The organism is Pseudomonas sp. LJDD11, assembly GCF_024584215.1.
Classification (GTDB): domain Bacteria; phylum Pseudomonadota; class Gammaproteobacteria; order Pseudomonadales; family Pseudomonadaceae; genus Aquipseudomonas.
The window spans coordinates 57,672-115,342 of record NZ_JANJFL010000004.1 but is presented as its reverse complement, the minus strand read 5'-3'; the positions used below and the strand labels follow the sequence as shown (position 1 = coordinate 115,342).

General features: G+C 62.2%; 32 protein-coding genes and 1 pseudogene (2 of these 33 cut by a window edge). 21 read left to right on the top strand and 12 right to left on the bottom strand.

All coding sequences use genetic code 11. The features are described from left to right. From NRB16_RS06820 to dacB, 6 genes are all read left to right on the top strand, one after another. On the top strand, positions 1-1,200 hold the 3' portion of the coding sequence (locus NRB16_RS06820) for a deoxyguanosinetriphosphate triphosphohydrolase (RefSeq protein WP_257105781.1). Its footprint begins 135 nt before the window's first position; only the last 1,200 of its 1,335 coding nucleotides appear in the window; its start codon lies off the left edge, out of view; the stop codon is at positions 1,198-1,200. A 377-nt stretch (positions 1,201-1,577) separates the two neighbouring features. Then, on the top strand, positions 1,578-1,964 hold the full coding sequence (locus NRB16_RS06815) for a response regulator (RefSeq protein WP_253140459.1): 387 nt from the start codon (positions 1,578-1,580) through the stop codon (positions 1,962-1,964). Between the two features lie 303 nt (positions 1,965-2,267). Further along, the gene (locus NRB16_RS06810; protein WP_045490239.1) at positions 2,268-2,894 is read left to right on the top strand and encodes a response regulator transcription factor; all 627 of its coding nucleotides are present in this window, start codon (positions 2,268-2,270) and stop codon (positions 2,892-2,894) included. Beyond that, positions 2,891-6,532: a transporter substrate-binding domain-containing protein gene (locus NRB16_RS06805; RefSeq protein WP_257105780.1), complete on the top strand. Its 3,642-nt coding sequence runs from the start codon at positions 2,891-2,893 to the stop codon at positions 6,530-6,532. Before NRB16_RS06810 ends, NRB16_RS06805 begins: the two co-directional genes overlap by 4 nt. Positions 6,533-6,653: 121 nt before the next feature. Continuing rightward, a complete protein-coding gene (locus NRB16_RS06800) occupies positions 6,654-6,998 on the top strand; it encodes a YggL family protein (protein WP_253110629.1) in 345 nt (114 codons plus the stop codon). A gap of 265 nt (positions 6,999-7,263) precedes the next feature. Then, positions 7,264-8,733 (top strand): D-alanyl-D-alanine carboxypeptidase/D-alanyl-D-alanine-endopeptidase, encoded by a 1,470-nt coding sequence (gene dacB, locus NRB16_RS06795; RefSeq protein WP_257105779.1) that lies wholly within the window; start codon positions 7,264-7,266, stop codon positions 8,731-8,733. A gap of 4 nt (positions 8,734-8,737) precedes the next feature. Here dacB and NRB16_RS06790 read toward each other — a convergent pair whose 3' ends face one another. Then, positions 8,738-11,134, bottom strand: coding sequence for a diguanylate cyclase (locus tag NRB16_RS06790; protein WP_257105778.1), 2,397 nt, complete (start codon positions 11,132-11,134; stop codon positions 8,738-8,740). 201 nt (positions 11,135-11,335) lie between these two features. Then, the gene (gene rlmKL, locus NRB16_RS06785; RefSeq protein ID WP_257105777.1) at positions 11,336-13,552 is read right to left on the bottom strand and encodes a bifunctional 23S rRNA (guanine(2069)-N(7))-methyltransferase RlmK/23S rRNA (guanine(2445)-N(2))-methyltransferase RlmL; all 2,217 of its coding nucleotides are present in this window, start codon (positions 13,550-13,552) and stop codon (positions 11,336-11,338) included. 555 nt (positions 13,553-14,107) lie between these two features. Here rlmKL and rmf point away from each other — a divergent pair. Next, positions 14,108-14,323: a ribosome modulation factor gene (gene rmf, locus NRB16_RS06780; RefSeq protein WP_010448881.1), complete on the top strand. Its 216-nt coding sequence runs from the start codon at positions 14,108-14,110 to the stop codon at positions 14,321-14,323. A 131-nt stretch (positions 14,324-14,454) separates the two neighbouring features. Here the strand turns inward: rmf and NRB16_RS06775 are convergent, their stop codons facing one another. After that, complete coding sequence (locus NRB16_RS06775; RefSeq protein WP_257105776.1) at positions 14,455-15,480, bottom strand: quinone-dependent dihydroorotate dehydrogenase; 1,026 nt, start codon at positions 15,478-15,480, stop codon at positions 14,455-14,457. Positions 15,481-15,658: 178 nt separating this feature from the next. On the opposite strand from NRB16_RS06775, the gene NRB16_RS06770 reads away from it, so the two are divergent. The 8 genes and pseudogenes from NRB16_RS06770 (at position 15,659) to NRB16_RS06735 (ending at position 26,679) form a co-directional block, all read left to right on the top strand. Next, positions 15,659-16,870: a CmpA/NrtA family ABC transporter substrate-binding protein gene (locus NRB16_RS06770; protein ID WP_257105775.1), complete on the top strand. Its 1,212-nt coding sequence runs from the start codon at positions 15,659-15,661 to the stop codon at positions 16,868-16,870. 13 nt (positions 16,871-16,883) lie between these two features. Continuing rightward, on the top strand, positions 16,884-17,459 hold the full coding sequence (locus NRB16_RS06765; protein ID WP_253110616.1) for an ANTAR domain-containing response regulator: 576 nt from the start codon (positions 16,884-16,886) through the stop codon (positions 17,457-17,459). Positions 17,460-18,009: 550 nt separating this feature from the next. Then, a complete protein-coding gene (locus NRB16_RS06760; protein ID WP_045490216.1) occupies positions 18,010-19,221 on the top strand; it encodes a NarK/NasA family nitrate transporter in 1,212 nt (403 codons plus the stop codon). An 8-nt stretch (positions 19,222-19,229) separates the two neighbouring features. Next, positions 19,230-20,888 (top strand): bifunctional protein-serine/threonine kinase/phosphatase, encoded by a 1,659-nt coding sequence (locus NRB16_RS06755; protein ID WP_253140452.1) that lies wholly within the window; start codon positions 19,230-19,232, stop codon positions 20,886-20,888. A 704-nt stretch (positions 20,889-21,592) separates the two neighbouring features. Beyond that, positions 21,593-22,801: pseudogene (locus NRB16_RS06750) on the top strand (NAD(P)/FAD-dependent oxidoreductase); the annotation flags it as partial. A 5-nt stretch (positions 22,802-22,806) separates the two neighbouring features. Further along, a complete protein-coding gene (locus tag NRB16_RS06745) occupies positions 22,807-25,521 on the top strand; it encodes a nitrate reductase (RefSeq protein WP_257105774.1) in 2,715 nt (904 codons plus the stop codon). 14 nt (positions 25,522-25,535) lie between these two features. Then, positions 25,536-26,285 carry a uroporphyrinogen-III C-methyltransferase gene (gene cobA / locus NRB16_RS06740; protein ID WP_045490210.1) on the top strand — a complete coding sequence of 250 codons (750 nt, stop codon included), beginning with the start codon at positions 25,536-25,538 and terminating at the stop codon, positions 26,283-26,285. Between the two features lie 121 nt (positions 26,286-26,406). Further along, the gene (locus tag NRB16_RS06735; protein ID WP_306456382.1) at positions 26,407-26,679 is read left to right on the top strand and encodes a helix-turn-helix domain-containing protein; all 273 of its coding nucleotides are present in this window, start codon (positions 26,407-26,409) and stop codon (positions 26,677-26,679) included. Positions 26,680-26,733: 54 nt separating this feature from the next. Here NRB16_RS06735 and NRB16_RS06730 read toward each other — a convergent pair whose 3' ends face one another. The 6 genes from NRB16_RS06730 to NRB16_RS06705 form a co-directional block, all read right to left on the bottom strand. After that, the gene (locus NRB16_RS06730) at positions 26,734-27,540 is read right to left on the bottom strand and encodes an RHS repeat-associated core domain-containing protein (protein WP_257105773.1); all 807 of its coding nucleotides are present in this window, start codon (positions 27,538-27,540) and stop codon (positions 26,734-26,736) included. Positions 27,541-27,542: 2 nt separating this feature from the next. Then, a complete protein-coding gene (locus NRB16_RS06725; RefSeq protein ID WP_257105772.1) occupies positions 27,543-32,111 on the bottom strand; it encodes an RHS repeat domain-containing protein in 4,569 nt (1,522 codons plus the stop codon). A gap of 109 nt (positions 32,112-32,220) precedes the next feature. Then, positions 32,221-35,061 carry a hypothetical protein gene (locus tag NRB16_RS06720; RefSeq protein WP_257105771.1) on the bottom strand — a complete coding sequence of 947 codons (2,841 nt, stop codon included), beginning with the start codon at positions 35,059-35,061 and terminating at the stop codon, positions 32,221-32,223. A 33-nt stretch (positions 35,062-35,094) separates the two neighbouring features. Beyond that, the gene (locus NRB16_RS06715) at positions 35,095-37,416 is read right to left on the bottom strand and encodes a hypothetical protein (RefSeq protein WP_257105770.1); all 2,322 of its coding nucleotides are present in this window, start codon (positions 37,414-37,416) and stop codon (positions 35,095-35,097) included. Positions 37,417-37,455: 39 nt separating this feature from the next. Beyond that, a complete protein-coding gene (locus NRB16_RS06710) occupies positions 37,456-39,774 on the bottom strand; it encodes a hypothetical protein (RefSeq protein ID WP_257105769.1) in 2,319 nt (772 codons plus the stop codon). A 34-nt stretch (positions 39,775-39,808) separates the two neighbouring features. Then, on the bottom strand, positions 39,809-41,221 hold the full coding sequence (locus NRB16_RS06705; RefSeq protein ID WP_257105768.1) for a hypothetical protein: 1,413 nt from the start codon (positions 41,219-41,221) through the stop codon (positions 39,809-39,811). A gap of 190 nt (positions 41,222-41,411) precedes the next feature. Between NRB16_RS06705 and NRB16_RS06700 the strand changes: the two genes are divergently transcribed. The 6 genes from NRB16_RS06700 to NRB16_RS06675 all read left to right on the top strand — a co-directional run bounded on the left by NRB16_RS06700 (position 41,412) and on the right by NRB16_RS06675 (position 52,623). Then, positions 41,412-42,368 carry a hypothetical protein gene (locus tag NRB16_RS06700; protein ID WP_257105767.1) on the top strand — a complete coding sequence of 319 codons (957 nt, stop codon included), beginning with the start codon at positions 41,412-41,414 and terminating at the stop codon, positions 42,366-42,368. A 27-nt stretch (positions 42,369-42,395) separates the two neighbouring features. Further along, positions 42,396-47,282, top strand: coding sequence for an RHS repeat-associated core domain-containing protein (locus NRB16_RS06695; RefSeq protein WP_257105766.1), 4,887 nt, complete (start codon positions 42,396-42,398; stop codon positions 47,280-47,282). A 300-nt stretch (positions 47,283-47,582) separates the two neighbouring features. Further along, positions 47,583-48,134 carry a fimbrial protein gene (locus tag NRB16_RS06690; RefSeq protein WP_257105765.1) on the top strand — a complete coding sequence of 184 codons (552 nt, stop codon included), beginning with the start codon at positions 47,583-47,585 and terminating at the stop codon, positions 48,132-48,134. Between the two features lie 74 nt (positions 48,135-48,208). After that, positions 48,209-48,952, top strand: coding sequence for a molecular chaperone (locus tag NRB16_RS06685; protein ID WP_373568437.1), 744 nt, complete (start codon positions 48,209-48,211; stop codon positions 48,950-48,952). 34 nt (positions 48,953-48,986) lie between these two features. Continuing rightward, positions 48,987-51,497, top strand: coding sequence for a fimbria/pilus outer membrane usher protein (locus NRB16_RS06680; protein ID WP_257105764.1), 2,511 nt, complete (start codon positions 48,987-48,989; stop codon positions 51,495-51,497). A 49-nt stretch (positions 51,498-51,546) separates the two neighbouring features. Then, positions 51,547-52,623 (top strand): fimbrial protein, encoded by a 1,077-nt coding sequence (locus tag NRB16_RS06675; RefSeq protein ID WP_257105763.1) that lies wholly within the window; start codon positions 51,547-51,549, stop codon positions 52,621-52,623. Positions 52,624-52,627: 4 nt separating this feature from the next. On the opposite strand, the gene NRB16_RS06670 is transcribed toward NRB16_RS06675, so the two are convergent. From NRB16_RS06670 to NRB16_RS06660, 3 genes are all read right to left on the bottom strand, one after another. Next, positions 52,628-54,073, bottom strand: coding sequence for a hypothetical protein (locus NRB16_RS06670; protein ID WP_257105762.1), 1,446 nt, complete (start codon positions 54,071-54,073; stop codon positions 52,628-52,630). A gap of 131 nt (positions 54,074-54,204) precedes the next feature. Beyond that, complete coding sequence (locus tag NRB16_RS06665; protein ID WP_373568436.1) at positions 54,205-56,388, bottom strand: autotransporter outer membrane beta-barrel domain-containing protein; 2,184 nt, start codon at positions 56,386-56,388, stop codon at positions 54,205-54,207. A gap of 200 nt (positions 56,389-56,588) precedes the next feature. Further along, a protein-coding gene (locus NRB16_RS06660) for a hypothetical protein (RefSeq protein ID WP_257105760.1) crosses the window boundary here: on the bottom strand, positions 56,589-57,671 show its 3' portion. The gene runs 906 nt beyond the window's last position; only the last 1,083 of its 1,989 coding nucleotides appear in the window; its start codon lies off the right edge, out of view; it ends in the stop codon at positions 56,589-56,591.

The window sequence follows — 57,671 nt, the reverse complement described above, 5'->3', positions numbered from 1 at the left end:
AAGACCCAGGTGCATCCGATGTCGAGCAACGACCATATCCATACCCGTCTGACCCACTCGCTGGAAGTCAGCTGTGTGGGCCGCTCGCTCGGCATGCGGGTGGGCGAAACCCTGCGCGCCAGCCTGCCGGACTGGTGCGAACCCAGTGATCTGGGGATGATCGTGCAGTCGGCGTGCCTGGCCCATGACATCGGCAACCCGCCCTTTGGCCACTCCGGCGAAGACGCCATTCGCAACTGGTTCAAACAGGCGGCCGGGCGCGGCTGGCTCGATGGCATGAGTGACACCGAGCGGCTGGACTTTCTCAACTTCGAAGGCAATGCCCAGGGCCTGCGGGTGCTCACCCAACTGGAATATCACCAGTTCGATGGCGGGATGCGCCTGACCTACGCGACCCTGGGCACCTACCTCAAATACCCGTGGACCGCGCGCCACGCCGACTCGCTAGGCTATAAAAAACACAAGTTCGGTTGCTACCAGAGCGAGCTGCCAGTGCTTGAGCAGATCGCCAACAAGCTGGGCATCCCGCAAGTCGAAGATCAACGCTGGGCGCGCCATCCGCTGGTCTATCTGATGGAAGCGGCCGACGACATCTGCTACGCCCTGATCGATCTGGAAGACGGGCTGGAGATGGACCTGCTGCAATACAGCGAAGTCGAAGCCCTGCTGCTGGATCTGGTCGGTGACGACCTGCCCGACACCTATCGGCAACTGGGTGCCGACGACTCCCGGCGGCGCAAGCTGGCGATTCTGCGTGGCAAGGCCATCGAGCACCTGACCAATGCGGCGGCCCAGGCCTTTGTCGAACAGCAACAGGCGCTGCTTGACGGCCAGCTGGAAGGCGATCTGGTCGAGCATATGCACGGTCCGGCCAAACGCTGTGTCCTCAATGCCAAGGACATGGCACGCAAGAAGATCTTCCAGGACAAGCGCAAGACCCTGCTCGAGATCGGCGCCTACACCACCCTGGAAGTGCTGCTCAATGCCTTCTGTGGCGCTGCGGTGGAGCAATTCGGCGGGCGCACCCCGTCGTTCAAGCATCGGCGCATTCTCGACCTGCTGGGTAGCAGCGCGCCGGCAGCCGATGCCCCACTGCACAGTGCGTTTCTGCGCATGATCGACTTCATTGCCGGCATGACCGACAGCTATGCCAGCGAAATGGCTCAGGAAATGACCGGCGGCGCGGGGCATCATCGCTGAGCGGAACAGGCCGGGGATCCAGCATCACCCCGGCCCGCTTTGCATCTTCAGACGTTTCCTACAAACCCACCAGAATTCTCCTATCGCCCTGTAAGCAAAGTTTTCTGAATAATCCCGGCATTCAATACTGTTGGGCACCTCTAAAAACGTAGGCGAAGCAGCCAGCGCAAGGCGAAAACCGGTGAAAAACGGTCGGAGTCGCGTTCGACTTTACGGCTTGTAAATGAGCATTTTGAGCCGGTTTTCAACGCAGCGATGGCGCGCGTAGCGCCGCAGGCGTCCAGCCAGTTGGTAGTTTTTTGAGATGCCCTGTTCCCACCTGCCGCACAGCTGGCCTGAACATTGGGCAGCCGGTACCAGAATGCCCCGGAAAACCAATGCCCAGACACAACCTGCGGATCCTGCTGGTGGAAGATCATCCGTTCCAGTTGATCGCCACCCAAGCGTTGCTCAACAATCAGGGCTATTTTCTGCTCACGCCGGCCCTTAACGCCGCCGAAGCCTTCGCCGCGCTTGAGCGCAGCCACACGCCTTACGACCTGCTGCTCTGCGATCAGCGCCTGCCCGACCTGCCAGGGCTAGAGCTGGTCGGCCAGGCCTGGCGTAAAGGGCTGGTACGCCAGGCGATCATCTTCAGCGGTCTGACCGAAGAGGGCCTGCTGCAGCTCGAACACACCGCCCGACGCCGCGCGCTACCGCTGCTGGGCTGCCTGAGCAAACCGCTGCGCGCTGCCGATCTGGCCCGCTTGCTCGATGCACCTTGAGCAACCCGCGCGGTACAGCCTCGCCGGCCACTAACCTTATTACGACTAATGGCACTTAACACCACCTCACTGTCAGGCGCTGTTTAATGCATTCAACAATGATTTTATCTAGCCATCTTTTAGCGCCCTGACGCTGAAGCTTCATTAAACAATTCACTGAACATCGGGTTCATTTCGTACGCCGATACTTTAATTGCTGTAGGAACCTTCCTATATATATCAACAGACCGGATTCATTCATGTGACTCGCTAAACATCTGAGCTAATGTGCGCGCTTTCTTCGCTGCCTGTATGGATTTAATTATGAACTCAGTATTTATCATCGACGATCATCCGGTCATTCGCCTGGCCGTTCGTATGCTGCTGGAAAACGAAAACTATGAAGTGGTCGGCGAGACCGATAACGGCGTAGACGCCATGCAGATGGTCCGCGAGTGCATGCCTGACCTGATCATTCTCGACATCAGCATTCCCAAGCTTGATGGCCTGGAAGTGCTGGCGCGCTTCAACGCCATGGGCCTGCCTTCGAAAATTCTGGTCCTGACCTCCCAGACCCCCAGCCTGTTCGCCATCCGCTGCATGCAGTCGGGCGCGGCCGGTTATGTGTGCAAACAGGAAGACCTCAGCGAACTGCTCAGTTCGGTCAAGGCGGTATTATCCGGCTACAATTACTTCCCCAGCCAGGCACTTAGTGCGCCCCCCGGAGAAGATGGCAAGCCCAGCGAAATCGAACTGTTCAAACTGGTCAATGATCGCGAATTGATGGTACTTCAGTTATTTGCTCAGGGACGCTCCAACAAGGAAATCGCCAAAGGCATGTTTCTCAGCAACAAGACGGTCAGCACCTATAAAACCCGTCTCATGCAGAAGCTCAGAACCCGAACCCTGGTAGAACTTATCGACATGGCAAAACGCAATTCGTTGGTATGAATATGCTGATATCAAGATGCCTTGAACCTGGCAAGCCAGCCATCTGCCTGTTACTGATACTGGTGGCCACATCGGCGCTCGGCACCCCCGCACCATACACATTGCTGGGTCGCACCGGGCCGGTGGCGATATCACCGCAACTGAGCCACCATCAGCAGCGCTGGCTGGCCCAGCGCCACGAGCTGGTCCTTGGTACCTCGGCCCCCGATTACCCGCCGTTCGACATCAGCGTTTCAGGCCGTGACTACGAAGGGATCAGCGCCGACTACGCCAGCGTCATCTCCCAGGCGCTCAACGTGCCGGTCCGGACCCTGCGCTTCGAAAGCCGCAGCGCAGCCATCGACGCACTTAAACAGGGACGTATCGACCTGCTGGGCAGCGCCAATCGCTTCGAGGCCATTGACAGCGGCATCAGCCTGTCGCAGCCCTACGCAACGGATCAGCCGGTGCTGGTCACCCACAGCGACGATACCCGGCCACTGAGCGCCGGCCTTGCGGGCCTGCGCCTGAGCATGGTCTACCACTATCTGCCACCCGACGAGGTCCAGATCCAGTACCCGGGCGCAATACTGCAGACCTACCCGTCGTTTCGCAGCGCCATCAACGCCGTGGCGTTCGGTCAGGCCGATGTGTTCCTCGGCGACACCATCTCTACCCGCTACGTGATCAACCACGGTTATCTCAATAACATCCGCATGGCGCGCTTCGGCAAACACGAAGCCAGTGGCTTTGGTTTTGCCGTGCGCCACGACAACCCCGACCTGCTGGAGATTCTCAACCGCACACTGCGGGCCATCCCAAGCGAAACACGCAACGACATCGCGCGCCGCTGGCACGCCGCAGACGACCTGTCGCCGTCAGACCAGAGCCTGCAACTGAGCGCAGCCGAACACGCCTGGATCAGCCAACACCCAAGACTGCGCGTCGTTGTGGACCCTGCCAATGCGCCGCTGAGCTTCTTGGACAACACCGGCAACCTGCGTGGCGTCAGCGCCGATGTGCTGGACCTGCTGCGCCTGCGCACTGGTCTGCAGTTCGACATTCGCCCGGCCAGCAGCGCGCAAGACATGGCCCAGCAACTGGCCCGTGATGAAGCTGACCTGATCGGTGCTCTGCTGCCGGACCGAGCGCTGGGCGAACAACTGACTTACAGCCGCCCGTACCTGGACAACGCTTTTGTACTGGTCACCCGGCTGGGTGAGAATCAGCCGACCCTGTTGCAGCAACTGAGCGGCAAACGCCTCGCCGTCGCCGGCTCCGACACCCTGCAAGCCTGGCTCGCCCAGCACCATCCGCTGATTGAACAGACGCCCTTCGACAGCGCACACCAGGCCCTGACACTGCTGATGCGCGGCCAGGTCGAAGGGGTAGTCATGCCGCTGCTCAGCGCCAATTACCTGCTATCGGCACCCGAATTCGAAAATCACCTGCACATCACGGCCACCGCCGGTGAAACCCCGGCCCTGATCACCCTGGCCAGCCGCAACAACAACCCTGAACTCGCCGCGATCATCAACAAGGCGCTGGTCAGCATCACGCCACAGGAAATGGCCAGCATCCACGACCGCTGGCGGACCTGGAGCAGCGCGGCCAATCACCATGACTACCGACCGCTGCTCTACCGCGTGCTGCTCGGGGCGGGCGTGACGCTTCTGGCGTTGCTGGCATGGAACGCCTGGATGCGCCGCCAGATCAGCCAGCGCAAAGCCGCCGAACGCGCGTTGAGCGATCAACTGCAGTTTATGGGCGCCATGCTCGACGGCACACCCCATCCGCTCTACGTTCGCGACCGCGAGGGTCGCCTGCGCCTGTGCAACGACAGCTATCTACAGACCTTTGCAACACAGCGCGACCAGGTCATCGGCCACACCGTCACCGAGGGCGTGCTGAGCGATCCGGACCAGGCACGGCAGTACGCCGAGGATTACCGCCAGGTGATGGCCAGCGGTACGCCGCTGATCAACGACCGGCCTCTGCACATCGGCCAGCGGCGCCTGACCATCTATCACTGGATCCTGCCATTTCACGACTCGCTCGGTGAGATACAAGGCATCATCGGTGGCTGGATTGATATCAGCGAGCGGCGCCAGTTGCTCGAAGACCTGCAGGCCGCCAAAGACAGCGCCGATAACGCCAACCGGGCGAAAAGCACCTTTCTGGCGACCATGAGCCATGAAATCCGCACCCCGATGAACGCCGTGATCGGCATGCTTGAACTGGCCCTCAAGCGCGCTGATCAAGGACAACTGGAACGCTCGGCCATCGAGGTGGCCTACAGTTCGGCCAATGACCTGCTGGAACTGATCGGCGACATTCTCGATATCGCGCGTATCGAGGCCGGGCAATTGAGCCTCAACCCTGAACGCGCCCGCCTGCGCCTGCTCAGCGGCGCGGTGGTGCGCATGTTCGAAGGCCTGGCGCAACAGAAAAACCTTGCACTGAAACTTGAATTCGACAGCCGGCTCGACGTTGACGTGCTGATTGACCCGTTGCGCTTCAAGCAGGTTCTATCCAACCTGATCAGCAACGCAATCAAGTTCACCGCGACCGGCCAGGTGCGCGTCACGCTGCAAGCCGGCAAGCAATCGAGCCATGAACACCTGGACCTGAAACTGAGCGTTCAGGACAGCGGCATCGGCATCAGCGCCAGCGACCAGCAACGCCTGTTCGAACCCTTCGCCCAGGTTGACAACAACGGACAAATGCCGCGCAGCGGCGCCGGCCTGGGCCTGGTCATTTGCCGCACGCTGTGCACCATGATGGGCGGCAAGCTGCACTTGCAAAGCCGTCCAGGGCAAGGCACCTGTGTGACCTTCGAACTGATGCTGGAGCGTCTGGCAACTGACCAACCCGCTGCGCAGGAGACGTCCGTCATATTGCCTGCCGTTTCGCCCCCAACACGTGCGCTGAACATTCTGGTGGTCGACGACCATCCGGCCAACCGGATGGTGCTGACCCAGCAGTTGGAGTTTCTCGGCCATCGCTGCCAGAGCGCAGAACATGGCAAGGTCGGCCTGCAGCTGTGGCAGCAAACCGATTTCGATCTGCTGATGGTCGACTGCAACATGCCAGTGATGAATGGCTATGAACTGACTGCTGCGATCCGCGATCAGGAGCTGCTTGAGCAACGCTTGCCGTGCATCATCTGGGGCTTCACCGCCAACGCTCAACCGGAAGAAATCCAGCGCTGCCGGGACGCCGGCATGGATGACTGCCTGTTCAAACCGATCGGCCTGGGCGTGCTGGGTGAGCGACTGGCAAGCCTTGCAGCGGCACCAGAGCACGGTGCCAGAGCGCTGCTGTTCGACCCGGGCAGCCTCGAAAAGCTGACCGCAGGACGCAACGAGATGACCCGGCGACTGCTGCGCCAGTTGCTCGACAGCAACCAGCAGGACCGTCAGGCGCTGATCGGCCTCGACCCGCATCACCAGCGCCCGGACCTCCAGGCCATGGCCCACCGGATCAAGGGCGCAGCGCGGATCATCTGTGCGACCCCCTTGGTCGAAGCCTGCGAAGCTCTGGAGCGGGCCTGCACCCCGGTCGCGGCAACAGGCCAAGTCAGAGCCTGCCAGCAGCATCTTGATGCCGTCATGCAGACGCTGGAAAAACAGCTGCAGGAGCAGTTGCGCAAAAGCTGAGCGATACCCCGGCCTGAACGGATACACCCTAAGGGCCTGAAAGGGGCCTCTAAAGACAACCAAGCGTTGTCATGGCTTAGCTGTTAGACTGCGCGGCGAAAATACTCAAGAGGATTGCTTCATGGCTACTAACCGCTCCCGTCGTCTGCGCAAGAAGCTCTGTGTGGATGAGTTCCAGGAACTGGGTTTTGAACTCAACCTGGAATTCAAGGAAGACCTGTCCGAAGAAGCAATCGACGCCTTCCTCGACGCCTTCCTGACCGAAGCCATGGACGCCAATGGCCTGGACTATGTCGGCGGTGACGACTACGGCCTGGTTTGCCTGGCCAACCGCGGCTCGGTCAACGAACAACAGCGCGCAGCCGTCGAAGCCTGGCTCAAGGCTCGCCCGGAGCCAACCAAGGTCGAAGTCAGCCCGCTGCTGGATGCCTGGTATCCGGACAAGCCGATCAACCCGGCGGCCTGATCCTTCAGGGTTGCCGAGCGCTGATCAACAAGCCATCCCTTGCGGATGGCTTTTTTGTGCCCAATCGACAGCCCGGCGAACAGCGGCAGGCTCTGGAATCGGCCTGTGCAGATGAAAATTCCCGGCGCAGCGCCCGAAGCCCGGTGCGCTTGGGGCATAATGCAAGCTTGTTGCCGCGCATGCTCACCACCTCTGCGCCTTTATTGTTCAGCGAGGGCTTTTTCACCCTTATCTGGCTTTTCATCTTTGCATCAGGGTTTTATTGATGATCAGATCCTTGCGCCCCTTGTTACTGGCCAGCGTTCTTCTGCCGCTCGCTTTCCAGGTCCATGCAGCACCGATCAACACCACCCTCCCGCCCAAGGTCCAGCAGGCGCTGAAAGCCAGCAAGCTGACCGACGACGCACTGTCGCTGGTGACCATACCGCTCACCGGCCCCGGCACGCCCACCGTGTTCAATGCCGATGTGTCGGTCAACCCGGCCTCGACCATGAAGCTGGTCACCACCTTCGCCGCCCTGGAAATCCTTGGCCCCACCCACCAATGGAAAACCGAATTCTTCACCGACGGCACCCTGAGCAACGGGGTCCTGCGCGGCAATCTGTACCTCAAAGGCGGTGGCGACCCCAAGCTGAACATGGAAAAGCTCTGGCTGCTGATGCGCGACCTGCGCGCCAATGGCGTACAGCAGGTCACCGGCGACCTGATCCTGGACCGCAGTCATTTTGTCCAGCCACAACTGCCCGTCTTCGATGATGACGGCGGCGACCACAGCAAGCCGTTTCTGGTCCGCCCTGACTCGCTACTGGTCAACCTCAAGGCCCTGCGCTTCGTGACCCGCAACGACGACGGGCGCATTCTGGTGGCGGTAGAGCCGCCGATTGCCACGATCCGGATCGACAATCAGGTCAAGAACATCGCCGCCAAGCAGTGCGGCGACGATGTCCGTTACAACCCGGTGCCGCAGGCCGACGGTAGCCTGCTGGTACAGGTGACCGGCCAGTTGGCCAAAGGCTGCAACTCTCAGACTTATCTGTCGCTGCTTGATCATCAGGCCTACGCGGCCGGGGCCGTGCGCGCGATCTGGCAAGAGCTGGGCGGCAGCATCCAGGGCGCTGACAAGGTCGGTAACGTGCCATCGGGTGCCAAGTTGCTGGCCCGGGCTTTTTCGCCGGATCTGGTGGAAGTGATCCGCGACATCAACAAATACAGCAACAACACCATGGCCCAGCAGTTGTTCCTGAGCCTCGGCCAGGAGTTCCGCACCAGCGCCGATGGCGATGACGCCAAGGCCGCGCAACGGGTGATTCGCCAGTGGCTGGCCAAAAAGGGCATCACCGCACCGCATCTGGTCATGGAAAATGGCTCTGGCCTGTCGCGGGCCGAGCGGGTCAGTGCCCGTGAAATGGCCGTCCTGCTGCAAGCCGCCTGGCGCAGCCCGTATGCCGCCGAGTTCACCAGCTCGATGCCGCTGGCCGGGATGGACGGGACCATGCGCAAACGCCTCAAACGCACACCGCTGCTGGGTGAGGCGCATATCAAGACCGGCACCCTGAACACCGTTCGAGCGATTGCCGGCTACAGCCGCGACAGCAACGGCAACACCTGGGCGGTGGTGGCGATCCTCAACGACCCGCGCCCGTTCGGCGCCTCATCGGTGCTCGACGAGGTGCTGGTCGATCTGTACCGCCAGCCCAAGCTGAACGCCACCACCGTGTCGATCCAGCAGCCCTGAGGTTTCAGGGCTGCTCGGGCTGCACCCGGTCGCGGCCAGCCTGCTTGGCCGCGTAGACCCCCGAGTCGGCGCGCAGCAGCAAGGCGTCGGCACCCTCGCCCCGACGCCAGCTGGCGATGCCGAAACTGGCCGTCACCTGGCCAACGGTGTCAAGCGGCTGACTGCGCATGCTTTGCCATAGTTGAGTCGCCAACTGGCCGGCTTCTTCTGGATGGGTGGACGGGCAAAGAATAATGAATTCTTCACCGCCCAACCGACAGAACACATCCTCGGCACGCACACGCTGGCTGATGCTGCGGCAGATCGCCTGCAACACCGCATCACCCACCGCGTGGCCATACTGGTCGTTGATGCGCTTGAAGTGGTCGATATCCATCATGATCACCGATAGCTGGCCGCCATGACGTGCAGTGCGGCGCAGTTCAGCCTGCAGGCGCTCCTGGAAGTAACGCCGGTTGTAGGCACCGGTGAGCACGTCGGTGATCGACAAGGCGCGCAATTCATCTTCGACGCGCTTCATGTCAGTGATATCGCTTAAAAAACCATGCCAGAGAATCCCGCCGTCAGGCAGCCGCTCCGGGGTCGCCTCGCCGCGTATCCAGCGGATTCCGCGTTCGGGCAGGTTCAGGCGAAACTCGTCGCGCCATGGCTTGCACTGTTCGGTACTGGCGGCCATCACACGCATGACCCGCGGTTTGTCTTCCACGTAGGTACGCTCGAACACCAGCGACGCATCGGCGACAATTTGCGCCTCGGTCAGCTCATACAGGCGGCACATCCCCACGCTGATGTAATTGAACTGCGGACTGCCATCGGCCGAGCGCTGGAACTGGTAAATACCGCCCGGCACCTGGGAGCCAAGGCGCTCAAGCAGGCGATCACGGGCCGCCAGGGCCTCGTGAATCTGCTTGCGCTCGGTAACATCAATACACACCGCCAGGTAACCGATCCATTGATCCTGGTCGTCGCGCACCGCCGTCACCAGCATATTGACCGTCAGTGTGCTGCCGTCGCTGCGCCGGAATGTCCACTCGCGGGCCGGATGGCTATCGGGCTCGGCGGCCTCCAGCAGCATGGCCTGCTCGGGCATGACCTCGCGCCGGTAACGCTCACTGAGCCGGGCCGCGTGGGCGTGCAATTCGGCCGGGTCATGCAGGTCGCTGATATTGACCCTGCCCAACACCTGCGCCTCGTGGTAATCGAGCATTTTCTGCGCGCCAACGTTGAAGGTGCTGATCAGCCCATTGAGATCGGTGGCAATGATCGCGACCTCCGTCGAGGCATCGAGCACGTTGCGCAACTGACCGTGGGTAATGCGCAGCTGTTGTTCACGCAGACGCAACTGGGCAGTGCGCTGGTCGACCAGCAGCAGCGCCCGCTGGCGCTGGCCGATCAGGCTGAACAGCAAGGCGCTGAGCATCAGGCTCAACAGCCCGCCCAACACCGCGACACTGCCGGCCATGGATTGGTTGTTTTGCAGAAATGACTCGGTTGGCCGCACCTCAAGCAGGTAGTCGCGATCGCCCAGACTGAGCAGGGTACTGACCCGCAAATCGGCCTGGGCCGGCTGCACCTGGGACTGGTACAGCAACTCGGGCTCGGCGGGCGAACTGAGGTCCAGCATCGTCACCGCCAGATTGTCCTGGGTCGGCAGGCCTTCGTTCATCAACTCGCCGACGCTGATGACCGCCATCACGTAGCCACGCAACGCAGCACTGCCCGCATCACGATTGTGCGTGGCAAAAACCGGTGCAACCAGCAGCACGCCGTAGGCGTAATCCTGTTCCAGCCCCACCAGTTCGATGCGCGGTGTCGCGGCAATCGAGCCAAGCATCCGCGCACGCTCCAGGGTCTGGTGGCGCAGGGTTTCGGAATTGATGTCAAAGCCGTACGGCAGCGACAGCGAACTCATTGACTGAGTGAACAGCACCGGAAAGTACTCTTCGCGTTGCCCGGCCACTTGCAGTTGTCCATCAGGGCCTTTTTCGCGGATGGCGAAGTCGGCAAGTTCCTCCTCAAGGCGCATTTTGGCTTCGAAGTCGGCTCTCTCTGCATTGGTAACCCGCGGGCTCCAGGAATAGGCACGAGTGCCATCGAGCAGAGCCGAGCTGAAACCATTGTATTCGTGACGCGAGACGTCCTCGGAATACAGAAAGAATCGCCGCAAGCTGTCGAGCCGGCTGATCTGGCTGTCGAGACGTTCCTGAATACGTACAAAGCGCTCGCTGGCCAACAGGTCGAAGCGCTGACGCAACTGGCGCTGATATAACTCATAGTTGCTCAGTGCCAGTAATGCGGTGAGGGCCAGCCCGGCCATCAGTACCAGGCTCGCTACCAGCCATGCCGATGCCTGTTCGCTGATGAAACCGAGGATTCTGGGTCTGGATTGTTTTGCAGCCATACTCACGACTCGTGACGCCAACAAGGCTTTGACGTCAAGCTGGCCGTGCTTCCCTTATAGCTATTCGCCATTAATTTGCCTAGCCCATGAAAGACATAACTTGGACAAATCGAGCCATCCCCGAACCGGTTGCCGGGGATGGCCAGAGCATCCTGCTCCTGTATTGCTTCAGCCGTGAGCATAGCGGCACTGGCTGATTGGTCATGCCTGGCGTGGAGTGATTTTCCAGGCGCGGTGGATCCGGTCATTGCGGGCGAAGTCAGGATCAATGGTCTGCGCCGAAATATCCTGCACGCTATAGCGCTGGGCAATGTGCTCATCGAGCACAAACTTGCGGAAGTTGTTGGAGAAATACAGCACCCCACCCGGCGCCAGCCTGGCCATGGCCAGATCGATCAGTTCCGCCTGGTCGCGCTGCACATCGAACACCCCTTCCATGCGCTTGGAGTTGGAGAAGGTCGGCGGGTCGATGAAGATCAGCTCGTACTCTTCCCGGCACTCACGCAACCAGTTCATCACATCGCCCTGCTCCAGGCGGTTCTTGTCGGAAAAACCGTTGAGCGACAGGTTGCGCCGCGCCCAGTCCAGATAAGTGCGCGACAGATCGACGCTGGTGGTGCTGCGCGCACCACCCTTGGCCGCATGCACACTGGCCGTGGCGGTGTAGCAGAACAGGTTGAGAAACCGCTTGCCCTCGGCCTCGCGCTGAATACGCAGGCGGATCGGCCGATGGTCGAGGAACAACCCGGTATCCAGGTAATCGGTCAGGTTGACCAACAGCTTCACGCCGCCCTCGTTGACTTCCAGGAACTGGCCCTGAGCCGATTGACGCTCGTACTGGCGAGTGCCGCTCTGGCGTTCACGGCGCTTGACCACTACCCGGCTCTTGTCGATACCCAAGGTCTGCGGAATCGCCGCCAGCGCGTCAAACAGGCGCGCCGACGCCTTTTCAGGGTCTATCGACTTGGGCGCCGCGTACTCTTGAACATGCACCCAATCGCGATACAGATCGACCGCCAAGGCATACTCAGGCATATCCGCGTCATACACCCGATAGCACTCGACCGCCTCACGGCGTGCCCACTTGCCCAGTTGCTTGAGGTTTTTCTGCAGACGGTTGGCGAACATCTGCCCGCCCTCGCTCAGGCGTGCCTGCTCGACCGCGGCCGACTTGCTTTCGTCGCGGGTTGGCGGGCGCTCGACGTCGGCCTGGCGCTGCTCGGGGCTGCGCCGCTCGCCGGTAACGAACTGATCGGGCTGCACCTTGAGCAGCAGCAGCTTGCACGGCAAGGCGCCATTCCAGAACGCATATTGCTTGTGGCTGCGGATCCCCATGCGCTTGCCCAGGTCCGGCGCGCCGGTGAACACTGCCGCCTCCCAGCCCATACATGCCTGGCGCAGACGCTCGCCCAGATTCTGGTAGAGATACAGCAGGCTGGCTTCGTCACCCAGCCGCTCACCGTAGGGCGGGTTGCAAATCACCAGGCCTTTCTGGTTCTGGTCGGTGCGCGGCTCGAACGTGCCGACTTCCCCCTGATAGACCTTGATCCAGTCGCTCAAACCGGCACGTTCGATGTTGTTGCGCGCCGGCTGGATCAGCCGCGGGTCAGCCTCGTAGCCACGAATCCACGACGCTGGCCGGGCCAACCCGGCTTCGGCACGCGCCAGTGCCTCGTCGTGCAGCTTGCGCCACAGCGCCGGTACATGGCCAAGCCAGGCCGAAAAGCCCCAGCGCTCGCGCTTGAGGTTGGGCGCGATGTCGGCAGCGATCATGCCCGCTTCGACCAGGAAGGTGCCCACCCCACACATCGGGTCAGCCAGCGCCCCGCCTTCGGCGGCAATGCGCGGCCAGCCGGCCCGGATCAACACGGCCGCGGCGAGGTTTTCCTTGAGCGGTGCCGCGCCTTGCTGCAGTCGGTAGCCGCGCTGGTGCAGGCTGTGCCCGGACAAGTCCAGCGAGAGGATCGCCTGGCCACGGTCCAGGCGCAGGTGCACCCGCAGGTCCGGGTTGATCTTGTCCACCGAAGGGCGCAAGCCATCGCGGGTACGCAGCTTGTCGACGATCGCATCCTTGACCTTCAAGGCGCCGAAGTGGGTATTGTCGATGCCCGAGCCATGCCCGCTGAACTCCACGGCGATGCTGCCGTCAGCCTCCAGATGATCCTGCCAGTCGACGTGCAGCACCTGCTCGTACAGATCATCGGCATTGCTCATCGGGAAACGCTTGAGCACCAGCAGCACGCGGTTGGCCAGGCGCGACCACAGGCAGAGCCGGTAGGCGGTCTCCATGTCGGCAGTGCCGCGAATGGCACTGGTGTGTTCCCGGGTTTCTTCAAGGCCCAACCCGCAGGCTTCTTCGGCCAGCAGGCCCTCAAGGCCCTTGGGACAGGTGAGGTAAAGTTCGTAGCGATCCGACATGTGTATTCCAGGGCCTGAGCCGTCAGCGGCGGGCAACGCATTGCCCGACCAGATTCAATACAGGCGCTTTTCAGCAAACGCCTGCGTGGCACATAACGTGTGCCGGTCCACCGTGTGAAGCGTTGTAGGCTTCAACGACAGTTATGCAAAAGGGGAAATATCGCCCCGTGCCAGTGAGCCCGAGTTTTGAGGACATATAAAGTCACATTCTTACCCTTCGTCGAATAATAACTAAAAGCATTCAGCCATTATGTCGCCCGGCCCGGTTTACCGTTGATCGACGCAACTCCTTGCGGGGGCAGGATTATTGACTGTTTCGCCGGTGAAACACAGGTGTTCTTATCGCTCATCAGTCCTAAATGTGACGTGCTTATGACAAATCGATCATTCACAGCTGTTAACGCATTGGTTAGAAATCTCCTCAGGCTGTCACCGCAACGGTGTCGGCACCACGCCCGTGACGCCGGCAGCGGGCAGACAAGGCAGAAGATTTCTGCCTAACCTCGACATGAGGTTCATGGACATTACATAGTCAACAGACGAGGGCAACACCCTATGAGAAGACTTAAGCGTGATCCGTTGGAAAGAGCATTTTTACGCGGATATCAATACGGCGTTAATGGTAAATCCCGTGAGCTTTGCCCATTTACTCTACCGTCAGTACGTCAGGCATGGATCAATGGCTGGCGCGAAGGACGAGGCGACAACTGGGACGGTATGACCGGCACCGCGGGCATTCACAGACTCAACGAACTTCACGCAGTCGGATGAGGTAATTCCGACCAGTCAATCTGAAAATTTGTCTGACTTCTCGATCAACATCGTTACTGCCTCATCAGGCGGCGGGCCACAGGCTCAGGGGCTTCTTCATGAAGCCCCTTTTTATGTCCATGGTTACCGGCTCAGTGGCGCGACAACGCGGCAATCGCATCCACCGACTCGCGAATCAACGCAGGTCCCTTGTAGATAAAGCCAGAGTAGATCTGCACCAGGCTGGCACCGGCCTGAATCTTCTCGGCCGCATGGCGGCCTTCGGTGATACCGCCAGCGGCGATGATCGGCAGACGCCCGCCCAGTTCTCCCGCCAGAATCCGTACCGTATGGGTGCTCTTGTCGCGCACCGGTGCACCTGACAGGCCACCGGCTTCAGCGGCATGCGCCAAACCTTCGACGCCTTCGCGGCTCAGGGTGGTGTTGGTGGCAATGACCGCGTCCATCCCGGTTTCGAGCAAGGCCGCAGCGACCAGCGCGGTTTCTTCATCGCTCATGTCCGGCGCGATCTTGATCGCCAGTGGCACGCGCTTGCCGTATTGCTGGGTCAGCGCTTGCTGACGCAGCTGCAGGGCTTCGAGCAACTGCTTGAGCGAATCGCCGAATTGCAGGCTGCGCAGGCCCGGGGTGTTGGGCGAACTGACATTGACGGTCACATAGCTGGCATGGTCGTAGACCTTGTCGAGGCAGATCAGGTAGTCGTCCACCGCGCGCTCGACCGGGGTGTCGAAGTTCTTGCCGATATTGATACCCAGCACACCACGGTATTTTGCGGCCTTGACCCGGCTGATCAGGTGATCGACGCCCAGGTTATTGAAGCCCATGCGGTTGATAATGCCTTCAGCCTCGGGCAGACGGAACAGACGCGGCTTGGGATTGCCGGGCTGGGCACGCGGGGTGATGGTGCCGATCTCGACAAAGCCGAAACCCAGCTGGGCAAAACCGTCGATGGCTGCGCCGTTCTTGTCAAGGCCGGCGGCCAGCCCGACCGGGTTGGCAAAGCTCAGGCCCATGACCGTCACCGGTGCCTGCGCAGGCGCCCTGCACAGTAAGCCGTTCAGGCCCAACCGGCCACCCGCACCGATCAGGTCCAGCGACAGGTCATGAGAGGTTTCCGGAGAAAGTTTGAAGAGTAACTGGCGGGCCAGGTTGTACATGGGCGGGCGGGCTCACAGGCGGCTGAAATCAGCCGGCGATTATAGCCGTCAGAGTGCCCGGCAGGCGAGAAATCCGCATCGCCGGGCGCTGGCACATGCCTTGCACCCCTCTTCGGATCACGCCACATGCAAGACGGCGGTTTTTTCTGATGGAAGCAAGTGTGAGCAGGCAAGACCGATGATCCCTCGAGCAAGCAACGCCCTGGACTGGGTGGCGGGCAGCGATGCCCCGGAAATGAACAGCATCGACATAGGCTTCATGGCCCTGACCGACTGCGCTTCGCTGGTCGTGGCCGCGACCCAAGGGTTCGCCCAGCCTTACGGGCTGACCCTCAACCTGCACCGCCAACCGTCCTGGGCAAGCCTGCGCGACCGGTTGCTCAGCGGCCAGTTGCAGGCCGCCCACAGCCTTTACGGCCTGGTATATGCCATGCAACTGGGGATCAGCGGCGGCGCGAGTGCCGACATGGCGATCCTGATGGGGCTGAACCAGAACGGCCAGTGCATCAACCTGTCCAGCGCGTTGCAGCAGGCTGACGTGACCAGTCCTGAAGCACTGGAACAACGCGCGCACCATAATGGCGCGCGCATGACCTTCGCCCAAACCTTCCCCACCGGCAACCATGCCATGTGGCTTTATTACTGGCTGGCAAGCCAAGGCATTCATCCACTGGCAGACGTCGACAGTGTGGTGGTGCCACCGGCGCAGATGGTCGAGCACCTCAAGGCAGGGCGGATTGACGGCTGTTGTGTCGGTGAGCCGTGGGGCGCCAGCGCGATCAAACAACAGTTGGGCTTCACCCTGGCCACCAGCCAGTCAATCTGGCCCGACCATCCCGGCAAAGTGCTGGGTTGCACCCAGGAATTCGCCGAGCGTAACCCCAACACCGCTCGCGCCCTGACCATGGCGGTGCTGGAAGCCAGCCGCTTCATCGAGCAGAGCGTCGAGAATCGCCGCAGCACCGCGCAGTTGCTCAGCGATGCTGACTACCTGGATACCCCGGTAGATTGCATCGAGCCGCGCTTGCTCGGTCATTATGAAGATGGCCTGGGCAACAGCTGGCAAGACAGCCACCCGCTGAAGCTGTTCGGTAATGGCCAGGTGACCTTCCCCTGGCTGTCCGATGGCATGTGGTTCATGACCCAGTTCCGCCGCTGGGGCCTGCTGCGCGAGGACCCCGACTACCTGGCCATCGCCCGCCAGGTTCACCGCCTTGACCTCTACCGTCAGGCCGCCGAAGCGCTGGACATTGCCGTGCCGAACACGCAGATGCGCAGCAGCCAGTTGATCGACGGCCGGATCTGGGACGGCAGCGACCCGGCCGCTTATGCCCGCAGCTTTGCCCTCCACGCCAGGGTCGATGGCAGCCCTGCCGTCGCCGCTTACTGAGAGGCAGCCGAGCATGTTGCGTATCCTGCTGATCAATGACACAGCCAAAAAAGTCGGCCGCCTCAAGGCCGCGCTGAGTGAGGCCGGTTTCGAAGTGATCGATGAGTCCGGCCTGAGCATCGACCTGCCGGCGCGGGTCGACGCATTACGCCCGGACGTGATTCTGATCGACACTGAATCCCCCGGCCGCGACGTCATGGAACAAGTGGTGCTGGTCAGCCGCGATCAGCCGAGGCCGATCGTGATGTTCACCGACGAACACGACCCAGGCGTCATGCGTCAGGCGATCAAGTCCGGGGTCAGTGCCTATATCGTCGAGGGCATTGATGCCCCGCGCCTGCAACCGATCCTCGACGTGGCCATGGCCCGCTTCGAAAGCGACCAGGCACTGCGCGCCCAGCTACTGGCCCGCGACCAGCAGATGGCCGAACGCAAACGCATCGAACAGGCCAAGGGTCTGCTGATGAAAATGAAGCACTGCAACGAAGAAGAGGCCTACACCCTGATGCGCCGCCAGGCCATGAGCCGCCAGCAAAAGCTGATTCAGGTCGCCGAACAGATCATCGCCATGAGCGAGATGCTGGGCTAAGAGCAGTTACGACCCGAAATGCACCATACCACCCGCCCGACGCGCTGCAATGGAGCGTTTAAGCATCCGTAGGAGCGGCTTGAGCCGCGAATAAAGGTCACAGACAGCGTTATTCGCGGCTCAAGCCGATCCTACCGGGCGCTCATGGATTTGGCCCAGGTCTTGCTAATACCTCTGTGCAGGTAGCCAACGGCGGTTGCCCCCTTACATACGACAAAGACGTCGCCCTCTCCCTTCGCTACGCAGCGAACCGAGATGCGGCGTCTTTTGCGTTCAGGGTGCCTTTAAAAACGTAGGCGAGGCAGTCAGCGCTAGGCGAAATCAGGCGAGAAACGGTCGGAGTCGCGCACGACTTTACGGGTTGTAAATGAGCATTTTGAGCCTGATTTCAACAACGCGATGGCAACGCAGGTAGTTTTTAGAGGTGCCCTTCAGGCCCCGGTGACGGGGTTGGGTGAGCCGCCGGCTAATCGCGCACTCACCCCTGACAACTTCCACGTCGCGGCCAAGACCCTCGACGAACTCCTTCTGGCAGATGATGAGGTGTGCAATGGATACAAGTTTCTGGAAGGCCGGACATAAACCGACCCTTTTCGCAGCCTTTCTGTACTTCGACCTGAGTTTCATGGTCTGGTACCTGCTCGGCCCGCTGGCGGTGCAGATCGCCACTGACCTGCAACTGACCACCCAGCAACGCGGCCTGATGGTCGCCACGCCGATTCTGGCGGGTGCGGTGCTGCGCTTCGTGATGGGCATGCTGGCCGATCAACTGTCGCCCAAGACCGCCGGGATCATCGGCCAGGTGATCGTGATCGTCGCGCTGTTGTGTGCCTGGCAACTGGGCATTCATACCTATGAGCACGCGCTGTTACTGGGCCTGTTCCTGGGCATGGCCGGTGCATCGTTTGCCGTCGCGCTGCCGCTGGCCTCGCAATGGTATCCGCCGCAGCATCAGGGCAAAGCCATGGGCATTGCCGGTGCCGGTAACTCTGGCACGGTACTGGCCGCGCTGATCGCGCCGGTGCTGGCCGCCAGTTTCGGCTGGGGCAACGTGTTCGGCCTGGCGCTGATTCCACTGGTGCTGACCCTGATCGCCTTCAGCCTGATGGCCCGCAATGCACCGGAACGCGCCAAAGCCAAGTCGATGGCCGACTACTTCAAGGCCCTCGGCGACCGTGACAGCTGGTGGTTCATGTTCTTCTACAGCGTGACCTTTGGCGGCTTCATCGGCCTGGCCAGCGCCCTGCCCGGCTACTTCAACGACCAGTACGGCCTGGACCCGATCACCGCCGGCTACTACACCGCCGCCTGCGTGTTCGGCGGCAGCCTGATGCGCCCATTGGGCGGTGCGCTGGCCGACCGTTTCGGTGGCATCCGCACGCTGACGGCGATGTACATGGTCGCGGCCATCGGCATTGCGGCAGTGGGCTTCAACCTGCCCAGCTCGGTCGCAGCGCTGGCGCTGTTCGTTACCGCCATGCTTGGCCTGGGCGCCGGTAATGGTGCGGTGTTCCAACTGGTGCCGCAGCGCTTTCGCAAGGAAATCGGCGTGATGACCGGCCTGATCGGCATGGCCGGCGGGATCGGCGGCTTCTTCCTGGCGGCCGGCCTTGGCAGCATCAAACAGAACACTGGCGAATACCAGTTAGGTCTGTGGCTGTTCGCCGGGCTTGCCGTGCTGGCCTGGTTTGGTCTGCTCAATGTCAAGCGCCGCTGGCGCACCACCTGGGGTTCGGCCGCTGTGACCGCCGCGCGGGTATAAGCCACGCCATGCCCTTGCAATTGAGTTGTGCGCAGTTCAGCGCCAGCGGCCCTCGCAGCGAAAACCAGGACGCTTTGCGCCTGGTAACGCCAGTGCCGGCGCTGGCGGCCAGCAAGGGCCATTTGTTTGCCTTGGCCGACGGAGTCAGCCAGTGCGCCGACGGTGCGCTGGCGGCTCAATCCACGCTTCAGGCACTGGCCCTGGACTATTATTCAACGCCGGAGACCTGGGGCATCACCCAATCGCTGGACCGTCTGCTGCTGGCGCAGAACCGCTGGCTGTTGGCCAACGGCCTGCTGACCACACTGAGCGCGCTAGTGTTGCGCGGCCGACGCTTTACCCTGGCCCACGTCGGCGACTGCCGGGTCTATCGCTGGCACGCGGGGACGCTGCAACGCATCAGCGAAGAGCATGTCTGGGAACAGCCGGACATGAACCACGTGCTCAAACGTGCGCTGGGTCTGGACCAGTACCTGGTGATGGATTATCTGGAAGGCGAACTGCGCGAGGGCGAGCGCCTGCTGCTGGTCAGCGATGGCGTGTGGGCGACGCTGGGCGACAACGGGATCCGTTCGATCCTGGCCGACCAAGAGCCCTTGCAGGCGTGCGTCACCGCGCTGGTCAACAGTGCCCATCTGGCCGGCAGCCAGGACAATGCCAGCGCTTTGCTGATTCAAGTCGACAGCCTGGGCCATGACGACCTTGGCGACACCTTGCGCCAGTTGCAGCAATGGCCGCTGCCGCCGCAGCTCAAGCCTGGCCAGTCGTTCGAGGGCTGGCAGGTCGACAGGCTCGTGGCCCGTTCGCAGCAGTCGCTGCTTTATCAGGTGCTGGATGAAAACGGTCAGCCCTGGTTGCTCAAGACGCTGCCCGCCAGCCGCGCAGACGAAGACGGTGCCGGTCAGGCGCTGCTGCTGGAGGAGTGGTTCCTGCGGCGGGTGGCCGGTCGGCATTTCCCGGAAGTGGCACCATTACCGCAGCGCCAGCATCTGTACTACCTGATGCGCCGTTATCCGGGGCGCACGCTTGCGCAGTTGTTCAGCGTGACCGGCCCGTTGCCCTTGGGCCAGTGGCAGGATCTGGCGCTACGGCTGTTGCGCGCCAGCGGGTTGTTGCACCGGCGCAACATTATTCATCGGGATATCAAGCCGGACAATCTGCTGCTCGATGATGACGGTGAGTTGCGGCTGCTGGATTTCGGCCTGGCGTTTTGTCCGGGGCTGTCCACGCAGGTGCCCGGTGAGTTGCCGGGCACGCCGAGTTTTCTGGCGCCGGAGGCGTTTCAGGGCGCAGCGCCCTCAGCGCGTCAGGATCTGTATGCGGTGGGGGTGACGCTGTATTACTTGCTGACCGGGCAGTATCCCTATGGTGAGGTGGAGGCGTTTCAGCAGCCGCGTTTTGCCAGTCCGGTGCCGGCCAGCCGGTATCGGCCGGATGTGCCGGATTGGCTGGAGCGCAATCTGGGCAAGGCACTGGCGGCGGATCCGCAGCAGCGTTATGAGACGGCTGAGCAGTGGTTGCTGGAGCTGGAACAGGGTGAGCAGCAGGTGATGACGGTACGGCCCCGACCGTTGCTGGAGCGCGAGCCGTTGAAGGTCTGGCGGACCCTGGCGCTGGTGTCGCTGTTGGGCAATCTGGTGGCGGCGATTGTGCTGTTGCATGGGTGAGGGGTTTGGCCTTCGCGGCTTCAGCCGTGAAGGCCTTTCGTTTTGTACACAGATCATTGCCGCGGTTGTCTGGACTGCGGGTTTCGCCCCGACGGGCGACCTACTTTGGTTTTGCCCAAAGTAGGCAAAGGCAATTGCTCCTGGCTTGGGTCCGCCCTGCGGGCGAACTTCCCTCCGTCCGGCATCGATTCGGGGGCCGGCGCGATGGGCATCCCTGCCCAGCGCACCTGAAACCGACTTCCCTGTCGGTTTCTCCCCCGAATCGACACCTACCCTCGGCCAGCGCCCAAGTCGCGATTCGCGTCGTCTGTGCCATCTCGGTTCGAAGATCAAAATCAACGGCAACGGCGAAACAAAGGGGGTCGTCCGCCAGGACGAAACAGGGCGGCCTGATGAACACCACAGAAACCAACAGAGAGCACTCAAAGATCCAAAGACGCCCCGCATCCGTGCACAGCGCCTCAAGCCGGTGCAGCCATACAGACCAATACTCCAGAAAGCCCCCGATTTACCGGCCAACGCACACATGGCACGCCCCCTGCATTAACCTGAACAACACACACATTACGTGCGGTCTTCAATGGCGAAGGCGGCATTTCCCGGTTTACGGGAGCGGACAAAGGCGTCCTCGTCAGGCTACTGGCGAGGGCGCTTTTTTGTTTGCGATGGATTCATACGCATTCAGGCGGTAACCCGGAGGCCCGATGAAAAAACTCAAACTGGTGATGATCGGTAATGGCATGGCCGGGGTTCGGACGCTTGAGGAACTGCTCAAGCTCAGTGACGAGCTGTATGACATCACGGTCTTCGGCGCCGAGCCGCATCCCAATTACAACCGCATCATGCTGTCACCGGTGCTGGCCGGCGAGCAGGACTTCACCGACATCGTGCTCAATGACCTGGACTGGTACAGCCGTCACGGCATCAACCTGCTGTTGGGCCGGCGGGTGGTGAAGATCGACCGGGTCAAGCGCCGGGTGATTGCCGACGACGGCACTGAAGCCGCTTATGACCGGTTGCTGATCGCCACCGGCTCCCGGCCCTACCGGCTGCCGATTCCTGGCAACGAGCTGGACGGGGTGATCGGCTACCGCGATATCGCCGACACTCAGCAGATGATCGACACTGCCAATACCCATCGCCGCGCGGTGATCATCGGTGGCGGCCTGCTGGGCCTGGAAGCGGCCAATGGCCTGGCCATGCGCGGCATGCAGGTGACCGTCGTGCACCACGGCAAGAGCCTGCTGGAGCGGCAACTGGACAAGACCAGCGGCGACTTGCTGCAAAAAGCGCTGGAGCAACGCAACCTGACCTTCTGCCTCAACGCCCACACCGCCGAGTTGCTGGGCGACGAGCAGGGACGGGTTCGTGAAGTGTGCTTCACCGATGGCAGCCGGGTGGCAGCCGATCTGGTGGTGATGGCCGCCGGCATCCGCCCGGAAACATCGCTGGCCGAACAGGCCGGGCTGCCGTGTGACCGCGGGATTCTGGTCAATGACACCTTGCAGACCTTCGACCCGCGCATTTACGCCATCGGCGAGTGCGTCAGCCATCGCGGCATCGCCTACGGCCTGGTCGCACCGCTGTTCGAACAGGCCAGGGTCTGTGCCAATCATCTGGCCCAGCTGGGTTTTGCCCGCTATCAGGGTTCGGTGACTTCAGCCAAGCTCAAGGTGACGGGCATTGACCTGTTTTCCGCCGGCGACTTTCTCGGTGGCGAAGGCACCGAAAGCATCACCTACTCAGACCCGATCAGCGGGGTCTACAAAAAGCTGGTGATCAAGGACGACATGCTGGTCGGTGCCTGCCTGTACGGCGACACCTGCGATGGCAGTTGGTACATGGAGCAGATCCGTACCAACAGCCGGATCGAGTCGATCCGTCAGCACCTGATGTTTGGTGAACAGGCGATGCAGCCATGACCGACCTCAGCCTGCCGGTGCGCACCACCGCCTCGACCTGCTGTTACTGCGGCGTGGGTTGCGGGGTGTTGATCGAGCACGATGACCAACGTATTTACGGTGTAACGGGCGATCCTGCGCACCCGGCCAATTTCGGCCGGCTGTGCAGCAAAGGTTCGAGCCTGCACCTGACCGGCGACCTGTCGGCCCGGGCGCTGTACCCTGAGCTGCGCCTGGGTAAAAGCTTGCCGCGCAGCCGCACCGACTGGGACAGCGCACTGGATCATGCCGCACAGGTGTTTGCCCGTACCCTGCATGAGTACGGCCCGGACAGCGTGGCGTTTTACATTTCCGGGCAGCTGCTGACCGAAGACTATTACGCCTTCAACAAACTGGCCCGCGCACTGGTCGGCACCAACAATATCGACAGCAATTCGCGGCTGTGCATGTCGTCGGCCGTGGTTGGCTACAAACGCAGCCTGGGTGCCGATGCGCCGCCGTGCAACTATCAGGACATCGAGCTGGCCGACACCCTGCTGATCGTCGGCAGCAACATGGCTTACGCCCACCCGATCCTGTTCCGGCGTCTGGAGCAAGCGAAAAGCCGGCGCCCGGACATGAAGATCATCGTCGTCGACCCACGGCGCACCGACACCTGTGAACTGGCCGACCTGCACCTGGCGATTCAGGGTGGCAGTGACGTGGCGCTGTTTCACGGCATCCTGCACCTGTTGATCTGGGACGAGCAGATCGACCGCGACTATATCGAGGCGCACACCGAAGGCTTTGCCGAACTCAAGGCCCTGGTGCGCGACTACACGCCTGAGCAGGTGGCACGCCTGTGCGATATCAGCATCGAAGACCTGCACAGCTGCGCCCGGCTGATCGGCCAGGCGCCAGCGTTCCTGTCGCTATGGTGCATGGGGCTTAATCAGTCCACTGCTGGCAGCGCCAAAAACAGCGCGCTGATCAATCTGCATCTGGCCACCGGGCAAATCGGCCGCCCCGGCGCCGGCCCCTTCTCGCTGACCGGCCAGCCCAACGCCATGGGCGGGCGTGAGACCGGCAGCCTGTCCAACCTGCTGCCAGGCCACCGCGAAGCCGGCAACCCCGAGCATCGCCGGGAAGTCGCCGAGTACTGGGGCGTCGACGCGCTACCGGCCAACCCTGGGCTGTCGGCGGTGGACCTGTTCGAGCAGGTGCGCAACGGCACAATCAAGGCGCTGTGGATCGCCTGCACCAACCCGGCGCAATCAATGCCCGACCAGACCGCGATTCGCCAGGCACTCACCAGTTGCCCGTTCGTGGTGTTGCAGGAAGCTTTCCATACCACCGAAACCGCACACTATGCCGACCTGCTGTTGCCGGCCGCCAGTTGGGGTGAGAAGCAAGGCACGGTGACCAACTCCGAACGGCGCATCTCCAACGTGCGCAAGGCGATTGCCGCGCCAGGCGAAGCACGGGCCGACTGGTCGATCACTGTCGACTTCGCCCGCCGCCTGCAAGCGCGGCTGCTGCCCGGCAGTGCGCCGCTGTTTGACTTCCCGACCCCCGAGTCGCTGTTTGACGAATACAAGCAACTGACCCGTGGCCGCGATCTGGACCAGTCAGGTATCAGCCGCGACCTGATCGACAGGCTCGGGCCGCAGCAATGGCCATTTCCCGAAGGCGCCACGGCAGGCACCGCGCGCCTGTATGCCGATGGGCTATTCCCGACCGCGACAGGCCGGGCGCGTTTTGTCAGCGACGCCTATGCAGCCCCGGTCGAGCGCCGCGACGCCCGGTTTCCGCTGACCCTCAACACCGGCCGGTTGCGCGACCACTGGCACGGCATGAGCCGCACCGGCACCGCAGCGCGGCTGTTCGGCCATGTCAGTGAAGCGGTACTGAGCGTCAACCCCGACGACATGCAACGCCAACGCTTGCAGGACGGCGACCTGGTGCAACTGCATAGCCGGCGCGGCAGCCTGGTGGTGCCCATCAGCGCCGACGACAGTCTGCGGGCCGGGCACGTCTACCTGCCGATGCACTGGGGCGACCGGTTCCTCAAAGGCGGCGTCAACCAGTTGACCCAGCCCGCCTATGACCCGTTGTCCAAACAGCCGGAGCTCAAACACGCCGGCGTGCGCCTGGAGCGAGCCAACCTGCCGTGGCGCTTGTTCGCCCTGATCGAGGGTGACGTGCAGCGCCATTTGCAGGCGCTGCGCCCGCTGTGTGAGGCGTTCGGCTACGCCAGCCTGAGCCTGATCGGCCGCGAGCGTGCGGCGCTGGTGATCCGCGCTGCGCATCCAGCGCCGCCAGATGCCGCGCTGCTGGCGCAGATCGATCAACTGCTGAACCTGGACCACGGCCCGGTGATTGCCTACGACGACCCCAAACATGGCGTCGGCAAACGGGTCCGTATCGAGCACAACCGGATAACCTCGCTGCGCCTGGCCGGCGAAACCCTGGCTCAGCACTGGCTGCAGAACCTGTGGCTCGAAGGCCGGGCCGACCAGCCGCTGCGGCGCTGGATGCTCGCTCCGCTAAGCAGCGAGCCTGGCAAAAGCGCGTTCCAGATCCGCGACAAGGTTCTGTGTAACTGCATGAACGTCAGCCAGAGCGCGATCAGCGCCGGGATCGAACGCGGGCTGGGGCTCGATGAACTCAAACAACAATTAGGCTGCGGGACTCAATGCGGGTCTTGTGTGCCGGAAATAAAACGCCTGATCAATCTGGTCGCCGTACCCTGAATGAGGAATACCTGATGAGCGCAAAAGTCTGGCTGGTGGGCGCAGGCCCTGGCGATCCTGAATTGCTGACCCTCAAGGCGGTGCGGGCGCTGGGCTGCGCCGATGTGGTGATGATCGATGATCTGGTCAACCCGGCGGTGCTCGAGCACTGCCCGGCGGCCCGGGTGATCAAGGTCGGCAAGCGTGGCGGCTGCCGCTCGACGCCGCAGGCGTTCATTCACCGGCTGATGCTGCGCTATGCCCGGCAGGGCAAGTGCGTGGTACGGCTCAAGGGCGGTGACCCGTGCATTTTTGGCCGTGGCGGCGAAGAGGCGCAGTGGCTGCGTGAACGCGGCGTTGAAGCAGAGCTGGTCAACGGCATCACCGCCGGCCTTGCCGGGGCCACCCAATGCGATATCCCGCTGACCCTGCGCGGCATCAGCCGTGGCGTAACGCTGGTGACGGCGCATACCCAGGATGACAGTGAGTTGAACTGGCAGGCGCTGGCGCAGGGCGGCACCACGCTGGTGGTGTATATGGGCGTGGCCCGCCTGAGCGGGATTTGCGCGGGGTTGCTGGCCGGCGGCATGCGTGCCGACATGCCGGTGGCGATGATCGAAAACGCCTCATTGCCGCACCAGCGCGAGTGCCGCAGCACCCTGGGCAACATGCAGCGCGATGCATTGGCATTTGCCCTGCAAAGCCCGGCAGTGCTGGTGATTGGCGAAGTGGCGGCGGCGCAATCGGTCGCGGCGAGCCCGCTCGCGCAGGCTGTGGCTGGCTGATTGCTGCGCGGCGAGCGCGCCCGCCAGCGCCTTCGCCGCGGACCGGCTGGCACGCCAGGCAGTGTCATTTCTGTCAGGTTTCAGATGCAATGATCAGCGCTATGCTGGGCCGCAGGTTTCCATGGATGAGGACCTTGCGATGAACCGTAATCAGCAACCGGCAAACGGCTGCGCTAGCGACACCCCCCTCCCCGTCAGGCTGACCCACAAGGAACTGGAGACCCTGCACTGGGTGATACGCGGCAAGACCGCCTGGGAAATCGCCCGGATCCTGGGGCGTAGCGAAGCGGTGATCAACTTTCATCAGGGCAACATTCGCCGCAAGTTCGGCGTGTGCAATATGCGTACGGCACTGGTGAAGGCGATCGAGATGGGGATTGTATCGTTGGGCTGAACGTTACATCGGCCCCAGCAGAGCGGCATCATCGATACCGCCCTGCACCGAACCTTAAAGGACTTTCAGCTTGCGATAAGGCGCTGCCCGGATGCTGTCAACCTGAAGATCAGCACTGCGGGTTGGCCCATGGCTGACCTGTCTGTGCCTCAGTTGGCCCAAGCTGGGGTCGGGTTTACCCATATAGCCTGCCAGAGCATATCGGCGCTCAATCACTGCCGCGTGATGTTGCAAATGGTGGCGTGCTTGAGCAGTGATCTGTAAGGGGCTATCTGTCGAGCCAAGCGCCTGAGCTGCATCTTTATAGATACCCAGCCGTTTTTGGGCATCGACCATGAAGTCTTGTTTGTACGTATAGAGCCCGCTATTCGTTGCGCCTTGTTCCGCCATCTCCTTCATTGACCGGTTGAGTGCCTGTGCACTGTCACGGGTGTAAGACTCCAGCATCAGTAACCCTTGCTGATCCTGTCGACTCATCAGCACCCACTCATTACCGACACCCTGTTTTGAACTCAATGAAAAAAGCGCGGACCCAGGTGCGTCGCCGTCCAGAAGCTGGGTAAACCTAAAAGTCTTGCCCTTGAAAAAGCCCAACATGGGTGCATGCCCGGTCGAGTCACTTCGGTTAACCGGGTCGCCCCGGCAATACCCATAGGCATTGACCCCGCCCGCCCCGAACGGGCTCTGGTTATCGGGGCTGTGAAAGCGCATCAGTACCGGGCTATACGCCCGGTAACCATTGCCAAGGAGTTGCCAGCCTGACAGCCGTTCGTGAAGCTCGCCGTTAAACCCAGGACGCGTGCCGGAGTTCAGGTCGGATATTACGGCCTTATCGAACGACGCTGAGTCAATAGTAGCCATACTCACCTCCTCATATAGGGAGCCTTGAGTTTTTCAATCCTAAGCATCTCCTTATCATAATCGTCTGGATCCCTGATCTTGAGTGCCTTCTCTTTAATACGGTTTATCTTGTACTCAACATCGTCAGGAATGACCGGACCCGACTTTTGTGGCGCGCGTGGTGGTTGGGCGGTTTTTTTTATCGGCTGCTGAGGTAACTCCATTGCAGCTCTTTTTCTGTCCTGGAGTATTTTTGCTGGCGCAGGCAATTCAGTCGTCTTGACGCTCCTGGCGCTCTTAACAGTCTTGACGCTCCTCTCCACAGAGCTGCGCGCGATGAAAATCTTCTCTGGCCCCGACAATTGTGTGACCGGATTAGGTGCATCAACGGTACCCAGCACTGTAAATTTCGCAAATTCTGTCGACAGGCTTTGCTGCTGAAAATTGCTTACAGACACTGGATCGACCTTGGCCTTGCGGCCAAAGCCGAAAAGCCGCCTGAGCAACTTCCAGCCCGGCACCGAAAAATGCCCAGTCGGATCACTCGCATTCACCGGATCCCCTTCGCAATACGCATACGCATTCACCCCACCCTGAGCAAACGGGCTGAGGCTATCGGGGCTGTGAAAGCGCATCAGCACCGGGTTGAAGGCCCGGTAACCATTACCCAGCAGTTGCCATCCGGTGGCGGGCTCGGCGTACTGTCCGTTGAACGCCGGCCCGCCGTCAGCCTGGGGGCGCAGGCTCCGGTGGCCGTAGGGGGTATAGGCGCTGGCTGTCGCCCCGCTGGCGTCGGTTTCATGCAGCACGCTGTTGGCAGTGTCGGTGGCCAGCGGCCCTTGTCCGGCCTGGGCCAACAACCTGTCGTCGCCCCATAACCAGTGTTGCCCCTGCTGGCCGTCGGTGAGGGTGCTCAGTTGCCCGGCGCAGTAAAAGCGCTGCTGGTCATCCTGGGCGCTGAGGGTGTCCAGCGGGTCATAACGGTAGTGCCCGTCGCCCGCAGGACCGCTGACCTGCAACAAGCGGTTGAGGGCGTCGTAGCTCAGGGTACGGCCTTGTTCGTCGCGGATCAGGTTGCCGTCGTCGTCGTAGCTGAGCAGGATTTGAGCCGGATAATCGGCGTGGCTGTTGGTGACGCGGCTTAGCTGTACCGGGTCATCGCCATCATAGTGATACTCGGCGTTGTTACTGCCGCCGGCGAAGGTGGTGCGTACCAAGGTCAAATTGTCCAGCGTATCGAAGCGAAACACCTGCGTTGCAATGGTTTTGCCGTACGGGTCTACCGGGCACTGGCTGCCGCTGCAGCGGTAACTGGTCAGGCGACTGCGTGGGTCATAACCGTAAATCTCGTCACGCAGCAGCGTATCGCCTTGCTTGAGGGTCCGCTGCTTGAGCTGGTCGGTGTCGTCATACACTTGGGTCAGGGTCTGGATCACGCCGTTAAGGTCAAATTCGCGGCTGATCTCCCGGCCATGGTCGTCGTAGCCCAGGCCGGTGCCCAGACGCTGCTGGTCGTCGACGGTATCGATGCGCGCCAGCCGGCCCAGATCGTCGTAGCGGAAGGTCGCGGTGGTCTGGCCCAGGCCGGTGCTCTGCAAGCGGGCATGGGCGTCGTAACTGAGGCTCTGGGTCTGGCCCAGTACATCGATGTATTCCAGCAGCAGGCCCTGCAGGCTGTAGCGGTACTGCATCTGATACTCGCCGCTGTCATCAATGCGCTGCTCACTCTTGAGTTCGCCGGTGCTGTAGTAAGTACGCTTCAGCGTTTGACCTTGTTCGCTGCAATCGAGCAACCGGGCGTTTTGCGGGTCATATTCGTAGCTGGCGTTGACGTTACTGGCAGGAATACGCCGCACCAGCGGATCTTCACCCAGTGCCGGTACATAGCTGTATTCGATCCGCTGCCGGCTGGCGGTCACCACCGAGGCCGGCCGGGTTTGTCCCGGCTCGAAGCTGTACGACTGCTCACGACCACCGACCGTGAACAGGTAGCGGCGCTCCAGGCTGTCGAATGCCTGCTGGCCCAGCTCCACGTCATTGACCGCAATGCTTACCGGCAGATCCTCGCGGCTGTGTGCGGCGTAGCGCCGGCGCACCTCGTTCTGGTCTGGCAGGATCAACGTAAGCTGGCGGTCAAAAGCGTCATAGCGGTAGCCGGTGACATGACTCAGCGCGTCGATTTCTTCGACCAGCCGCCCCAATCCGTCGTAGTGATAAAGATGCCGGCCCAGGCTTTGCCCGTCGTGGGTATCGCGCTGAACATAGTCAGGCTCTTCGAACAGGTTCAACTGGGTTTCGGTCAACTCATAGCGCCGGGTGTCGCCGGCCGAGCGCTGCCGCCACTGGCGTTTGAGCGGCCCGGTGGGGCTGGCGGCCTGGTCGGTCTGCTCGAAGCTCAGCACCCCGTCCGGGCCGGTCTGGCTCAGTGACTGCTGCCAGTCGTCGTAAGTGAATGTGGTGGTCAGGCTGCGCTCGTCACTGCCCAGCCAGTCGTACAGGGTTTCGCTGCTCAATTGCCCACGGCTGTCATACTGCGCGGCATAGATGCGCCGCCAGGCATTATCGGCATCAGCATCCTGGCGCTGTTCGGCCACCACCCGATTCAAGCCATCAAGCTCGCTGCGTACAGCCACGCCTTTGACATCCGTGACCTGCTGCCAGGCTCTCTGGCCGGTCTCGGCCACCAGCCCATAGGCATACTGCCGGGCAGCTTGATAGTCGGTGTCCGGCGCCACGGTTTCGCTCAGCACCCGCTGCAGCGCATCGTAGCGGTAGCGAATCTCTACGTCGGTGTCGTCACGGGTCAGCAGCGCCAGGCCATTGACCAGCGACTGCTCAAGCTCGATCACCTTGCGCTCAGCATCCAGGCTGCTGCTGCGGGTCTCGGTGGTGTGCAGCACAGTGCCCCCGGCGCGGCCGTTGCTGACCCGGTAACTGTAGTCGGTCAAGTTGGTGATGCCGTTAAGGGTGACGCTCGCTTGCAGCAACCGGCCGTGGTTAAAGCTGTCGGCCGGTGCGTTGTAATAGCGTGAGGCACCGGTTTGCAGCAAGGTCTCATTGCTGCCGTGCACCTGTAGCAGACGCTCTTCGGTTTGCACCAGCCACGGCTGGCCATTGCCCCCGACCGCTGGCAGGGCCTCATGGCGGTAGCGCTGGCGCAGCACCGGGGCGGCCTCGCCATGGCTGGCCGACGCAGGGGTCACGGTGCTGCTGGCCAACTGACGCACGAAGCCCTCAGGGTCGGCCGGGCACTGGCCGGGCTCACCGGTTGCCGGGTACCAGGTGCGGGTTTCGATGAGGCCGCTGGCTTTGATTTCTTCGAGCAGATTGCCAAAGCCGTCATAGCGGGTTTTCACCGTTTCGCTGCGCACCCGGTTGGGGTCGTCAAGGTCGTACCAACTGTCGGTCACGGTGTCGGGCAACTGGAAAAACGCCGGTTGCTGGTCGAAGTTCAGCCGGTCATCGGCGTGGTAAACGGTTGCACTGCGCTGCGCCTTGCGGCGCTGGATGATCAGTTGTTCGGTCAGCAGATGGAAGCGGTTGAAGGTGCGCTCGGTGGTGCGCAGCGCCTGGCCGGCCTCGAACAGGGTTTCGGTGCTGCCGTACAAGTAGCTGCCAGTGATCTTGTAGAGGTTGTCCTGGCCGTTGTCCTCCCACACCAGGCCCGAGGCGTTATGGCCCAGAAAGTTATGCGTCGGGTTGACCGTGCCAGTGCCATAGCTGTAGCCCACCTCGATGGGCGGCTGGCGCGTGACCTGGGCGTTTTCCGGCTGCGCATGATCAGCCCCGGAGACCGGACTGGGATCAATGATGTGCCGCGTTACCCGACGCAGATTGGGGCGGCTGCTCTGGCCTGGGAAGGCATGCCCGGCGTCATCGTAGCGCAGGGTCTCGTGGGCGCCCGAAGGGGTCCAGAGCTCGGTCACATGCAACAGGCCATCAAGCTCCTGATAGCCCAGGCGCCAGCCGGCCTGCTCGGCAGTGGGCAAGGTGATCCGCGACACCCGGTTATCGTGACCGCTCAGGGTAAAGGTGAACTTCGCGGCAGACTGGTCAGGGTCCAGCGTCAACACCACCTCGCTGGCGGAGCGCTCCAGGGTCAGCAAACGGCGCTGGCTATCGCGCACCTCGGCCAGCAGCGCCTGGCCATTGAAGTAGGTGTAGCTCAGGCTGATGCGACGCCCGTTGGCAGCGCGGATTTCCACTGGCAATGCCGGGCTGTCGCCACCCATGGCCTGCAGAATCTCCACCTGGCCTGACTTGTGAGCGATGCGGTACTGATTACCAACCAGTTCGGCAGCATGAAAGCTGTCGAGCTTTTTCTCCTTCATCAGCATCTGGCCGTTGGCGTGCTCGGTCACTTTGAAACTCTCGCCACTGCTGAGTGAGAGCATCTGCGAAGCCGGGTGGTACTGCGACAGTTGCAGGTTCCAACCATGGCCGTAGCCGGAGTCCTGATTGTTGAGTGGATTGAAGACCAGCGTCAGCGGCAGCGCAGGGCCGGCCAGCTCGTCGCTTTGCAGCTCCGGCAGGCTGATCGACAGCGTGTACAAACCGGTACGCGGGTCGACGCCGCCATTAATGAAACTCATAAAGTTGAATGCATTGGAATGCAGTGATGTAGAGGCAGTCATGCTGCACCTCGAGTGAGGAATAATGGCCGATGACGCGGCCCCACTGCATGGCCGCGCCCTTATGGGGTTACAGAACGCTCAGCAACAAGGTATTGCGGCTGTCGGCGACTTCCATCGGGGCAAAACCAATGGCCAGCCGGTGCGCGTTGCCGTTCTTGTCCAGCAGGTCGACCTTGAGCGATTGCTCCAGAGCACTGGCGTCGGCCGAACTGGTGTAGCGCACGTCGTCAGTGCGCAACAGGCTGACCAGCAACTGGCCTTCACCCACCTCTTCACCAGCGATGAGGCTCTGGTCTAGGGTCTTGCCGGGCATCAACTTGGCCAGACGTGGGTCGTACTGAATCAGTCGCGGGTCTTGCTGGTTTTGCTCGTCGTTGAAGAGGTAGCCGGTGTAGCTGAACATGGTTTCGTTAACCCGGCGGCTCTCCCACTGAATCAGCGACTGGTTGGCTTCGAACTCGCAGCGCATGAACCGCACGGTCTTGCCGTCCTTGCCGGTGAACTCCAGATACCAGTAGTCGGTGGTGATCAGGAAATAGTCATAGTCTTCCTGCTGCGGCGGGTTATTGCCGCCACCGGCCACCCGTCTGGGCGCAAAGGTATAGTCACGGGCTTCGAATGTCGGCCGGGTTACCGGCACCAATTCAATGACGTAGGGCACCTGATTGCTGCGCTGGTTGGAGTTGTGCTCGGCGAACCACTCATCAATGAAACGGGCATGCAACACTTGCGGGTTGCTGGCCCTGGTGTGCACGAACACCCGCCGCCGGGAAATGGCACCCTGCACCTGGTAACTGGCATAAGCCGGGGCACTCGCCATGGCGTCGAGCCGATTGAAGCGATTGGGCTGGGTGCTGACCGCCCAGTCGTAATGCACATCGCCTTCTATGCCTTCCTGAGTCAGGGGCAGGTAGTCCAAGGCCTGGCCGCTGTCACGATGAACCAGGGTCAGGCTACTCATCTCCTCTTCGGTGACCGGATAGTCGACACCATCGACCGGTTCGGTTTCGATCTCCACATCCACGGCAATCTGCTGGTAGCCGTTGGCCGTGGCGCGGACCTGATTGGCGGCAGCGGTGAGCTGGAAGTTTTTCAGGCGCTGCCACGACTGCGCCTGGACGAAGTCGCTGAGGCTGATAATGCTGTAGCCGCTCATCCAGACGATGCCATTGTTAAGCGCCTCGCAGCGCACCACGCTGGTCGGCGCCGACAATTGCGCCGGCGCACTGAACAGCCCTTGCGGGGTCACACTGCCCGGGCCGCTGGCGATGCTCCAGCGCAAGGCCTCGGGCGGTATGTTGGCCGGCGCGGTCAGTTGCACCTGGGCGCTGCGCCCCACCCCGCTCACATGGGGAGGATCGACGGCCAGTGACTGGTTAAAGGCCAGCAACAACACCGTGGCTTCGGTTGTCTGCCCGGTGCCGGTGTCCTTGACCTCGATGCGCTGCACGGCCAGGCCTTCGGCCCCCGACAGCTCGGTGGGTGGCGTGTAGGTCACCTGATTACCGCTGCCACTGAGGCTGCCATAACGGGGTTCGAGCAGGGTCCAGGACAGCTCTGCGCCGCTCAGGCTGGCGGCCGCCAGGCGCATGGGCCTGGGGGCGCCCGTCACATAGTGGATCGAAGCCTGCGGGGCCACGCTGATCGCGTCGAACACCACGGACACCAAGGCACTGGCCCGGCGCTGCTCACCGGTTTGCGGGTCGCGATACTCGGCGGTCACCACATTGCGCACCGTTTGCTTGCCCAATTGCTGAGCAGCAACTGCAGTGTACGCACCATTGGCAATGCTGCCGGCAGCATTGCGCGTGTTCAGGCTGCGCACGCTCCATTGCACACTGGCCGCATCGAGGCTGCGCGATGCCTGGCGTACGGTAAATGTCTGGCGGTTACCGGCCTGCAGGACCTTGAACAACGGCTCCAGAGTGATGCTGGTCAAAGCCGGGTCGATATTGCCGAATACAACCAGGTCGTGAGGCACATGACGCGAGCTTTCAACGAAGACGTTTTCCCCAGGGAACAGCAAGCTGCTGAGGATATCAAGGCGCTCTTGCTCGACATGTTCGATCATGTCCCGCGACAGCACCAAGGCCGCAGAATATTGATCATTACCCTGGCCGTCGCGGTCATCCGGGATGAAATACGGAAAACCACTGCCTTCACCCGGAAAGTAGCCAGGCGAAGGCTTGCCGCGCAGGGCGATGAAAATCAGCACCCCGCCTTCACCGTAGTTCGCCGCCCTGGCATTCTTGGCCCCCGGCGCCGCCTGGGTACGGATGTAAAAGGTGGTAGGCGTCAAGGGGTTGTAGCCCTTGAGGTCCAGGGTGCCCAGCTCGAACACCCGCTTGTGGCGTGGCAACGCCTTGATAAAACCCTCGAAGGCTTCACCGATGCGGTTCTGCGCCTGCAACTGCTCGGCCAGGGTGCACTTGAACGACAGACTGTTGCGCAGGTCGAGGGTCACCCGGCCGCGGTGGTCGACCTCGCCGACCACCATAGACAGATTGATGCTCATGACCAGGCTATAGCCCTGCTGCTCGGCCAGTGTGTAGCTGGAAACCAGGGTGGTAGGCTGGCCGACGGGCTTGGAATAGGTGGTGACTGTACCGGCCATGATGCCCAGAGTCAGGGTAGCGCTGGAGTTGTTGAGCGAGGCGGTTTCGAACGACAGCAGCGGCTTGCTGAGCACCACCGCGTGCAATTGCATCCACTCAGTCTGATCGTCGGCGAGGTAGATTTTTTCCATGCTGAACGGCGGCAGGAAACTGAACTCATCGAAACCGGCCACGAACTGCTGCTCGAGCAGGCGGTTGAGCCGGGCCCGGCCGAACACCGAAATCGCGCCCCAGCCCTGGGTGGTTTCGCCCTGCTGCATGTAGGCCAGTAATTGTTGCCTGGAGTTACTCATCTTTGATTTCTCCAATCAAACGGCGCGCAGGGCTCAAACGTCCATGAATGCCAGGCCGGAGCTATGGGTTTGTGGATAGTCGAACAGCGGTAGCGGCAGCACGGTAAAGCCATACTGGGTTTGCCCCCAGGCCGTGGCAGAGCCGAGCACCAAGGCAAAACGCTGCGTCAGCGTGGCCGGGGCGGTAAAAATGCCATTGCTGACCGAGCCCACACCCGCCACGACTTGCCACTGCACATCAGGGTCGGGAATTGTGTGAGAGCCGGACTTGAGCAGCAGCTTGGTCTGGTTGGCAGGCAGCGACACTGAACGGTCGCGTTGGACGGCCAGCGGCAGAATGACCAGCGGCACCATGATCCAGGCCGATTTGGTCTTGCCGGTCGCCTGGTTGCGCACCACAACCTCTTCGACAATGAATTCCTTGTCACCTACTGCGGTGGGCGCGGTGTACTCGTATTTGCCATCCGTCAGTGCTTCAAGCCGGCCGCCGTTGGCCGGGGTCTTGAGCGACCAGCTCAGGGTGCCTGAGCGGGTGCCGGCCGACAGGGTACGGCTATGCCCGCCGTCGCAGGTTTGCACCAAGGGGCTGACAGTGATGTCATTGACCACCACCGATACCAGCGCCGAGTTGCTGTAGCTGCCGGCAGTGGCCGTGACCCTGACCCGCAGGAACGCCCCCTTGATCGTGGCCGGAGCGGTGTAGCGGCCGGCGCTGCTGATACTGCCGGGGTTTTCATCGCTGCCCAGGATGTTGTGCACGGACCAGGTCACCTGCGCCGCACCCAGCGGCTCGATCCTGAATTCCAGACTTTCGCCAGTGCCCACCAGCGGTTGCAACGGATTGACCTTGAATTTGGCCAGCGACGGGCCAACCCAGCCGAACAAGGCCATATCGCCAGGCAAGGCGATATCGTCCAGGACCACGGCATCGGTATTGCGAAACAGCAACGAATGCAACGCAAAGGTGTCGATGGGCGGCACATAGCTGAGGAACTTGGGAAAATAAAACTGTAAATCCTGAAAGTTCTGCGCCAGATAGGCCGTTCGCTGCTGGTTGAAGAGCGTGACGGCCTGATCATGGTTAGGAAAGTCCGAAGCGATACCGAGCTGAAGCTGGGCAGGCGTTGCTACGGCGGGTTCTGGCTCGATGACTTGGGAGGTCTTATTGAGTCGGTAAGCTCTGGACACTCGGGCGTCGATAACGGCATACACTCCCGCATCCATGGGCCCGGCGTCAGCCCAGCAGCGGGCGACGCAGCAATAGTTGGTGGAGTTGCGCTGGTAATCAACACGAATCGCGCCATCCTTGATCTGGAAATGGACGTACTGCCCCTGGCCTCGCTCCCAGTTGAACGGCGGGTCGAACGAACCCGAATTGGAATTTCCACTGCCCCAGCGGAAGGTATAACTGCTGGCCGGCAACTTGCCGCCGTCAGGGTTCATTTTCCAGAATTTGGTTTCATTATTAATTTGGTAGTTCCATGCGCCTGTACCGATGTAGTCGCGGCCCAGTAGTTCCTTGGTCAGCGTCTCCATCAGAAACCTGTTGCCCAACAGCAAGGTGGCGCTGTAGTTCTTGTCACGGTCATTGGGAATCAGGTACTTGAAGCTTTCATCCGGGTCACCGCCGTTGGCCTGCCCTTCCATGGCCACGAACACCAGCACCGCGCCGTCGCCGTAGTTATCGGCATTGCGCACCTTGGCGCCGGGTGCGGCCTGGGTGCGCAAAATGAGGTTTTCTGGCTTGATGGTGCTGTTGGCGGGCTTGCTGACTTCACTGATCACCATCACCCGCTTGTCATTGGATAGCCCCTCGAACAACTGCTGGAAGAATTCGCCGCCCAGGCGCTGTTCACGCGCGTGGTCCGAATAGCTCAAGCTGAAATTACTGCTGGAACTGAGGTCCAGCACCACCTGCCCGGCCCGGGTCACCGTACCTGGTACATTCACCAGTTGCAGGTCCAGGCTCAGCTCAGGGCCGTTGAGTGGATCGACCACTTCGACGCGAGTGGCCTCCCGGCTGCCGGGAACATCCTTGAACGTAACATGGGTACCACCGACCACCTTCATGGTCAGCTTGGCATCGGCGCTGTTGCTGCCGACGTTGGCGATCTCGAACGACAGTCGCGGAAAGTCCAGGGTGTAGTCGGTGATGTACTGGCCGACGGTGTCGCTGTCGCCGATATAGCCCTGCACCGGTGCCAGGTAGTTGTTGGTACTGAAGCGTTGAATGTACTCCTGCAGCAGCACGGTATTGGTGTCACTGCGGTTGAACGCCAGAATCGCGCCCCATTCCAGAGTCTGGGGTCCCTCTTTGAGCCAGTTGATCAGTTCGCTCTTGGATAAGCCGGCCATGTTGGCGGTCCTCTTGTTGCAGAAAAGGTTAAGGCCGGTTCAAACCGCCTTGAATCTCAAACCGGGTGAAGGGGTCTGCTGATGATTGAGCAACGGCAGAGGCAGCAGCAGACAGCCGTTGAACACCCGCCCAGGTTCACGCTGAGTGGCCAGCAGCAAAACGAAGTGATGGCGCAGCACCGGCGGCTGGGTATAAATGCCGTCGGCATCCACCACCGCCCCCTCACCATCGCCGGCCAGCACTTGCCAGCTCAGTTGGTGGCTGGGGACCGGGCTGCTGCCACCGTGCAGCACCTGCAGCTTGAGCTGGCCGGGTGCAAGCCGAGTCGTAAGCCGAGCCATGTAGTCGGGCACGATGCTATGGGTCATCGACGCAAACAGGGTCATGACCCACGCCGACTGGCTGTACCCGGTCAGTTCATCGCGCACGATGATTTCGTCGACGCCGTACTCCGGCAGCTGGTAGCGGTCTGGGGCCTGATAGGCACAAACACCCTCTGGCCCGGGTATCAGCCGGCCGCCAGCGCTGTCATCGCGCAGCGTCCAAGTGAGTGGCCCCGGCGTTCTTGCCGCCGCCAACAACAGACAGCGCTGACCGCGCTGAACGATCTGCACCACCGGGTTGATGGTAATGGCGTTGGCCACCACCTGAATCAGCGCCGAGGCGCTGTGGTCATCGGTCTGGGCCGTGACGCAGACCGACAGGCCGGAGCCCTCAAGGTGGTCAGGGGCGGTGTAGAGGCCGTCCGGGGAAATACTGCCGCATGCATCGCGGCTATCGAATAGGTTGTGTGCGGTCCAGTTCAAGCCGCTTAAGCCCGGCGTTGTGGTGCGCAGTTGCAGGCTTTCGCCGAGCCCCAGCAGTGACTGCGGCGGATCAAGCCAGAAGCACGCCCGGGGCGGCCCGACCTGGGCACGTATGAGCAGGTCACCGGGCAACAGCACCTCTTGGGCCAGCAATGCTGCCGGCGCGTCAAACGCCGGCACTTGCCCGATAAACGTCTGCAGTGCCGGAGCTACGGCCAGGGTCTGGGTGCAAATCGAAGCCAGAAACTCACGCAGCCGCTCGTCACGGTCTGCCGCGCTGGGCGCTACAGCCTGCAATGCCTGCGGGTCATGGGGATGGTCGGGGTCAAGCTGCCAAGTGAGTTCGACCTGCGGCGCAGCCGGGTACACCGGTTCAAGCGCACGCAGCACCGGGTCCACGGCCAGCCCGCTGCGCAGCCGCAGGTGCCAATCGGCAATCAGGGCCGCGTACAGACGCTGATTGCTTTTCAGGTTCAGCGAAGTATCTGCCTGGGTGACATGACCGATCAGCTCGAAGTACAAGTGCCCGGCCTCGACCTCGACCCAACTCTGGGCCACTGCATTGAGGTACACCGCAGGGGTTGCCCACAGCGTTTCGACCGGCTCGTGGTAGCCCACGGGCCTGAGCCTGAAGTGCCCCGCAGTGGGCTGCAGGCGCACAAACCCCGAGGCCTGGCTGAGCACCTGCCAACGAGCCAGGCCGTTGGTCGCGGCCAGCCATTGCGCACCCACCAACGTGTCGAGCAGCAGCCGGTTACTCAGCACCAGGCTGGTTCCTCTTGGCGCGTCCGCCTCATCGGCCAGCAGCCAGGGAAAATCGGCACCCGGTGCCTCGCCCTCGGGCTGCCCGTGCATGGCAACCAACAGCAGCAACGCCCCTTCGCCCTTCTGCGCTTGACCCGGTGGCGCAGCCTGGGTCCGAATGCTCAAGCGGGCAGGCTCGATCACCTGCCCCGCGGCCCGACCGATGCCCACCAATGGCAACGTGCCTCGCACAGCGTCCAGGCTCTTGAACAGGCATTCGAAGGATGCGGTGTCGATAAAGCGCTGTTGCGGCAGGTCGCTGAAACCGAACCGCAGGGCACTGCCCTCACGCAGATCGAGCAGCACCTGCCCGGCACGGTCGGCATCAGGCGGGGCATTGTGCAGCGCCAGCTCAAGACTCAACTGCGGCCCATGCAGCGCATCGAACAGCCACAGGCCGGTCACCTCAAGGTGCCCCTGGACCTGTTCGAGGGTCAGTTGGCGGCCACCGCTGACCTTCATGCTCAGCCGCAGGCCCGGCGCGTCCTGTTGCAGATCAGCCCCCTCTAACGACACATGTGCGCCACCAAAGGTGCAGGCGTCGAAGTACTGCCCGGCGATTTCGTGATCACCGATAAACCCCTCGAACGGCGCAAGGTGCAGTGCACGGCCGTAGCGTGCGAGCTGGCTTTGCTCAAGCAGCGTGTCAAGCTCATGGCGGCTGAACGCCAAAATGGCGCCCCAGCCCAGGGTTTGCGGGCCGGTATGCATCAAGTCCAGCAGACGGCTTGTAGACGGGCTGGTCATTGCAGCCTCCTGTTGATTGCATCGATGACGTGGGTCAGGCGGCCGTGGTCAACACCAGGCTGGGGAATTCAAGCTCGGAATGTCCTTCGTCGAAGCTGACCTGCACGCGCAGGGTCAACCGTGCACCGCTACCCAACCCCAGCAGATAGGCGCGCGACAGAGTGGCCAGTACTTTGCCCGCCTGCAGGTGCGCGTCGGTCACCACGGCGGCGTCCAGCACCGTCTCGTTGCGGCTGCTTTCGGCCAGGATCGTGACCTGCTGGCCTGGCGCCATGAACATCCAGCGATTGAGGGTGACCTGCACGCCAGCGGCCGGCACACAGGCCAGGCTCAGTTGCCCGGCGCTGACGCAGGCGCACTGCACGGTGCTGAACTGCGTTCTGGGCACCGCCACCACCCGCAGGTCGAAGGGCCGTGAGGTGGCCTGCGGCTGGCCGACACGACTCACGCGGTACAGCACATTCAGGCGTTTGCCCATGTTGGCCGGCACCGCACTGGCAGGAATACTGAACTGCCGTGGATCGCTGGCATCGGCCTGCTCGGCGAGGTAATCGCCCGTGCTGCCAAAGCCCTGCCAGTGCACTTGCACCTGGTCGCCAGCGTCCAGCTCGACCTCATTGGCGATGCGCACCTTGGCGCCGCTGCGCAGCAGCATGGCCTCGATGTAGCCACGCCCCGGTTGTGGGTCGTTCAGTTCCGGCAGCGCGTTGACGACGATCGGCGCGACCGGCCGCCAGGCGGCGCGTACCGCCACTTGCAAGCTGTGCGAAGAGCCGGCCGCACCAGCCCTGGCGTATTGCCAGGTGAAGCTCAGGCTGGCATCGAGCTGCGCCGTCAGCCAGTCGGGCGCAAGGCTGAACAGCAAGGCGCCGGCGTCGACCTGCTCCTGGCCGACCCGCTGCGCCAGGATCCGGCTCTGCCCGGCCCGGCTGCTGGTGGCGTAGAGCAATGCCTGATCGCCAGGTTGCATGCCGTTCCAGGCGGCCACCCGCAGCACCAGGCCCTGCGGAAAATCCTCAGGGTCCAGAGCCGGGCCGGTATGGCCGTCGATGCTTGCGGCGGGCAACAGCGGCGCAGCCGGCGCGGTGATAGCGAGCCGCTGCATCGGTGCCTGGTCCTCGTCGCGCTGTCCCTCACTGGGTTGGGCATCGGCGTACTGCACCCGGTAGCCAAGCTCGGCATAGCCACCGGCAATGAATATCACGTAGGTGCTGTCCAGCCCGGTACTCAACACCTGTCCGGGCTGCGTCACGGTAAAGCTGTGCTGCCAGGGATCATCCGCCCAGCCATCATCGAAATAGCCTTGCCAGGTCAGGGTCACCCGGTCGCCACTGGTCATGCGCGGATAGGGGGCGATGGCCAGGGTGAAGCTGGCGCCGGGCTGGTCCGGGTCCAGGTGCAGGTCGTGGGATTCCTTCAGTTGTGCTACTGGCAGTGTGTTTTGCATCTGACGGCTCCTTCTGATCGCTCAGCCAGGACATGGCTCGGTGGCCGCGTGACATTGGCTGATGGTTCAGAACTTGTAAGCCAGAGAGCAGCGCAGTTCTACCTAGCAAAGTCCGCAGGTGGTGTTCTGCGGTGCACTATTTAAAGTCTGGTTCAATGAGTGATCCGATAAACAACAGACGGTACTCGCCATGAATAAAAGTACGATAAAACGGCTGCGCAACTGCATCCTGGCGGCGCTTCTGGCAGGCTCTGCGAACAGCTTTGCGCACGCGCCACAAGCCGATCCACTCTCACAAGGAACGATCACGTTCTATTACCCCGACGGTTCGCAACAGTGCAGTTTCGAGATCTATTCACGCGATATCTATTTTGCTGAAGAAGGAGACTCGCATAATAAATGCGCCTATCTGCAACGGGGCAGTACATTCAAAATCACCAATGCGCCTTCCACCGTGCAGATTCAGCTTTACCACCAACTCATGACCGACTGGGGGCTGCGTACTTATAACAGGCGACAAATCAAAACCATCAAAGAGCCGACCACTATCACCACCCCCGTTGCCATCGCCGACCTTAGAACATTGCCGGCCGGTAGCGTCGTCGCGCCCGGTGTCAGATATATCGGTTACGACGAGTACATCGCATCCAGCAATCCGGACAACATTGAGTTCGTCCGGATCGATTTTCAAACCGCTGCAATCGCAGCGTCCCCCAAGCTGACCCTCGAAGGCGCCAACGGCGCCAACCACTGCACCCTGAACTTCGAGACCGCCGAGTACCGCTTCGAAGACAGCGATCCGTGCAAAAACGACCAGGCGGTGGGCATCGAGCTGGAACATGCGCCGTCGGCCTCGAACATTCTGCTCACCGACGACGACGCCGTCAGCGGTACGCCGGGTTGTACCACCGACAACCCCGGCAATTACTTCTGGATCATGCTGCGCACCATCAAGGAAGACGTCAGCGTGCCGCCCATCGATCTCGACGACATCGTTGCCACCCCTCGAGGCTCGGTGGTCGCGCCCGGGGTGCAAGTGATCGACTACTACCAGAACCCACCCAATAGCACACCGAAACGCCGCACCTCCTGCGTCAAGATTGAGGTCGATGCACCGGTGCCCTCCGTCCCTTTACCTCGGCCCTGAGCCGCCCCCTACTGCGAGGTGCCCGCCATGGCCACTGCCCTGCACTCCAACGCTCTGAACTTCATGAGTTTCATCGAAGGAGGTGTCGACCCACGCACCGGGCTGTATACCTTCAGCGTCAACCTGCCAGAACTGCACAGCGATGATCTGGCCGGCCCTGCCGTGCCGCTGGCGCTGGGTTTCAGCCCGCTGAATAACGAAGACATCGGCCTGGGCCTGGGCTGGAGCCTGCAACTGAGCCGCTACAACCGCGATACGCAGATCCTGTCACTGAGCACCGGCGAAACCTTCAAAGTCACCGAGGTCGATGGCCGCGGGCAGATGCTGATGAAAGAGAAAAAGCTCGACCGTTTTCATGCCACCGAGTTGGTCGGCAATCAGTACCGCATTGCTCACAAGTCCGGGCTGGTCGAGACCCTGCGGGAAATGGGCAGTAATGAGCGCCCGGTCGCACTGCCAGTGAAGATCCAGTCGGCCGATGGCCGCCAGGTGACCCTGAGCTACGAGTATTTCAACGGTCAGCCGCTGCTGGCCGAGGTGCGTGACCGCCAGCGCCGCCTGCTGACGCTGCAACGCAACAGCACTCAGGTGCTGCTGAGCCTGGACCCGGACCACAGTGCTGCGCTGTTCAGCTTTACTCTGGGCGGCGCGGACAACCGGGTCGAACGCATCACCTTGCCCACCGTTGAGCAGGCCGGCTGGCGCCTGCAATACCAGGCATTGGGCGGCCTGCTGCACGTCAGCGAAGTCTGGACCCCCAGCGGCGCCCATGAAAGCCTGCGCTACGACGATGCCGGGCATGCCTTCCCCGGCGTCGCCGGGCGGCCCAACCTGCGCCGGGTGACCCGGCACAGTACCGACCCCGGCCGGGGCCAGCCCCCCATCGAAGTGGGTTACAGCTATGGCAACCGTGACGTGCCGGCGATGCAGAATTTTCTGGGTTTCAACGCTCCGGGGCTGGTGTGGGAAGACAACGGCCTGGACAACCTGTACAGAATCACCGGCAGCTACCTGTACGGCAGCAGCGAAATCCTGCTGGAGGGCGGCCAGCCGGTGCGCACCATCGAGCGCACCTTCAACCGCTTCCATCTGCTGACCGAACAACTCACCACCCAAGGCCGCAAGGTACGCCGCAGCGCCACGCGCTACCACGCAGGCGACGATCTGGATTTCGACCAGCAGCCTGCCTTTTTCCAGTTGCCCGACACCGTGACCGACAGTTGGTACGACCTTGACGACCCCAACCGGGTGCGCAGCGAAACGGTGAAAACCCGCTATGACGGCTTTGGCAATCTGCTCGAAGAAATCAAAGCCAGCGGCCTCATCGAAACCCGCACCTGGTACCCGGCAACCGGTGAGCCCGGCCAGTGCCCGGCCGACCCTGAGGGCTTCGTGCGTCAGTTGGCCAGCAGCACCGTGACCCCTGCGTCGGCCAGCCATGGCGAGGCCGCCCCGGTGCTGCGCCATCGCTATCGCTACCAGGCCCTGGCCAGCGTTGACAGCGCCGGCCAGCCCTGGCTGGTGATGAGCGAAGACCAGTTGCTGCAAGTGCAGCAAAGCCAGGAGACGCTGCTGCAACGCATCGAATCCAGCTACCTCGACGCACCGGCTGACCGCTTCGGGCATGGCCGCCTGCAGCAGGAGCGCCTGACCCTCAATGGCGTGATCCACCTCACCGATTACCGCTACAGCACTAACCCGGAGCGGCACGTGCTGCACACCGAACAGACGCTCAGCAGCAGCCTGGATGCCGAGCGCAAGCTGATCAGCCTGGAGCATTCGTTACTCAGTGGCTTGCTGCTGTTGACCCATGAGGCCGACAACGATGTGCAGATCCGCTACCAGTACGATGCCCTGCAACGGGTGACCCTGGAGACCGTGGCCCCGGATGACCCGCAGTACAAGGCGAGCCGCCAATACCGCTATGGGCTGGTGGGCGCTGGCGGGCAAACGGCCTGGCAGGAAGTCACCGACGTCAAGGGGGTGACCCGGCGTAGCGAGCTGGACGGCCTGAGCCGGGTCATCGAAGAACAACGCCAGGACGTCGATGGCGACAACGCCCTGCGGCGTACCTATGCCGCGCAGTACGACGCCCGCGGCCGGCTGGCCAGCGAGACCGACCACGATTGGCTGGGCAGCCGTAACCTGGCCCTGACCCGCCGGTTGGGCTACGACGACTGGGGCCAGGCGGTCAGCGAAACCGGCCCCGATGGGGTGCTCAACTTCAGCCTGAACGAGCCCTTCGGCTGGCTGGACTTGCAGGGCGCCTACATGCCGAGCCAGCTCAGTTGGCACCAACCCGACGCCGCAGCCAATCAACGCTTTGGTCTGACCATCAGCCAGCTCAATGCCTTTGGCAAGCCACACAGCATTGAACGTTTCGACCTGGACGGCCACAGCCTGGGCCAGCAACTGAACTTCTATGACGGCCTGGGCCGCTGTGTGCAAAGCCTCGACCTTCAGGGCCACGCCACCTCCTACCGCTACGACGTCTTTGACCGGCTGCTGTGCACCACCTTGCCCAACGGCGACCAAGTGCTGCGCCAGTTCACCGCGCACAGCAGCGCTGAGCTGCCCAGCCTGCTCCAGGTGCTACCGGCCAATGCACGCCTGGCAGCGATTACCGTGGGCGAACAGGACTACGACAGCCTGGACCGGGTGGTGAGGCTCAAGACCGGTACGCGCACCGAACAGTATCGCTACGCGCCCGGCCAGGCCCAGGCCAGCGAGCGGATCAGCGCTGCCGGGGCGTCGATTCACTACCGTTACGCACCGGGCTTGACCTTCGAGCCGCTGAGCACCGAAGCCCCCGACGAGCAGGTGAGCTTCGACTACGACCGGCTCAGCGCGCAGTTGCTCAGCGCCAGCAACAGCCAGGGCAGCCGCCATTACCGTTACGACAGCACCGGGCAACTGCGTGAAGCCAGCTGGCACACCGCACAGGGCAGTTGGACCGCTGAGTACCAGCACTCGCTGCTGGGCCGGGCGTTGCACAGCAGCGGCATCGACGGTTTGCACACTGACCGGCACTACGATGCGCAAGGCCGGCTGCAATCACTGACCCAGGGCACTATTCAGGCCGCGTTCGAGTACGACGCGTTAGGCCGGCCCAGCCGAATTGTTACCAGCAGCCCGGACAATTGCCTGGAGACCCGCCTGGAATACGACGAGCACTCACGCGAGGTGCTGCGCACCCTGTACCCCGCAGGCCAATCGGCACTGGCCCTGAGCCAGACCTGGCGCAATGATGACCAGTTGCTTGAACGCCATCTGCAGCAGGCCGGTACCAGCCTGTTGCATGAAACATTCAACTATGACAACCGTGGCCGGCTGATCGACTGCCGCTGCAGCGGCAGCCAGTTGCCCGCCGACGAACAGGGCAACCGCATCGAGCAGCAGCTGTTTCGCTTCGATGCGCTGGATAACCTGACCCTGAGCATCAGCCGGTTTGCCGACACGACCTCTGACCGTGCAACCTATAGCTACGCGGCCGATGACCCCTGCCGCTTGCAGCGGGTCACCCACAGCCACCCCAGCTACCCGGCGTATATCGACTTCGCCTACGACGCGGACGGCAACCAGCTCAATGACCAGCACGGCCGCCGCCTGCACTACGATAGCCAGGGCCGCTTGCTGGACCTGCACGGCCCCGCCGGCGAACCCTTGGGGCAGTACCGCTATGACGGTCACAACAACCTGCTGAGCGTCACCGAAGACAACGCCGAGCCGCGCTGGCATTTCTTTGATGAGCAGGGGCTGGGCAGCACCGTCCAGGCGCAAACCCACACCCATTACCTCAGCGAGAGCGGCACGCCGCTGGCGCAGCAGCGCAACGACGGCGAGCCGGCGCTGTTGCTGGCCTGCAACGCGGCAAACAGTGTGGTGGCCGAGTTGCGGGATCAGCAGTACCACCATGCGTTGTATAACGCCTGGGGGCAACGCAGCAGCGGGCAAGACCAGCCGCTGCTCAGCACCGCCGGCTTCAATGGCGAACCGCAGGATGCACTGACCGGCTGCTACCTGCTGGGCCAGGGCTACCGCGCCTACAACCCGGCCCTGATGCGCTTTCACAGCCCCGACAGCCTGAGCCCGTTCGGCGCCGGCGGGCTGAACCCCTATGCCTACTGCCTGGGCAACCCGGTGGCCTTCCAGGACCCCAGCGGCCACAGCGTCGGCCAGCTCGAATACAGCCGGTTCAAACCCAACGTCGGCGGCATCGCCTTGAATCTGCTGATCAGCGCCGTCTTCACAGGCATTGCCATCGGCACCCTGGGCTCGGCCACCCCGTTCATCATGGCCATCAGTATCGCCGGCGCCGGCGCCGGCGTGATCGGCACCGGCTACACCACCGCCGCGATGCTGCAACGCGACCCGAAAAAGGCCCAGCAACAGAGTGAAATCGGTGCAGCCGCTCATCGCCTGGAGATGCTTTTCGGCTTGGGGTTCATGGCCAAGGGCATGGGCAAGTGGTTGGTGAAAAAAACTGCGGCCCTGCCGTTGAAACGTGACTGGCGAGGCAATGCCGAAGAGCTCTGGCAAACAAAGTACAAGTTCATGGGGAGCTCCGCTGACCAGCAACCCCTGATACAGGACATGCAGGTCTACAATCGTTTCAGACCGAGTAAAGCAACGCAGACTGAAGATTTTCTTATCAACCCAAGGCCGCAAACGTCGCCTTTGTCGTCGCCAGCAGTCAGCCGGCAAACGAGCATCTCAAGCTCTGGCAGCAGCGCTGTAAGCGAAGCATCGCTCCCGGTACAGGCAGCGCCGAAGATAGTTGGAAAACCCATTCCCCCATCAGCGCAATGGCCAACAGTGCAGAGCGCTAGCGGGCTGAAACATGCTACGGGCCTTCCAACAGCTGGCAATCCGACCTATCAGTTCACGGTCCCGGAAATCAGAAAACCGAACTGATTAATTTAGCAATGAGAACTCTTGCAGCAGGCCGCTAGAACTATACATGTATAGATTACTTGACGGCCTTTTGCCAAGCCTTCTAGCTCCTACAAAACTACGGGAATTTTTCCTACTTCCGCGTGGAACCTTCCTATATCGAACTTCGTGCGCCACGCCTATTCTTTGCGCCGCCTTGTAGGACGTTACTTACAACCGGTTGGTAATTCACTTACAGGCATCCACGCGCAATATCAAAGCGCAATCAGACGTTTCGTTAGTTCGCAACGTTCTGGTTTTAGCTATTAAAAGGAAGATTCAATGAAACGTGCTTTACTCGCCCTGCCACTGACTCTGCTGATGGGCGTGAGCGCCAATTCGGCCCTGGCCAACACCGGCACCATCAACTTCAACGGTGCCATCACCTCCACGACCTGCCCGATCCAGATCATCGACCCGGTCACAGGCAACCCGACCGGCAGCCATGTGAACATCGGTATTGTTTCGGCCAGCCAGTTCACAGCCCCCGGCCAGGAAATCGGCAACGCCCGCTTCGGCCTGCGCCTGACCCCGGGTAGCGGCTGCACCGTGGTGCCGGGCGACGTCGCCAACGTAACCTTCACCGGCACCAAGGACGCCACTGGCAACTACTTCCGCTTCATGCCGGTCGACAGCCCGGCCGGCGGCGTGGTGGCAGCCCTGCGTGACGACCAGGGCGACCCGGTGCTCAACGGCCAGCCATCGCGGGACTTCGACCTGGACGACACGCTGCCCACCGACATGGTGTTCCATGTCGCCCACCGCTCCGAGAGCGCCACTGTCACCCCTGGCGGCACCAAGGCTGACGTACGCTTCTCGGTAGCCATCAACTGATGCCCGGGCCCGCCCGGCGTACCAGCGCCGGGCGCCGCCTGCCTCCAGGTCTTTTACCTTCCACAGGTATTTCCATGTCTTTGTCTTTCATGGCCAGGGCCCGCCCCGCCCTGTTGGCCGGTGCCTTGCTGCTCGGTCAACTTCCTGCCAGCCACGCCGCGCTGACGGTCAGTGGCACCCGCGTGGTGTTTCCCGGCGACAAGAACAGCGTGTCGTTGATCGTGTCCAACCCCAGTGAGCAGACCTTCGCGGTGCAGACCTGGGTCAATACCGCAGCCGACGACACCACCACCGCCGTGCCCTTCATGATCACCCCGCCGCTGTTTCGGCTCGACCCTGGGCAAGACCAACAGTTGATCCTCAACAAGCTGCCTCACGAACTGCCCACAGACCGCGAGTCGCTGTTCTATTTCAATGTCCAGGAAATTCCCCAGGCCCATGACACCGGCACGCAAAACCTGCTCAACATCGCCCTGCGCACCCGCCTGAAGCTGTTCTATCGCCCTGCCGGGCTCAAGGGCGGGCCCACCGGCCGGCTCAAAGAACTGCAGTGGTCAGTGCAGCAGGTCGGCGGCCAGACCCGCTTGCAGGTCGACAACCCCAGTCCCTTCCATGTGTCGTTCACCCGCATGGACATCAGCGGCAATGGCCATAAGCAGCGCCTGAACAGCCCGCCCATGGTCGCCCCCATGAGCCAGCAAAGCTACCCGCTACCGGGCATCAAGGCCGCCAGTGGCCTGCAGGTCACGTTCGCCGCAATCAATGACTATGGCGGTGTCAGCGACGATCACACCGCAGCACTTCAGTTCAGGCCCTGAGCCTTTCCAGCCGTACTGCCAGGAATATCCCCACATGCTTTTGCTTATCGGACCCACGGGTCTGACCGCCCGCTTGCGCCTGACATTACTGCTGGGCGTCAGTGGCGGTTGTGTTTGTTTAACCTCGCCCATCGCCGCCGCGACCCAATTCCAGGCCGGCTTCATGCGCCAGGCCGGCACCGAGGGCGCGGCCGCCGCACAACTGGCGCTGTCGAACCTGAGCGGGCACAGCCCGCTGGCGCCGGGCCGCTACCCGGTCAGCCTGACGGTCAACCTCAAGCCGTTCGAGCAACGCAGCCTGGATTTCCATCTCGATCAAGCCAACGGGCAACTGACCGCCTGCCTGCCAGCGCAGTTGCTACAAGACATCGGCGTTAACCTGGCGGCGCTGGCCGAGCCGCTGCCCGCTGCCGACGCCTGTATCGACCTGCCGCGCCTGATCCCCCAGGCCAGTGCCCGGTTCGACAGCCAGCGCCTGAGCTTGGCGCTGTCGATTCCGCAAGTGGCGATGCGCCGCGAAGTCAGCGGGCAGATCGACCCCGCGCGCTGGGACAGCGGCATCAATGCCGCGTTCGTCAACTATCAGTTGGCGGCGCAACAGGGCAGCGGGCGCAACGGCGCACGCCATAACAGCGACGACCTGTACCTCAATGGCGGCTTCAACCTCGGCCAGTGGCGGTTGCGCAGCAGCCAGGCCCTGCGTCAGAACCCTCAGGGCCAGCGCCACTGGACCCGCGCCTACACTTACGCGCAGCGGGACTTGCCGGGCACCCACGCCAACCTGACCCTGGGCGAGACCTCGACCGGCGGCGAGGTGTTCCGCAGCCTGCCGATCAAGGGCCTGGTGATCGCCACCGACATGGCCATGCTGCCCGACGTGCTGCAAGGCTACGCCCCGGTGATCCGTGGGGTGGCCAACAGCCGCGCCAGGCTTGAGGTGTTCAACAACGGCTATCCGATCTACACCACCTATGTCAGCGCCGGCCCCTACCTGATCGACGACCTGAGCATCGGCGGCGGCAGTGGCGAGCTGGAAGTGGTGCTGACCGAAGCCGACGGCCAGGTGCGGCGCTTTACCCAGCCCTACTCGACCCTTGGCAACCTGATGCGCGAGGGGGTGTGGCGCTACGGCCTGGCGCTGGGCCGCTACAACCCGGCGGGCAGGCTCGACGACCCGCTGCTGGCACAAGCCAACATGGCGCTGGGCACCGCCTGGGACCTGACCCTGTACGGCGGCCTGCAAGGTGCGGGGTTCTATCGCGCCGCCACCCTGGGCGTCGCCCGCGACCTGGGTCAGTTCGGCGCCCTGGCGCTGGACGTCAGCCATTCGGCGGCGGACATCGATAACCGCGCCACCACTAGCGTGTCGGGCCAAAGCTACGCGCTCAAATACGGTAAAGCGTTTGCCACCGACACCAGCCTGCGCTTCGCCGGCTACCGCTACTCCACCGAGGGCTACCGCGATTTTGCCGAGGCGGTGCGCGAACGCAGCCACGAGAGTACCTGGCGCGGCAGCCGCCGCAGTCGCCTGGAGGCTTCAGTATTTCAGAATCTGGGCAAAGCCAGCACCCTGAGCCTGACCCTGTCGCAGGAAGACTTCTGGCACAGCACCTACCAGCAGCGTCAGTTCCAGCTCAACTTCAGCCATGTGCATCGCGGGGTCAGCTACAACCTGTTCGCCTCGCAAGCACTGCAGGACGACAGCCGCTCAGGCCAGGACCGTCAGTTCGGCATAACCCTGTCGTTCCCGCTGGACCTGGGCCACTCCAACCGCGCCACGCTGGGCTACCTCGACAGCGGCGGTCGCCACAGCCAAAGCGCACGGCTGACCGGCAGCGCCATGGATCAGCGCCTGAACTACGCCACCTCGCTGGCCAATGACCAACACAGCGGCCAGTCAGGCTCGCTGTCCGCCACCTGGCAGGCACCGTTTGCCAGCCTGGGCGCCGGCTTCACCCAGGGCCGCGATTACCGCAGTACCTCGGTCAACGCCAGCGGCTCGGTGTTGCTGCATGGCGGTGGTATCGAGCTGGGCCCGCACCTGGGCGAAACCGTCGCGCTGGTCCATGTGCCGGACATCCCCGGCGTCGGTCTGAACAACGTGACCGGGGTCAAGACCAATGCCCGAGGCTACGCGCTGATGCCGCACCTGCGCCCCTATCGGGTCAACCAGTTGACGCTGAACACCGACGCACTGGGTGCCGACGTGGAAATCGACAACGGTGCAGCGCAAGTGGTGCCACGCCGGGGCGCGGTCATCAAGAACACCTTCAGTGCCCGTCAGGTCAACCGCTTCGTATTGACCCTGAGCCTGGAGAACGGCCAGCCGTTGCCTTTCGGCGCCCAGCTGTTCGATGCCGAGGGCACGCTGCTGGGTAGCGCCGGCCAGGGCGGCCAGGTGCTGCTGGTCAGTCACGAGCAGCCGCAGACCTTACAGGTCCGCTGGGGTGAACAGCACCAGCAACGCTGCCAGTTGCAGCTGGACCCGGCGACCATGCAGCAACGCCAGGGCTATCGCCTGCAAGCGCTGACCTGCCGTGGCTGACTTTCTTACCTTGCGCCAGGCCAGCCTGGCGCCCTACAGGATTGCCCGTATGAACCCCATTTCACCCGCCGCGCTGGCCGCCCTGGCCTTGGCCGCCGCCATCCAGATCCAACCGGCCATGGCGCAAAGTACCTGCTGGATCAGGCCCGATAACAATCCAGGCATGACCTACGACTTGAACCTGGGCGCGGTGTATGTACCCAGGGACGCGGTAGCCGGCAGTGTCATCGGCGTTTTCGAGCAGCCATTTGGCCTGACCTCCAATGAGGGCCGCTATGTGGAGTGCCAGAACGATGGCGTGTCGGTGCTGACCTTCATTACCCGCTCGCAGGCACCGATTTTCCCCGGCACCCTGCCACCGGTGCTGGGTCAGGACTTCAATGGCAAGGTCTATGAGACCGGTGTGCCGGGTATCGGTGCGGTGATCCGCCTGGGCCATCCGTTCGATGGCCTGGCAGCGGATGCCTTTGAGCCGCAGGGTGAGCCGCTGGTGCCGTTCATGGCCTTGCTGCGCGCGAATGTTGCGGCCTTGCCGATCAGCCCGCTGCTGGGCCAGGTGACACTGGTCAAGACCGGCCCGATCGCGCCAGGGCCGCACATGGTCGACACCCCACTGTTTCATGGCGAGTTCAGCCTGGTGCCGCGTGCCATCGACTTCAACATCCGCGCCCATGTGATCCAGGCCCAGTGCAACGCTGCGGCAGTCAGTGACGACCCGGTCAAGCTCGGTGAATGGCGCGCCACGCAGTTCAGTGCACCGGGCACCACCACCACCCCCACGCCGTTCAGCATTCGCTTGAGCAACTGTGACAGCGACCCCAATGATGACAATCTCGCCTGGGCCACGGTGCGTCTGGACGGCGTCAACGGTTCGACCCCGGTACCGGGGGTGGACGGGGCCTTTTCTCTGACCAGCGACTCCACCGCCCAGGGCGTCGCGGTCCAGATTCTGCGCGGCGATGGCGTCACCCCGATTGCCTTGCAGCAAGAGGTACCGATCGCCACCCTGACCCCTGGCGATACCGTACTTGACCTCAGTGCCCGCTATTACCAGACCGCTCAGGCCAATGGCGTCAAGGCCGGCCAGGCCAAAGGCTCACTGAGCTTCACCATCAGCTACCAGTGACCGCTCATGCCACCAATTGCAGGTTCAGGGTCGGGAAGGTGACGGTGCTGCTGCCGCCATCGAAGCTGACCCTGACCTGCACTGTCAGCGCCCCCAGCGGCAGCCCCTCCAGCAGGCTCTTGAGCGCATTGGTGGACACATGAGCGGCATCGACATCGCCTGGCGTGACGCTATAGCCATCAAGCAATACCCGAGTGGTGCCGCTGGCGAGCAGGCTGATAGTCAAACGCTGGTCGGGGGCCATGAACATCCATTTCGGCAGCCGGAAGGTGGCGTGGTCGGTGACCGTGGCCAGGCTCAGACGCCCTGACGCGATAGTGGGCCGGGTGCACTGGATGGTCGGCCAACCGCTGGCCTTTTGCTGCACGCTCAGGGTGTGATGCAGCGACTCTTCATCCGGGCCGTTGCCACTGACCCGGTAGTAGACCGCAATCTGCTTGCCCATGTGGGCTGGCACATACTCGGCGGGCACCTTGTAGCGGCGTTCGGCTTCAGCATCACCGGTCTGGTAGGCGCCATGGGTGCCGGGCGTGGCCCAGAACACTTCAACAACATCGCCAGGTTTGAGCACCGCTTCAAGCGGAATCACCACCGTGGCGCCGCTGCGCGCGGAGTCAGGATTGAGCGAACTCTGACTGCCTGACCCGATGGCCTCGGCCACTGTCGGAGGCGGCAATACACGCCCCACGGGTTGGGCCCGCACGGTCAGGCGCACAGGGTTGGAATAGGGCGTGGTATTGCCAGCACGATCCTTGAGTTGGTAGCAGGCATAGCGCTCACCATCACCGCGATCGCGGATCATCTGGCCGGCAAACGTCAGGCTGATGGGCTGGACGGTGCCACGCGGCAAGGGCCGGCTGGCCACTTCATCGGCTGGCAGAACCTGCTGCGGATCGCGGCTCCAGTACCAGGTGATCACATCACCCGGTGCCGCCAACTGGTATACCGGCACCTGCCCCAATAGCTGGTCGCCATGGTCGATCAGGTACTGCTCGGTAATGGTGTCGGTATCGAAGATCAGCCGCCCGCTATTGTTGCCCAGTACTGGCGCGGTCAGGTCGATGGTGACCTTCTGCTCCAGGGAGTGGGGGTAGACTTCGCTGGGGGTGGTCAGTTCGTACCAGACCTGATGCTCGCCCTGAGCAAGGCGCACCACCGGCACCTGAAACAACCGATCTTGCGCTGGAATATCCGGGTACGTGTCGCTGGGCCATTGGCGCGTCTCCAGCAAATGGTTACTCACCCCGGTGGTCCAGTACAGGCGCAGGATAGTGGTCCTGCCAGAAATGGGCGTGTACTCCCAGGCCGGCACCTCCACCGACAGCGGTACACGGGCATCGGCCGCCGGCAGCAGGCCGGTTTCATCCCATTGCGGGTCATCGGGCAACAAGGCCGGCACCTCAGGTGCCGGCAAGGTGATCACAGACGGGTCTTGATCAGACGGGCTCATGCTGGAGGTTCCTCGGTGCGGGGGTGGCTGAAGACCATTTAACCGCTGTACACCGAGGTGCGGCACTGGCAGAACCATCAGGCTGGCTGCCAATACCCTGAGGGTGACTCTAAATGTACGACGGCAACCGCTTACCAGTTATAGCGCAGTCCCACGTTGGCCCCCCATGGCTGGTCGATGCGTTTGCCGTTGCTGTAGTCGAAATCGGCATGCACCTGCCACTGCTCGGCAAACGACATGGCGAGGCCGACACCCAGCTCGCCCCGCGAGCCGGACAGGTCGTTGTTGAAGCGGTTGTCGTTGACCCGCACCTGATTGTCGTCATTGAACTCATGCACCAGTGCGGCACGCACATAAGGCTGCACCGTGCGGCCCTGGCCGAGATCGAAATCACGCCCGGCCGTGGCCCCGAGCTTGCCCAGCACCGAGCCGCTGCGCTCGCCTTCGGCACGCAGGCCATTGGACAGACGGTAATCCTTGCCACTGACAGTCAGCGCCGACAGTTGACCAAACGGCTCAATGAAGTAGCCATCGTCCAGTTTGATATGGCGACCAAACTCCAGCGACGCACCCAGGCCATTGTTGTGGTAGTTACCCTTGCTGCGCTGGCCATCGCTCATGGCGACATCGGCCTTGTTACGCAAGTGGTTGAACTTGACCACCGCGTCCAGATAGTAACCGCTCTGTTGATCCAGCCAGGTGCCGTAGCCACCGACGTAGAAGCTGTCGACACTGCCACTGGTGCCCTTGCGCAGGTCCAGGTCCGACTGGCTGTAACCGGCCAGCACACCAACCAGCCACTGCCCGTCACCATAAGGCAGCGGCGCGTCGGCGCCCAGGCTCAAGCCCTGCTGGGTCTGTCGGTAGTTCACATCGGTGCTGACGTCATATTTATTGCCATAGGCGCGCATCCAGCCGCCGGCCTGGCCGGGATTATGGCGCAGCTCGCCCATGCGCGTGCGCAGGCTGCTCAGTTCGCCATACCATACCGTGGGCGCGGCATTGAACAGGGCCAGCACCGAAGCCGTGCCCGGACTGATGACTTTGGTGGTGCTATCGAGATACCAGTCATTGCCCTGGCGCATCAGGTCATAAGACCAGGTACCGAGGTCCACCGGCCCGCCCAGCAGGCTGAACTGCGCATCACCGTCGGCGATCCGTACCATGTGCAGGCTGGCGTCCTTGAGCGGGTCCTGACCACTGGCGGTGACCGCCAACTGATGGTTGCCAGTGGCATGACCGGTTACATCGAGAAAGTCGTTGCGGCCCTGAATGAAGTCGGCCTGCATGGCAAAGGTTCCATTGCCAGACAGCTCACCCAGCGACAGGGTATGAAACGCATCTGGCTGGCCGAAACGTACCGTGCCGCCGTCCAGGCTCAGGCTGGCCAACTGATTGTCGCCGGCCATCACCCATTGCGCGCCACTGTCGACCGCCAGGCTGGCGACGTTGTACAGGTTGCCGGTCAGGCTGGCGGCATTGTGCAGTTTCAGGTTGGCGGTGGAGCCCTGCTCGACGTGGACATCACCGGTCAATTGGCTGTTGCTGACACTCATGTTGGCAGTGGCGCCGGTGTTGACGTTCAGCAGCACACCATTGGCCCCCTTGAGGGTCGAACCATTATTGACCTGAATCTCCACGGGATTGGAGGGCAGGCCATAGTCAGCGACGTCGATGGCTGCGCCACCGGTGCCTTCCACGGCCACGCCATCGAGCACCAGGCTGGCCGGCCGCGACAGGTCCACGCCCGGATTGAAGTGCACCCCGATATCGCCGGTAATCGAGCCGCCTTGCACCGAAGCCTGACCATTGTTGATCCACAGGCCGAAGGCGCCACCACTGATCTGGGTGTCGAAGGAAGTAAAAGTGTTTTTGCTGCCAACCCTGACACCGGTGTCGCCACCATGGATGATGCTGTCGCGCACAATGGCCGTGGAACCCTCAGCATCGGTGGCGTCACGCCCCATGAACAGGCCGGTGTCACTGGCATTGATGGTGCTGCCAGTCACGGTGCCAGTGGCGGCAGACAGATAGATACCTTGCGTCGTGCTGGTGACACTGGAGTTGTTCAACACCAGCGCCGAGGCACGCTCGACCTTGATCGCGGAAGTTTCGGCACCATTGCCGGTCAAGGTGGCGCCATTAATCACCCGGTAATGGGTCACTGGCGTGGAGGCGTCAATGGTCTTGTCAAACCGTACTGTTTCGGCGCGGGCCTGTTGCGCGACCAACATCGCTGGCACCAAAGGCGTCATGAGTAAAAGTTTCAGAGCAGCATAAAGCGGCGCACGGCTAAAGGGCGGGCGAAGTGGCATTACGGCGTCTCCAGATTGAAAGAGCCGGCTCGATACTGTAACGAGCCGGCCAATTACGAAGGGGCGCCAAGACTAATAAGACACCACTCCACGAGCTATCAGATCAATCCGCAACCAATGTAGGAATATTCCTATTGTTGAGACAATTAATAAACAGCCCCTCATCGATAACCAAGTTGCCATTAATGGCACTTACTACTTCATGGCATTCCTGGCACTACACTAAGATCGCAACTTCCATCCGGCGTGTTCAGTTGTTCAGGTGAAACAAGTTCTTGCGCCGATTCGGAAGTGACCGCTGCGCCGTTGATGGTCAGCGTATAAGTCACATCACTGCTCGCATATTTATTAACCGTATCCTCCCGTGCCGGCAGAATGTGCACGTCGTATGGGGTCACGAACCACGCCACACCATCGACATCCGCCCCGCTGGCAATCGTCAGATCTTCAACCAGCACGGTGCCGGGGACTTCAGTGGATGTTCCATACTCATTCAACACCCAGCGCAGGCTGATTTGCTCGCCGGCCACCAGATAGGCAGACGGCGGCACCTGCACCCGATAACCGATGGCGCCATCGCTGCTGCGCCGGCGCAGTGCAGAGCAGTTGAGAATCGGCAGGCTACCTACATCAACGATATCCGGGAAGTCCGGCTTATCGAGCAATATCGGGATGGCATGCACCGTGACATCGGTAGGCCTGGAACGGACATCGTTGGGGTAGGCGGGGTTGCTCAAGCTGTAATGCACTTCGACCACCCCGGTGCCGCCTGCCTCGATTTCAGTCCACAATACGTTGAAGGTCATGGGGGTACCTGGCACCTCGGTGCCGACCAAGGTGATGACATCCTGCACCGCGACCCCCTTCCAGAACAGGGTGATGACATCCCCGGCAGTTACGGGGTCATACAGGGTGAAGCTGGCCGCTGCCGGTTGGTTGGCATCGCCGGGACCCAGCAGGTTGTCCTGGCCGGCGCCGGAACTGCCCCTGACCACGACCAGATCCAACGCCGGATTGACCGGGTCCGGCTCGTCGGGGTTTTCAGGGCCGGTGTAGGCAAAATTGACATCAACCTCGATGGCATCGGCAGCAGGCAACGGAAAAGGCGCGCTGCCACGCAGGATGGTGTAGGTCACCGGCGTGACCTGGTCGAGTGGGTGGTCGGTGTATTCGGTGTCCAGGTGGTCCCAGGGCACCGGCACGGATACCGGGAACGGGTTGCCGCCCCCGACCCGCTGCGCGGGCAACTCGCCGACACCCCACTGGACCACGATATCGTCATT

Coding starts and splice junctions, on each gene's coding strand:
- NRB16_RS06815 (WP_253140459.1), top strand. CDS start 1,578: ATGCCCAGACACAACCTGCGGATCCTGCTGGTGGAAGATCATCCGTTC.
- NRB16_RS06725 (WP_257105772.1), bottom strand. CDS start 32,111: ATGAGTTTCATTAATGGCGGCGTCGACCCGCGTACCGGTTTGTACACG.
- NRB16_RS06715 (WP_257105770.1), bottom strand. CDS start 37,416: ATGGCCGGCTTATCCAAGAGCGAACTGATCAACTGGCTCAAAGAGGGA.
- dacB (WP_257105779.1), top strand. CDS start 7,264: ATGATCAGATCCTTGCGCCCCTTGTTACTGGCCAGCGTTCTTCTGCCG.
- NRB16_RS06680 (WP_257105764.1), top strand. CDS start 48,987: ATGCTTTTGCTTATCGGACCCACGGGTCTGACCGCCCGCTTGCGCCTG.
- NRB16_RS06775 (WP_257105776.1), bottom strand. CDS start 15,480: ATGTACAACCTGGCCCGCCAGTTACTCTTCAAACTTTCTCCGGAAACC.
- NRB16_RS06760 (WP_045490216.1), top strand. CDS start 18,010: ATGGATACAAGTTTCTGGAAGGCCGGACATAAACCGACCCTTTTCGCA.
- rmf (WP_010448881.1), top strand. CDS start 14,108: ATGAGAAGACTTAAGCGTGATCCGTTGGAAAGAGCATTTTTACGCGGA.
- NRB16_RS06705 (WP_257105768.1), bottom strand. CDS start 41,221: ATGCAAAACACACTGCCAGTAGCACAACTGAAGGAATCCCACGACCTG.
- NRB16_RS06670 (WP_257105762.1), bottom strand. CDS start 54,073: ATGAGCCCGTCTGATCAAGACCCGTCTGTGATCACCTTGCCGGCACCT.
- NRB16_RS06770 (WP_257105775.1), top strand. CDS start 15,659: ATGATCCCTCGAGCAAGCAACGCCCTGGACTGGGTGGCGGGCAGCGAT.
- cobA (WP_045490210.1), top strand. CDS start 25,536: ATGAGCGCAAAAGTCTGGCTGGTGGGCGCAGGCCCTGGCGATCCTGAA.
- NRB16_RS06745 (WP_257105774.1), top strand. CDS start 22,807: ATGACCGACCTCAGCCTGCCGGTGCGCACCACCGCCTCGACCTGCTGT.
- NRB16_RS06735 (WP_306456382.1), top strand. CDS start 26,407: ATGGATGAGGACCTTGCGATGAACCGTAATCAGCAACCGGCAAACGGC.
- NRB16_RS06730 (WP_257105773.1), bottom strand. CDS start 27,540: ATGGCTACTATTGACTCAGCGTCGTTCGATAAGGCCGTAATATCCGAC.
- NRB16_RS06695 (WP_257105766.1), top strand. CDS start 42,396: ATGGCCACTGCCCTGCACTCCAACGCTCTGAACTTCATGAGTTTCATC.
- NRB16_RS06790 (WP_257105778.1), bottom strand. CDS start 11,134: ATGGCTGCAAAACAATCCAGACCCAGAATCCTCGGTTTCATCAGCGAA.
- NRB16_RS06690 (WP_257105765.1), top strand. CDS start 47,583: ATGAAACGTGCTTTACTCGCCCTGCCACTGACTCTGCTGATGGGCGTG.
- rlmKL (WP_257105777.1), bottom strand. CDS start 13,552: ATGTCGGATCGCTACGAACTTTACCTCACCTGTCCCAAGGGCCTTGAG.
- NRB16_RS06700 (WP_257105767.1), top strand. CDS start 41,412: ATGAATAAAAGTACGATAAAACGGCTGCGCAACTGCATCCTGGCGGCG.
- NRB16_RS06675 (WP_257105763.1), top strand. CDS start 51,547: ATGAACCCCATTTCACCCGCCGCGCTGGCCGCCCTGGCCTTGGCCGCC.
- NRB16_RS06755 (WP_253140452.1), top strand. CDS start 19,230: ATGCCCTTGCAATTGAGTTGTGCGCAGTTCAGCGCCAGCGGCCCTCGC.
- NRB16_RS06685 (WP_373568437.1), top strand. CDS start 48,209: ATGTCTTTGTCTTTCATGGCCAGGGCCCGCCCCGCCCTGTTGGCCGGT.
- NRB16_RS06720 (WP_257105771.1), bottom strand. CDS start 35,061: ATGAGTAACTCCAGGCAACAATTACTGGCCTACATGCAGCAGGGCGAA.
- NRB16_RS06710 (WP_257105769.1), bottom strand. CDS start 39,774: ATGACCAGCCCGTCTACAAGCCGTCTGCTGGACTTGATGCATACCGGC.
- NRB16_RS06810 (WP_045490239.1), top strand. CDS start 2,268: ATGAACTCAGTATTTATCATCGACGATCATCCGGTCATTCGCCTGGCC.
- NRB16_RS06665 (WP_373568436.1), bottom strand. CDS start 56,388: ATGCCACTTCGCCCGCCCTTTAGCCGTGCGCCGCTTTATGCTGCTCTG.
- NRB16_RS06805 (WP_257105780.1), top strand. CDS start 2,891: ATGAATATGCTGATATCAAGATGCCTTGAACCTGGCAAGCCAGCCATC.
- NRB16_RS06800 (WP_253110629.1), top strand. CDS start 6,654: ATGGCTACTAACCGCTCCCGTCGTCTGCGCAAGAAGCTCTGTGTGGAT.
- NRB16_RS06765 (WP_253110616.1), top strand. CDS start 16,884: ATGTTGCGTATCCTGCTGATCAATGACACAGCCAAAAAAGTCGGCCGC.